Raw genomic sequence first — 56,355 nt, forward strand, 5'->3', positions numbered from 1 at the left:
GTCTCGGGCCCCGGCCGAAATCTCCCCGCAACGCCCATATTCACCCCCCGAGCCCCTAGATTCGACCCCTAGAACACCCATAATCGCACGTCAAACGGGTCTTTGAGTCACTCATATTTCAGGTTGACCAGTCGGTTGTCTGAGTAGTCACCCGACAGATGGATAACCCCCCGGCATCCTTCGGGTTTTGGGCCTAGGAACGCGCTGGCGACCAGTGTATGCACATCGTGTGTGCGTTTAACGCCATCCTTGTTCAGGTTGATCCGCATGTATCCACTTCGGGACGATTCCCTAGCCTTCATGATCTTATGGGGTTCTCGTTTGATGCTGCGTATGCATCCTTGGTCGCTTACCTCGTAGTGTCCAACGTATCCGGGGATCGGCATCCATCGTTGAGTCATTATTGTTTTCTCCGTTTGATAGCACAATAGAGCCCCCTAATGCTGGGACCTGTGCATTAGGGGGCTGAATGTGACGGTTTAGTTGTGCCTATTCGGCGGCTGGACGGTTGAGCGTTCTGTAGTCCTCTGGCTTGTCAAGCATGCGGATTTTTACCCCTGCCTCTGCAAGGGCTTTCCAGCTATTCTTTTCGTCGTATGCTGACCAAATCAATTCAGGTTCTACCGTGTCTGTGTCTGCGATCAGTGGCAGGCGTGAATCCCTTCCCACGATATGCCGTCCTGACAGGTAGAACAAGGACCGGATGACCGGCACGTAGCTGTCTAGCTCCGCTGCAAGGGTCTTGCCGTCCATCCATGCTTGTCGTTCCTTTTCGCTCAGCTTCACAATCGTCTCGGCAGACTCATCTGGGTCGATGATCTGAACGGCTTTCGTGAAACGTTGAGCGGCGTTGTCGAACTTTCTCTTGATCAGATTCCAGTTCTGCTGAGAGCTGTTCGTGCGGTAGTCGGCAATCAGTGCGTCAAGCGCCACCTTCAGAACGTCGTCGTTTCCGTGGGAGCTGTTTGAGTAGGCTTGGCTGAGTGCGATAAGTTCAGGAATGTTCGCATCAATTTCCGGGTTTACAACGGCGTTGATCAACTGTTGCCGGTATGGATTCGCGTCGTTGAGGCATTCCGATAGTCGCTGTTGAATGCTGTTGTATCGGTCGGTAACGGTGCATCCTGCCTGAACGATCGAACGAATTTCACCCGTCCAGTAATGGTATCGGTCGTGAATCATGCATGGCTCCTAATTGTTGATTCTTCTCTGTTGTGTGAGTGTCCGCTGTAGGCGGAGCGTGATCTACCTTCGGTTGAAGGCGTTTTCAGTTGCTTTGAGAAGTGCCTCCGAATCCGGATCGTGCTCCTGTTGGGGTGCATAATTCGGCGAGTGGTGGGGTTCTTCGAGGTCATAGTTGTTCAAATCTGCGATGATTTGAGCGGCTGTGAGTCGCCACCGTTCTTTGTCAGACATTTGGTTCGTTCCTTTCGGGTCTATTGGTTAGATTCCGGGGCCGTTGGCTAGATGTTCAAACGACCCGTTTAGGTCGTTGCTACCGGCTGGCCGAAATTCGAGGTCTGAACCAGCTTGCTGGTTTTGTGCCTTAAACCAGTCGAGGTTTTCGCGCCGCAATCTCTCGCCTGTGGTCTCTGCATCAGCGTTATACGCCCCGTATGGGGCTCTGGAGTGCATTCCATGGTCGGGGTTGTCGAACCTGGCCATCAGGGTGTCTCGTAGGTCATTCCGACCCGCGTATTCATCCCGTATGGCTTCCGCTAGCGCTTCACTGTCGGTGTCGAGTAGTTCGCTTGGGGGCGTATTCAGAGCCTGTTTCAAGGCTTCCACGTTGGCTTTTAGTGGGTCTGGTTCGCCGTTGAGGTCTGCTTTAAGGGCCTCGGTTAGGTCGTACCTGTAGAGATGTCGTCGGTTTGGGAACATGATTGCTGTCCTTATTTGCTGTTAGACCATTGGTGAATGTTGGCGTAAACATGGTCTGGTACGGGTTCGGGCATGTCAGCGTTTGGGTTTACGGTTCCGTATGCGCCGTGCCAACTGTTGCCGGCATGCTCTGTGATCACTTCACGTTCTTTGGCTTCGTATTGAGTTGCGAGGATAGCTAGCTGTTTAAGCTGCTGTATGTGGTCCATTTGGAGTTGCTTCCTGCTTGTAGTGAACGTTGTCATGGGCGTAAGTGCTCAACATGAGTTGGAATGCTGATGTCGTTGGTTTTTCCCAAGCGACTCGTTCAAGAAGGGTGATGCGGTCAGGTGGTATATTTGCGAGACAGCATCGTTCTCCGGCCAGAATCCGCAGCATTGGAAGCCCAGACACATCGACCTCTAGAACAACACCGGTTTTGCTTCTGCTTGTGGAATACAGTTTCGCCATGCGTGGGTCTACAGCGAGGTAGACGGCTACTGGATCGTTGGCGAGGGCTTTGGGGTTGCGGGGTTGGAGTCCGTCCCGCTGTATCGCATCTAGATGCTTTTCCGATGTGCCGTGGTACAGCGTTTCACCTGGTGCACCTATGTAGTTCGGTTTCCAAACTCTCATCGTGTGGTGTCTCTGTCTGCGTAGCCGCCGCGTTGTTCCTTGGCTGTTTTCAGTTCGGATAGCCGGTACTGGTAGATGCCGGACTTCTTGCGTTGACTGATTAGGCCGAGTCTGTACCATCGGCGGAGTGTTTCAGGGCTGCGTCCAATTACTGCGGCGGCTGAGTGCTCGTACACCCAGTTGTCTGGGCTCATGCTGGTACCTCCGTTCACGCTTTCATTGCCGCATATAAGGCATTCTCTGGGTTAAAAGGGAAGGGCCTCTAGCCCGGCGTACATACCGAACTAGAGGCCCTTGCCTATCACTTTGGCTTTGCTCTAGTGAGCGTCAGTGTGTGGGGGAGGAAACGCAATGGACTTATCTAGGCGACAAGGTTGTACCGACCCACACACCAATCACAAGTTTCACCTACAGGGTGGAACCATAGTTTTAACCCCTGTGCCGTGGCTCCAAATCGGCTTCACAGTTGAACCTAGATACCCCTCCACCATCAAACCTGGCCGAAGGTTTGCCGAACCAACTTACGTACAGACCTGCCAAACGGCTTACCACCTCGACGCAAATACACCACGCCATTTTCACGGTGTTTGAGTTCCTGACCTACCCGCATCACTCCACGTTTATCGACACGGGTAACCGACTTCACCACACCTGACGCACTGATCAGATAGTCAGGGAACCCCGGAATCGGTTTGAACGTCTCCATGTCGGACTGCGATACTTCTACCTCAGTTCCATCTACCCGATACAGGTTGGCATTCGCTAACGCTGCTGCTCTACCGCGTAGCTTCATCCGCTCAGATACACGCAACACGTCATAGATTGGATCGGTAGTAGCTTCTTCCCGCATCACTCGATACGTTCCACAAGGGCAGAAGGCGTGAGGACTTGTCTCCGACTCGAACACTGGTGTTGTGTATTCACCGCATCCACTGCATGGATAGTCGGGTGTTGTAGACATACTTAATACCGCCTGATTTCAATTCTGAGAGACTTTCAAAGCGAAATGGTGTATTGGCGAGGCTGCTAGAATCCAGCTAGCCAGGAGGGATACCATGACCAACAGTGACGACGACCTTCTAACCCAACTCGACGCCCTAATAGATTCCAAACTCGAAACACGGGACGAACTCGCAGACATTAAGACCGAGTTCCGTTCGATCACATCCGAGATTCAAGCCATAGGCAGCCAACTTGACGCCAACCACGAAGAAGTCATGCAAGCTATCGGAAATATTTCCGCCAGACTCGGCGATAGCCAGCAGGGATTAACTAGCCATCCTTGGGGAGTGGGTGACAGGTTCACCGAAATCAACAGCAAGTTGGATGCGATGACGGAGACAGTGAAAGTGATCCACAACCGACTACCCAAGTAGCAGCATCCAGCAAACGTTATCGGCTACGCCTCATGACGCGGAGGAAGGGAACCAGCACGTCAACACCCTCAACTGACCAGACGTGTTCGTGTACCGCTTCGTCAGCTCTTGAACCACCGGCTGACCGAAGAACGAGCGAGCATAACCGAGATGGGCTGAACCAACACCCTGCACCTCTGCCGTCAGAATGGATAGCGTTCCGTCTGGCTCAACATCTATCAGGGCGTCGATCGTGTCACCTTTGAAGGTGGTAATTGTGGTGACAGTCGTTTGTGGTTCGGAAGGCATTTGGGATATCTGTCCTTCGGAAAGATGACGCGGAAGGGGAACAGAAACGCCCGAAACGGGCTCTAGCTTGCTCTGTAAGCTTTCGAGAACTGTTCCCCTATTCGTCTCTATGGAATCTAATTCAGTCTGCGCTAACCCGCATATCCATGCCCCTCAGCTTCCTAGCCAGTTGCAGCAGCCTTCTTTCATCCTGGGATTCGTGTATCTTGCCGGACCCTCCAACGCTGTTCCATAGCTTCGGGAGATGCCTTCTTACTTCATCGGGTCCAAAGACTCTTGTAGCGTCGCTGATTATCTCACCTCTTAGGTCGTCCACCCTAGTCTCTTCTTCCGCGTCCGAGCCGTCAGGCGAGATTGAACTATTTGCAGGATCGGGCGTAGGCCGATCTAGAATAGTCTTATTATTTAGAATAGTCTTCTCATGGTCTTCTATGTTGGGCGTTATCCGCCCACCGATATGGGCGTTATCCGCCCACTGCTCACCTGCCCTATGGGCGTTATCCGCCCTACCGGCATTGATCGGTTCCGACAACTTCTCTCGATCTTCGGGGCTGAAACGGCAGTCTGCAACGTGGTAGACCGTGTTCACCCTCCCGCCGCGATGCCCGAACACTGGTTGCCGAACTAGATACCCACAGGCTTCCGCGTCATCAATTCCCCCAAGAATGGCGTTCTTGTGCATGCCCATATCCTTCTGCATCTGTGCCTTACTGGGGTGGTATCCATCCTTATGGGACAACAGGTAGAGGACAACGGCTTTACCTCTCGGGGAGAGATTCCCGCGAGCGAAACTGTTACCAGTCTTGCTGTAGTTCGATTCAGGCGCGTAATGGCGTTTGACTTCGATAAGCCGTTCTTTGCTCATTTTCCCATCACGTCCTGTGCAAGCTCGGTACGCATGTGATCAATATCCAGGATCGCGTTCTGAACCTTTTCCATGTCCGGCACTGCCCGCTGATGCATGACGTACGTTAGGAACGCAACTTCTAGCCGACGCACCCTGTCGTGTAGCTGCCAGACGTCCATCTGGTCTACTGGCGCTTGTGTCTGGTCCTGCGCATCAAACAATGACGGCTGCCCCTCGTCTGCCCGTTCCGTGTCGGCAGGCATAGACCACACATTCAACTTGCCGACTTTGCGTGTACGGAAACCGCCACTAGACCTAGCGACACTGATCGTTGCCGCCTTATAGCCAGCTTCCATAGCCAATTGCATTACCAGCTTGGCCGGTACTTCACCGTTAGCGTCCGCATGGTCGCGGATTGTTTGAGCTATGAACTCACGTGCTGTCATCACTTAGCATTCTCCTGTCGGGAGTCATTCGAATTGTGGATTTCGTAATCAATGGTTGCGCCGAGACGGTTAAGTGCGGCTCGAACGTCGGCAGTGGACATAGGTGTATCTCCAATCGAATAGCCCTGATAGCCCGAAAAAGGGGGATGGAATGGCCGTAGACGGCTCAGGGTGGGTTGGGGATAGGAGAGGGTAGGCGAGGAGCGGAACTAGAGGCTGGTCCGGTTACGGACGGTTGCAGGTCATCGAGCTAGCCGGTTTCACCTGGGAGGATGCCAGTGCCGGCCGAACGCTCAACGATGGTTGAGAGTCCGGTTATCGCCATCCATGAACGCTGCAAGAACGGTCGCCTTGATCCGATAGCCGTTCCCGGCCTTGAAGCCTCGTAGTCGTCCGTCCTTGATCATGTTGTCAACGGTCCGGGCTGTAACCCGCAGTCTGGCTGCCACTTCGGGAGCGGTGTACACGTGGTCGATAGCGACTGTTTCAGGCAGCGGCACGGGTAGTCGCCTCCTGGGTGGTGGATGTTTGCAGTAGCCGAGCGATTCGGTGTAGGGCTTCCTGGCTTGGTGTTGGTGCTGCTGCTACGACTTGTCGGCAGTGTTCGAGCACGTTAGGGGATAGTGGGGACATGGATAGCGATTCCTCGGTGTGGTGCTGCATCGGTATCGACCAACGGTGTTGTTGGTTCGATCCGGTTTCGCTGAATGCCTTCAGCTAATGCACTCCGGTTGTGCTATCTGATGTCGTCTGACGAAGACAGTAGCAGTACGTGGCCTACACTTTGTGACAACACGACAGGTAGCGTCGCTACCGCGACATACCACAACGATGCTAGAGCGTTCGGGCAGTTCGTTAAGCATGGTGGAGATTGGAAGTATGCGGCAAAGGTAGCTAGATGGGTTGAACCTAGGGCCGGTCAGGGTCGGGAACATCAGAAAGAACTTTCAGAAGTTACCAAGGTTAGCGCTGCACAGTTCGCCAAGACTGCTGGCGTATCACATCCGACCGTTGGTAAGTATCTTCGCGCTTGGGACTACTGCGCCGAACAATACGGTTACATCCAATCATCCAAATCTATTGCACCCGGCGAGGACAGGAAAAGGGCCGACGCCAAAAGCGTCAGCCCTCATCCTCTGATAACAAACCCTGTTACGTATACGTCCATCGGAACTCAATCAACTCAGGACGCAACGATGACACCCGACCAGAAAATGGCAGCAAAACCGGCTCCACAACAGCCTTAACCAACGACTTGCGCGCCCGCACAGTCAACCCCTCCCAATAGCCCCTAGCATCCGGTCCAGCCGCCTCGATAACGCCAACTGGCAACACACTGCCAGCAAGCCCCGATTCTAGATCCGAAATCCTATCCAAAAGCTTACGCTCCAATCGCCCAAACGCAGCCGCCGAAACATTCCCGGCCTCAAATTCTGATTCAAGCTCAACAAGCCTGCCGCGTACCGAATTGACCTCATCCACAATGCTGCTGATATCAGTTGAACCCTGGCGTCTGATGAACTCTCCAACGTTGAACCGTTCCAGCCACAGCAAAACTGTTTCCTTGACGATCGGGTCTACATAGTGAACAGCGCGCCACACACCCTTACATGAGTTCTCTTTACACGAGTAGTATTGGATGCCGCGATTTGTCTTGGATCGAACCTTACCGCCACAAACCCCGCAAACGGCAATCAAAGAACAGATGTTCTTAGGATCAGTGCCCCGGTGCTTCAACCGAACAGGGTTCGTTAACAAACCCACCAGCCTGTAGTGCTCTTCCTCGGTAATAATCGGTTCCCACGTGCCCCTACCGCTAATCTTACGGTAGTGAGTGCGGAAACCTGCGGTGGACGGATTCAGAAGTACACGCCGAATTATCGTATGGTCCCATTTACCTCCTGATGGTGCAGGGACACCACGAGCATTCAAATCCTTAGCGTAGGCAGACAGCGAACCGCCATTGAGCATCGTATCTGCCGCACCTCTGATCACTTCCGCCTGATCGGGAACAATTACCCAGTTCAGGAATACGCCAGCATCACCGTATGTGGCCTTATATCCATACGGTGGTTTACCGTGGGGCTTACCGGCAACGAGATTAGCGTTCATAGCACGTTGAACCCGTTCCTTTAGCTCGTCCGCGTATCGTTCAGCAGACAACACGTCGAGCCCCGTAATGAAACGGTCAGACGAATTACTCAGGTCATAGATGCGGCCCTTGTACGACCAGGACACACCGCGACTGGAGCAAAGCTCCCTCAACTCGTTGTAGGTGCCCAGTTCGCGTGTAACCCTGGAAGACTCCCATGTAACCAGCACATCACCCGGTTGGAGTTCCTGTTTTAGCGACTCGAAACCCGGCCTGTGCTTTCGGCCATTGGTGTGTCTGGATGCGCCAATGTCGTTGTCGGTGTAGATCCCCGCGATCAACCATCCTTGCCGCTCGCACTCTGCCGTGCATTCGGCTACCTGCTCGGCTACTGATCGTGCTTCGCCGGTAGAGTCCTGCGACACGCGCGCATAGATTCTGGCGCGTTTCCCCTGGTCAGACATGGTAACCACCTTAGCTGTACTTGCGGCGCTTGTGCTGCCACATCGCACATCCCACATGAAGCCGCATGCCCCGACGCTAGCGCACCCGCCCGACAGGACTTAATCGGTACATGTAGTATCCCCTTCATGCGGATGGGCGAGGGCGTCGAATGGGGCATCCACTGCTGCCTCACCATTGCGTGGCTCGAGGATCAGGGACCGATCCCCACCACCCGGCTCGCGCAATGGTTCGACCTGCCGCAGCAGTACCTGAAGAAGCGGCTCCAGGATCTGGTGCGCGCACAGATCCTGACATCGATCCCCGGCGCGCGCGGCGGTTTCGAACTCGCGCGCCGCCCCGAGCGGATCACCCTGATGGATGTGGTGAGCGCGATCGAAGGGCCGGACGAGGCCTTCCGGTGCACCGAGATCCGCCGCGACGGCGCGGGCAGCACGGCACCCGCGTCGCGTTTCGCTCGCCCCTGCGGCGTTGCCACCGCCATGCGCAGGGCCGAACTGGCCTGGCGGCGCGAACTCGCCGCGACGACCATCGCCGATCTGATGGCACAGACGCCCGCGAGCACCGCCGAATGGACCCGGCGCACTTATGCGCAGATGAACTAGCACGCAGCCGCCCAGGCGGCGGGTGCACACGTGAGGAGAATGGGGATGTCAGATATCCCGATAACGCACCGCGGAAGCACGGATGCTGTTCCCGGTAGCGCCCCGGGCAGACTCGGCTCGAACGGATCCGTCGCGAGTTGGCCGGGCGCGGGCCGGACCGGCGCGAGTGATGCCGGCGCGGGTGGGACCGGGGCGGGTGGTGCCGTCGCGAGCGGGACCGACGCGGGTGGCGCCGGCCCGCATGAGCTCGGCGACGAGCGCAGCATGAGCGGACGCGATACGAGCGAAACCGGCACGAGCGAACGCAGCTCGGGTGGGCTCGGGGCGGTGTGGATGCTCGGGCTCGGGACCTTCGCCGTCGGTACCGATGCGTTCGTGGTGGCCGGGTTTCTGCCGGATATGGCCGCATCCCTCGCGGTGTCCACGGCGACGGCGGGGCTGTCGATCACGGTGTTCGCGGTCGCGTACGCGCTGACCGCGCCGCTGCTGGCGACACTGACCGCGCGGATTCCGCGCAGGGCGCTACTGGTGGCGGCGCTGATCGTGCTCGCGGTGGCCAATCTCGGCTCGGCGATGGCGCCGGGGATCACGTTCCTGCTGGGCGCCCGGGTGCTCGCGGCGCTCGGGGCCGCGGTCTACACCCCGAATGCGGGCGCGGTGAGTGCGGCGCTGGTGTCGCCGCGACTGCGGGCGCGGGCACTGGCCATCGTCGTCGGTGGGTTGACGGTCGCCACCGCCCTCGGTGTGCCGCTGGGCAATGTGGCGGTGCAGTGGCTCGATTGGCGGGCCGCGCTGGGGATCGTCGCGGCGCTGTGTGCGCTGGTGGCGCTCTGTCTGTTGCGGCTGCTCCCACCGCTGCCGGGAAATCCGCGGGTTCCGGTGCGGGCGCGGCTGGCGGTACTGGCGAAACCGGCGGTCGCGGCGATCCTGCCATTGACGGTGATCGGAATGGCGGCCGGTTACGTGGCCTACGCGTACACCGTGCCCGCGCTGGCGAGCGTCGGTGTCTCGGGCCATGCGCTGATGCTGTTCCTGTACGGCGCAGGTGCGGTGGCGGGCAATCTGGCTTCGGGCTACGCGACCGATCGCTGGGGCGCGACTCGGGTGCTGGCGATCGGGTACACGAGCATGGCCCTCGCCCTGGCGGCGCTGATGGGGGTCGCGATGTCCGATCTGCGTGTGCCCGCACTGGTCGGACTGCTGGTGCTGGTGTGGGGCGCGGGCACCTGGTGTCAGACGCCCGCCCAGCAACATCGCCTGATCGACGCGGCTCCCGCGGAAGCGCCGCTGGTGGTGTCGCTGAACGCCTCGGCGATCTATACCGGGATCGGTCTCGGCACCGTGCTCGGCGGCGCGGCGGTGACGGCGCAACGCGGCCTCATCTTCGGTCTCGGCGCGTCGATTGCCGTGTCGGCGTTGATTTTTCTGCTGGTCAGCGGTGCTCCTCGGAATCGCCGGTAAGAGCCGGTACGTGGTGAACGTGGACCGTCACGCACCAACCGAAACATCAGCGGCGTAAGCCGTGTGAGCGGGCCACGACCTTCTCGATCACCGTCCCGGGAAGCAGCCTGCGCAACAGGAAGACCAGCGGCGCTCGGCTCCCGGTGGCGTACAACGGCTTCGGTGTGCCCGCTTCGATGGCGCGCAGGATCAGGGCCGCGACCTGTTCGGGTGGAATGCCGGCACGTTCGTTGCGGTCGAGCCGGTCGATCATGGTGTGGAAATCGGCCAGGTAGGGCGAATCCTCGCCGATGTATTTGGTGCGGCGCTCGCCGATGCCGGTGCTGATCGAGCCGGGCTCGACCGTGCTGATCCACACCCCGAACGGCGAGGTCTCCAACCGGGCCGCGTCGGCGAAACCCTTGAGCGCCGCCTTGGCCGCCACATACGAGGACCGGTAGGCCAGCGGGAAACTCGCCAGCATCGAGCCGACCATGATGATGCGCCCGTAACCGCGCGCCCGCATACCGGGCAACACCAGCTGCGCCAGCCGGACCTGACCGAAGACATTGACCTGGAAGACCCGCTCGATCGCGTCCAGGGGCAGCTCTTCGATCGGCCCGGATTGGCTCTCCCCCGCATTGTTCACCAGCACGTCGACGGGGCCGAGGCCGGCGCCGAACGCCTCGATCGACGCGGGATCGGTCAGGTCGAGCGCGCGGTACTCCACGCCCGCGATCCGATCATGTTCGGCGATCGTGTCGGGGTTGCGGCTGGTGCCGATCACCCGATAGCCGCGCTCGGCCAGCAGTCGCGCGGTCGCGCGCCCGATACCCGACGACGCGCCGGTCACCACCGCGGTTTTCGTCATGCTCGCCCCGATCCTCGACCGCCGGTGGCACCGGCGATCTCGCGCCTACGCATCGTTCGATACAGGAATGTATCGGATATGGCCGAGCCGCGAAAGCGCGGCCGTGATCGCCGCTCGACCGCGCCCCCGGTGCCGCGGTCCGCGCGCTCGGCACGGCTGGATCGGAGCCACGGCGCGCCATGGGGCGTAACCGTTCCGGCGCATACGGGTAGGCCGGCGGCTCGTACCGCGGAATCGGCGTGAGCCATGGACGTCGTTCTTCCATCCCCATCTCCCCCTGCTCTCGGATCGCACCGGCGACCGACTGCCCCATCATGACGGCAACGGCGCGCCTCGGTATCGGCTTCGGACAGTTCCGGATTCGCCCGCACCGTCATGACGGCGAGTTCGGTGCGGCCGGGCGTTTCCCGCGGTGGCACACATCGAATGCCTTCCCGCTCGGGCAAGGATCCGCAGGTAGTCGCGCGGAAACCGACTTGTCGGTGCGTGTTGCTAAGTTGTTCGGGCACATGACGGTCCACCGGTTGGGGGGAACAGCACAGCATGCTCGGGCACTCGCATGCCACCAGCGGGGCGCTGGCCTTCGCGGCCACGGCGACCATGGCGCCGGTCGCCGTCCTGGAATTGGTGCAGGGCCCGGTGCGGGTGAGCGCGATGGAGCTGGTGCTCGGCACCATCATCACCGCGGGCGCGGCGCTGCTGCCCGATATCGACCATCCGAAGGGCACCATCTCGCATTCGCTCGGTCCGGTGAGTCACCTGGTGTCCCAAGGGGTTTCCGCGGTGTCCGGCGGGCATCGGCATGGCACGCACAGTCTGCTGTTCGTGCTACTGGCGGGCTGGGCCACCTGGGCAGGGCAGCATGTGTGGGGCAAGTACTTCACCTTCGGGCTGATCTTCTTCATGCTGGCGCTCGGCGCGCGCGCCCTGCATCTGTGCCCGTCCGGTGATTCACTGAAGGCCTATGGCCCGTGCGTTCTCCTGGCCGGCGGCGGCACGCTGCTCATGGCGCGCTGGCTGCCCGACGTGCCGCCCTGGTTACCGTTCGCCATCGGGCTCGGTGTGCTGATCCACATCATCGGCGACTGCCTCACCGATAAGGGCTGTCCGCTGTTGTGGCCGGTGGGCACGCGCATCGGCATCCCGCTGATCTCGCGCACCGGCAACAAGATCGAGACCTGGCTACTGACGCCGGCGATGACGCTGGCCACCGTCGCCCTGCTCTACCTGCACACCGTGCCGTAACCGCGCGCGACGACTACTGTGCCCGCGATCGTGACGGCTTGTTCCGGTACATCGCGGTATCGGCCGCGTGCATGGTTTCGTCCACGGCCGCGGGCGGTTCCTCGAGGTACACGGTGCCGATGCTGGCGCCGATGGTGATGGGCCGGTGCCCGATCATCATCGGGCGCATCAGCGCGGCGAGCAGGTCCGTACGCAACGCGGTGAGCTGGTCTTCGCCGGTGCACTGTTCGACCATGACGATGAATTCGTCGCCGCCGATGCGCGCCGCGAGCCCACCGACCGCGGCCACCCCCTCCTGGAGACGTTCGCCGACCACGCGCAGCACCTTGTCGCCGATGGTGTGCCCCCACTCATCGTTGACTTCCTTGAACCCGTCCAGATCCAGATAGCAGACGCCGACGGGTGGGGTGGCGCAGGCGAGCCGGTCGAAGAACAGACCGCGATTGGGCAGTCCGGTGAGACCGTCGTGGTTGGCGTCGTACCAGAGCTGGTCGGCCAGCATTTTACGATCGGTGACGTCGACCGCGACGCCGATCAGGAACCGCACCCGGCCGGTATGGTCGCGCACCGCGGACATCGACAGATCGAGGCACGCGATGGTGCCATCGCTGCGCAGGTGATCGGTTTCCAGCCGGAACCGGTCGATGGTGCCCTCGAGCAGTTGTTTCATCTGGGCGTAGGCCTGCCCGATATTCGCCTCGCCCACCAGCTCGGCCACCGGACGCCCCGGCATGGATTCCGCCGACAGGCCGAGCATCTCGGCCAGTGCCGCGTTCACATCGAGGACTCGCCCGTTGACGTCGACGGTGCCGATGCCGACCGACGCACCGGCGAACACCGCGGCGAAGCGGGCCTCCGACAACTCGCGCCGGGATTCGGCCGTGCGCGCCGCCCCGAGCGCCGCGGCCAGCGTGGCTTCCTGCTCGGTCAGCGCCACCGAGCGCAAGGCGGCGGTGAATCCGGTGGCGAATTCGGCCGCGACCAGCACGGCACGTTCACGCACCGCTTCCGGAGCGCCATCGGCTCGGCCGACGTGCTCGGCCATCGCACCGAAGATCACCGGGATGGTTCGCCCCACCACCTGCGGGTCGCGATAGTTCGCGGCGACGAGGGCCGCTGCCGTCTCCCGCACCGCGTGCGGTTCGGTCTGCGCCCGCAGCGCCGCGACGAGTTGCCCGGCCAACTCGGCCAGCAGTTCCTCGATCCGGTCGCGGGTGAGCGCCGGCGCCACCGCACCGTCGAGCGCATCGGCCCACACCACCGCGAGCTCACCGGCACCCACGCTCACACCCCCTGCCACATCCCCTGCCGCCCTGGTTCAGGCCTTGCGCGCGAGCCCCGCCAAGCCGAGCGAGCGGCCGGGTGCTTCGTGCTGATCGCGCTCGGATTCGGGCCGCCAGGCAGGCAGCTCCACCACACCCGGCTCGACCAGGTCCCATCCTTCGAACATAGCCTCGATGGCGTCGCGGGAGCGGAAGTGGATGCCCACCCGGTTGTCGTTGGCGGCCGAGGCGCCGAGCTGGGCGGCGTCGTCGGGGCGCAGCGCCGAGGTCAGATGCGAGATCGCGACGTAGCTGCCGGCCGGTACGGCGGCGCGGAGTTCGGCGACCTTGCCCGCCGGGTCGTCGGCATCGGCGACCAGGTGCAACACCGCCACCAGCAGGACCGCGACCGGGCGGTCGACATCGATGAGCCCGGTGTCGTGGACCGCCGCCAGCAGATCGGCGGGCTTGCGCAGATCACCTTCGATGGCCGCCGCCTGCTCGGCATCGCCGAGGATGGCCCGGGAGTGGGCCACGGCGACCGGGTCGATATCGACGTAGAGCACTCGGCTGCTCGGGTCGAGCTCCGTGGCGATCTCGTGCACATTGCCGGCCGTCGGGATGCCGGAGCCGATATCGAGGAATTGCGTGACTCCGGCCTGCACCAGATAGCGCACGGCCCGGCGCAGGAAGGCCCGGTTGCTCAAGGCCAACCGTGGTAGGTCGGGCACCAGCTTGGTGCCCATCTCCGCCGCGCGCCGGTCGACCTCGAAGTTGTGCGAGCCGCCGAGTAGGGCGTCGTACATCCGTGCCGGGCTCGCCTGCTGCATATCCACGCCCTCGGGCGCCCACGCCGGCCTGTCCATCGATACCCCTCTGCCTCGACGATCGCGGCTCGCCCCGCGCCGAGCGCGGCACGACCTGTGTGCCCGTTCAACCCGAACGAACCAAGCGCATGATAGCCCGCCCCACCGACAACCCTCCGCGGACCGGGCCGCGACGCCGAGGTCGTTTCGGATTCAATCATTGTGCGCTGGTTGACTTTTCACGTCGACGCGCGTGTCGCGGCAGCGGTCAGCGCGCCGGAACGTCGACCGGAATCCGCACCGCCGAACGCGGCGTCGGCGCGAGCGTCTTGCCGAGGTCGGTGCGCATCGTGGTGGCGGAGTCGAGCAGATAGTTCTGCCGCACCTTCCACGGATGCCGATCGCCCTGGCGCGGGAACTCGCCGATGGAGCGCTGGATGTAGCCCGAGGCCAGATCCAGCAGCGGACGCTCGTCGAGCCGGCCATCCGGGCGCGGCACCACGGCCGCGTAACCATTGCGGTCCATGTGCTTGATGACCTTGCAGATCAGCCGCGAGGTCAGGTCGGCGCGCAGGGTCCAGGAGGCGTTGGTGTAGCCGATGCAGACGGCGAAATTCGGTACGCCGGTGAGCATCGCGCCCTGCCATACGAACTGCTGCGACAGTTGCACCCGGCGTCCGTCCACCACGGGTGTGATGCCGCCGAAGGCCAGCAGTTGCAGGCCGGTCGCGGTGATCACCACGTCCGCGGGCAGGACGCGCCCGGACGTCAGCCGGATCCCCTCCGGGACGAAGGTGTCGATCCGGTCGGTGACGACCTCGGCCTTACCCTTGCGGATGGCCTTGAAGAAATCGGCGTCCGGCGCCGCACACAGCCGCTGATCCCACGGGTCGTAGCTCGGCGTGAAGTGTTCGGCGACGGCCTGCTCGTCCTTCAGAATCCGGGCGGTCAGGCCGGTGAGCAGCTTGCGCGCGGCCTCCGGACGCCGACGGCAGTACTGATAGAAACCGACGTTGAACAGGATGTTCTTGGTCCGGATGAGCCGGTGCGCGAGATTCGGCGGCAGCGTGGCCCTGATCCGGTCGGCCACCTTGTCGCGGCCGGGCACCGGGCTGATCCAGGTGGGTGAGCGTTGCAGCATGGTGACCAGTTCGGCCTGCTCGGCCATCGACGGCACCAGCGTGACGGCGGTGGCGCCGCTGCCGATAACGACCACCCGCTTGCCCGTGTAATCCAGTTCCTCCGGCCAGAACTGCGGATGCACCACGGTGCCGGCGAAACTCTCGATGCCGGGGAATTCCGGCGCGTGGGGCTGGTCGTAGTCGTAGTAGCCGGCGCAGGCGTAGAGGAATTCGCAGGTCAGCTCGCGCTGTTCGACCGCGCCGTGCTCGTCGCGCTGTTCCAGGGTGAGGGTCCAGCGCGCGGTATCGCTGGACCATTCGGCGCCGACGACCTTGGTCCGGTAGCGGATATTGCGGTCGATGCCGTTCTCGGCGGCGGTCTCGGTGATGTAGCGCAGGATCGAGGGGCCGTCGGCGATGGACTTGGCATCGCGCCATGGCTTGAACGGATAGCCGAGCGTGAACATGTCCGAGTCGGAGCGGATACCCGGGTAACGGAACAGGTCCCAGGTGCCGCCCATGGCGTCGCGGGCCTCGAGCACGGCGTAGGACTTGCCGGGGCATTCTGTCTGCAACCGGTAGGCGGCGCCGATGCCGGACAGGCCGGCGCCGACGATCACCACATCCAGGTGTTCCGGAGCAACAACGGTCTCGGTCATGGACTCCAGTGTGCGGGGCTCGGGTCCGCTCCACTTGACTTCACGCGACAAGTATTTGATTCTGGGCGACATGTCGGTGATTCGTTCCGCCGGTCTGCGCGGCTTCCGGGCCACGGTCGCCGAGCTCGGCGGCGACGCCGAGGAGCTGGCCACCGCGTGCGGGCTGCCGGTCGCCGCCCTGGACACCGACGACCTACTGGTCTCCGATCAGGCGGTGGCGGCGGTGCTGGAACTGGCCGCGCACCGGCTGGACTGCCCCGACCTGGGCTTACGCATGTCGGCGCGCCAGGATCTGGCCATGCTCGGTCCGCTGGCGCTGGCCATCCGCAGTTCGCCCACCCTGGCCGACGTCCTCGAATGCGGTTCCCGGTACCTGTTCGTGCACGCGCGCTCGCTGAGCCTGTCGCTCGACCCCGACCCGTACGGCGAACGCGGCGTGATGGCGTTGCGCTATGGCGTGCGAGCCGCCACGGCGACACCGGTTCAGGGCACCGATCTCGGCCTCGCCTTCATGCACCGCACGATCCAGCGGTTGACCGGCGATCGCTACGGCCTGCGCTCGGTGGAATTGCCGTATCGGCCACCCGCACCGCTGTCGGTGTACGAGGCCTTCTTCGGCGCGCCGGTGCGGGCCGGGCGCCGCGATGCGCTGCTGCGCGTGCCGAGCAGCCTTGCCGCACGCCAGCTCAGCGGTGGTGACGAGAACCTGCACCGGCTGGCCATGGAGTTCCTGGCCCAGCAGAACGCCGCCACCGGCAGCTCGGTGGTGCCGACGGTGCGCGCCGCCGTCAAACAGCTGCTCGGCACCACACCACCGGAAATCGCCGTGGTGGCCGGGCTGCTGACGATGCATCCGCGCACTCTGCAACGCAGGCTCAGTGCCGAGGGCACCACCTTCGCCGCCGTGCTCGACGATGTGCGCCGCAGCGAAACCCGCCGCTACCTCACCACCACCGATATCTCCATGAGTCAGATCGCCTCCCTCGTCGGCCTCACCGAACAGGCCACGCTCACCCGCTGCTGCCGCCGCTGGTGGGGCAGCCCGCCGACGGCGATCCGCAACGATCCCGGCCTGGCCCGTGAACAGGGCGCCCCGGCACCGGCCGCCCGGGCATAGGCTGCGGCTATGGACCCATCGAGCGAGATCGACGGCGCGGCGCAGCACCGCGGTGAACCGCACACCGCGACCTTGGCGACGCGGTTGAACTGGTTGCGCGCCGGCGTGCTCGGCGCGAACGACGGCATCGTCTCGACGGCCGGGCTCGTGGTCGGTGTTGCCGCCGCGAACACCGCCACCAGCACCATTTTCACCGCTGGCATCGCCGGATTGAGTGCGGGAGCGATTTCGATGGCGGTCGGCGAGTACGTCTCGGTGAGCACCCAACGCGATTCCGAGAAGGCGCTACTGGCCAAGGAGCGCCGGGAGTTGCGTGAGGAACCGGAATCCGAGCTCGCCGAGTTGACCGCGATCTACCGGGCCAAGGGATTGTCACCGGAGACCGCCCGCCGAGTCGCCGAGGAACTCACCGCACACGATGCCTTCACCGCGCACGCCGAAGCCGAATTGGGTTTGAACCCCGAAGAACTCACCAACCCGTGGCATGCGGCGTTCTCCTCGGCCGTCGCCTTCACCGTCGGCGCGCTACTGCCACTGCTGGCAATACTGTTGCCGCCCACCCATCTTCGCATCCCGGTGACGTTCGCGGCGGTGCTCGTCGCGCTCGCCCTCACCGGGTCGATCAGCGCCCGGCTCGGTGGCAGCCATCGCGGCCGGGCGGTGCTGCGGGTGGTGCTCGGTGGGGCCTTGGCCATGGCGATCACCTACGGAGTCGGCCAGCTCGCGGACGTCTCCGGCATCTGAGGGGTCGATTTCGGCGCAGTGCCCGGGCATGCCGGGGCGGTTGGTGCTGTACTTGGCGGGTGAGTTCAGTGTTCGCCGTATTGCCCGCCGCCGGAACGGATTCGCCGGAACAGGCTTTCGGGCAGTACCGGGCGATCCTGGACCGGCCGGAATCCACCGCACCGTTGCCGGTGGTCGGCATCGTGGCCGCGCAGCTGCGGCGTCGGCCGGCGCCACTGACGATCTTGCAACCGCCCGACGGGCGTGGGCTGCTGCTGCGTGCCGGATCCGGCGATCTGCTCACCGATCTGTGCGCCGCGTTGCGCCTGACCGCCACCCGTGACCTGGCCGTCTTCGAGGTCGACGCCCGGCGCCTGCACCATCCGCGCGCGGCGGCGCGGGTGCCCGTCAAAGCCGGACCGCATGCGTTCCCGACCGTGACAGAACCGCTGGTGGACCTGCTGATCCCGGAGCGCCGCAGTCTGGACGATCCAGCGCTGACGCTGGCCCGCAACCACGATGTCCAGCTCCGTATCAGACAGTTGCCCGACGGCATCCTCGAACTGACCCACCGCACCGGCGGTCTGCACTTCCGCCTGCTCACCGACGACGCGCCGCTCGCGCGCAAGGTCACCTGGTCGTGGGCCCGCCGGGACGGCTGGTGGCAGGAAGCCATCTCCTGGCAGCCCTGCGAGCCATCGAACGACCAGATGCCCGTCACCGACGATGCCGCGGCCCTGCTGGCCGAGCTCGACGTGCTGCGCGCCGAGGTCGACGACCTGGAGGCACTCGATGCCGGCGCGGCCATGCATCAGTTGGATGAATTGACCCGGTCCGTCCTGGATATCGAGATCCCGACGTTCGACGACTGACGGTCGGATCGTCGACTCGATCGACGCCGCAGGTCTTGCCGGACCGCTATTCGGGTCTGGGCCGTTTGCCGTCGCCCGGCTCATTCCCGCACATGCCGGAAAGTCTCGCGAAAAGGTAGCGGTCAACACGTACGCTTGCTACTGTCTCAGACAATTCGCTTCGCCACCGTAGGAATGGCGGCGGGGCACGGGGGTCGAGGCGCTCTACCTAGCCAAAGGCGGCTGCATGATCAGTACCGGGGAACTTGCCGATCCGACGGACCGGGAACGAGTAATCAGGTTCGGGCTCGATTACTGGCGCGACCATCCGCAGCGTTCGGTGGAGACGGCCGGGCGACAGGTCACCATGACCGGCCGGGCCTTCGCCGAACTGTTCACTTCGCTTGCGCGACGGCGCTTTCCAGGGCGGGAATTCGTACAGCAGGCCGCCTTCATGGCCAACGTGTCGGCGGCGCCGACGCTGCTCATCGCGATTCCCATCGCGGTGGTGGTGTCGATTCAGGTCGGCTCGCTGGTCAGCCAGGTCGGCGCGACCACCTTCATCGGGGCGGTCAATGGTCTCGGCATCATTCGGCAGGGGGCGCCGCTGGTGGCGTCGCTGATGATCGCGGGTGCGGTCGGCTCGGCGATGTGCGCGGATCTGGGTTCACGCACCATTCGCGAGGAAATCGATGCGATGCGGGTGATGGGGGTCGACCCGGTTCGCCGGTTGGTGGCGCCGCGGCTGCTGGCGGCGGTGCTGATCAGCATGCTGCTGTGCGGGTTCGTCGTCTTCGTCGGCTTCGCCACCGGCTACGTGTTCAACGTCTACGTCCAGTCCGGGACGCCCGGTTCCTACGTCAGCACCTTCGCCTCGTTCGCGGTGGCCGCCGACCTCGTCGTCGCGATCGTGAAGGCGGCGATCTTCGGGGCGCTCACCGCCGTCATCGCCTGCGATACCGGGCTCAATGCCAAGGGCGGTCCGGCCGGGGTGGCGAACGCGGTCAACTCCGCGGTGGTCACCTCGGCGATCGTGCTGTTCGCCACCAATATCGTCATCACCCAGATCTACAACACGCTGTTCCCGGCGAAGGTGCTCTGAGATGAGCTCCTACACACCGCCGTTGCTGCGCCCCGCCCGCGCACTCGCCGTCGCGGTCGCCGGACCGGCACGGGCCAGTGTCCGGCTCGGGCATATCGGTCTGGTCCTGGTGCAGTCGATGGCCGCCATGCCGTTCGTGCTGCGCCACTACCGCAAGGAACTTCTGCGCCTGATCACCGATGTGACCTGGGGAAACGGATCGCTCGTCGTCGGCGGCGGCACGGCGGGCGTTGTGCTGATCCTGTGCGGCTTCGGCGGCATCACCGTCGGCATGGAATCGCACACCGCACTCGAGCTGCTCACCATGGCCCCGTTGACCGGCGCGGTCTCCGGGTTCGCCACCACACGGGAGCTGGCTCCGCTGCTGGCGACGTTGGCCTTCGCCGCGCAGGCCGGCTGCCGGTTCACCGCGCAGCTCGGCTCGATGCGGATCTCGGAGGAGGTCGACGCCCTGGAATCCATCGCGATCCGGCCGCTGCCGTATCTGATCAGCACCCGGATGCTGGCGGCGATGGTGGCGATCGTGCCGCTCTACAGCATCGGCTTGGCGATCGCCTACCTCACCACCGAACTGTCGATCCTGTTCCTCGGCGGCACCACCCTCGGCACCTTCGACCACTACTTCCATCAGTTCCTCAACCCGGTGGACATCGCGTACTCGGTGCTCAAGGTCGTGGTCTTCGTGCTGCTGGCGACGTTCATCCAGTGCTACTACGGGTTCGTCGCCTCGGGTGGACCAGAGGGCGTCGGCGTGGCGGCCGGTAAGGCGATCAAGGCCACCATCATCGTGGTCGTCTTCGCGAATCTTCTGCTCACACTGGCGATCTGGGGTATCGACCCGGGTCTGCGGATCTCCGGATAGGGGCAGGCGATGATCATCGATCCGAGTGGGCGCGGGCCGTCACACCGCACGTTGGGCCTGGCGGGTACGGCCATGCTGGCCGTCATCGCCGCGGTGGTCGCGCTGCTGGGCCTGCGCTATACCGGCGCGTTCGACGATCGGGTGGCCGTCGTCGCGATGCTGACCAGCAGCGGCGACGGGCTGCCCGAGCGCGCGGACGTGAAGTTTCGCGGGATGCTCGTCGGTTCGGTCGCGGGCGTCGACATCGTCGCGAAGGGTGAGCGGCAGCGGGTCGAGATCGATCTGTTGCCCGAGGCTGCCGGCGACATTCCCGGCACTGTCACCGCGCGGGTGGTGCCGGCCAATATCTTCGGCGTCACGGCCGTCGAACTCGTCGACAACGGGCCTGCCGCACGCGGGCTACGCGCGGGCATGACCATCGAACAGGACACCAGCCGGGCGACCACCGAACTACAGACCACCCTCACCACCCTGCGGACCGTGCTCGACCACATCCAGCCGGAGAAGCTCGGCCGGGTGCTCGGCACCCTGGCCGATGCCCTCGATCCCGCCGCCCGGGTGCCGGGCTCGACCATCGAACGCCTGGACACCTGGACCACGCAGGTCCGCGCGATCCCCGAAATCGGCGACCTGCTCGGCGATCTGGGCGCGGCGACAACAGCCATCAGCGCGTCGGCCCCCGAGCTGATCGACGTACTGGCCGCGTCGGTGACCTCGGCGCGCACCATCACCGAACGCCGCGCCGGCGTCCTCGCCCTGCTCACCGGTGCGAGCAGCACCATCGACGCCACCAACGCGCTGTTCGCCCGCAACCCGGACGCCGGAAAGGAATTGGTCGCCGGCCTCGACGAGACCTTCGGCGCCCTCGCCGCCGACCCCGACGCCCTCCCGGTGTCGGTCGCCAACCTCAACGCCGCGCTCGGCGAGCTCGCCACGGTATTCAACTGGGGTCCGAGCAAGCAGATGAGCTGGGCCGTCGACGTCACCTTCACACCGTTCCAGCAGTACACGGCGCAGGACTGTCCGCGATACGGGGATGTGGCAGGTCCGCGCTGCTCCGATGGTTCGGTGCCGAACACCGCACCGGCACAGCGGTTCCCACCGACACTGATCCCGCGTCATCTGGATTCGGCCGGGCCCGCACCGGTCGTTCCCGGAGCGTTCGGGCTGCCCGGTGCTCCGGGAGCCCCGGGGGCGCCCGGTACTTCCGGAGTGCCTGGGACGCCGCTGGCGCCGGGCCTGCCCGGATTCCCGCTCATCCCGGGTTTACCCCCGCTGCCCTTCCTCGTCCCCGGCGGACCGATTCCGCCGGCTCCCGCAACTTCGCCAGATTCTGCGCCTCCGGCACCCGCTGGGCCAGGAACACCGCGATCGGGACCTCCACCTAGTTCATCGCCCGACAGCTCCCCCGCCGCCCACCCGGATCGGACAGCCGTACCCGGATCTCGACGGGCCGGCGCCGGAGCCGCCGAAGCCGGGCAGTCGGCGTCCGCCAGGCCGCTCCGTGGGCGCGCCGCCGTCGCCGCCCTCGTCGGCGGTGAACCCAACGCCGCGCAGCTGCTGCTGCTCGGCCCGGTCCTCGCGGGCGGTTCGCTCACCGTCCGCGACACCACGGGCGTACAGGACGGGGGCCGTTGACGTGCACCGTATTTCCCCGCCGCACCACGGCGTCCCACGTTTCACCCCGCGATTCGGGCGCGCCCCGGCAGGCGCCGGATTCGCCTGCGAACCACCACCAACCGACCAGGGGGACCGACGATGAATTCCCGCAGCGCAATAGCCGGGCTCGCCATCTTCGTGGCGCTCGCTCTCGGCGCCACGTACACGATCTGGTCGACCCTGCAACGCTCGGTGCCGGGCGACACCACCGGCTACTCCGCCACATTCACCGATGTGCTCGGCCTGCGGGTCGGTGACGACGTGCGGATGGCCGGGGTGCGGGTGGGCCGCGTCGATGCGATCGAACTCGATCCGCAGCGTAAGGCCCGCGTGGAGTTCTCGGTGCAGTCGCGCCAGCAGCTCTACACCACCACCAAGGCCCTGATCAGGTATCAGAATCTGATCGGACAGCGCTATATCGCGCTGGCGCCGGGCGAGGGTGCGGGCCGGCGGCTGACGGCGGGCGCGTCGATTCCGTTGGAGCGCACCGAATCCTCCTTCGATGTCTCCACGCTGCTGGCCGGGTTCGAGCCGCTGTTCAGCATGTTGCAGCCGGATGAGGTGAATTCGCTGTCGGAGACGATGGTGCAGGCCTTACAGGGCGATGGGGTGTCACTATCGGCGCTGATCACCCGGGCGGCGAGCCTGGCGGGTACGTTCCGTGAGCGCGACGAGATTCTCGGCGCGGTGATCACCAACCTCAGCGGCGTCATCGCGGGGCTGGCGAACCGCAGCCAGGAATTGGAAACCCTCATCACCCAATCGCGTGCGCTGGTCACCGGCTTGTATGAGCAGGGCGAGACATTGAAGGGCGCGGTCACCCAGGTCGCGGATTCGACGGACACGCTCACCGAGCTGATCGGACAGGTGGCGCCGGGGATGGCGCAGGCGCAGCTGGATGCCACCGCCGGGGTGAATCTGCTGCTGTCCAATGGAGCCCGGCTCGACCGCGCGGCCGTCGAGCTGCCGGATGTGCTGGCCGGGCTGGCCCGGATCAGCGGCAACGGCACCTACATCAATTCCTATGTCTGCGGACTCGATGTGTCGCTCTGGGGCGTGCTGTTCCCACAGGGGCTGTTCTCGCAGGTCGGCGGGAACTCACATTCGGAGGTGTGCCGGTGATGCGGACGTTCCTCGCACGGTTCCGATTGATCAACCGCATTCTGGTGCGGTTCGGGCTGCCGACGATGCCCGAGATGTGGGCGGCCATCCCCAGCTATTCGCAGAATCGGCACTGGTGGCTGGGGCTGACGGCCGGTGCGGTGGTGCTGGCACTGCTGGCCGGATCCGGTCTGCTCACCCGGGCGGGAATCGGCCACCGGACGGTGCGGGCGGAGTTCGCGCAGGCCGCGGGTCTGCGTCCGGGTGACAGCGTGGACGTCGCCGGTATCGAGGTGGGGACGGTACGGGCGGCACAGCTGCGGCGGGACCGGATCGTGGTCGAGTTGTCCATCCGCGACGATCTCACCCTCGGCGCGGACGCCGGTGCGGCGATCGAGATGTCGACGATCCTCGGCAAAATGCACGTCGAGCTGAATCCCGGCACCGGCAGCGATCTGCCCGGCGAGCTCATCCCGCTCGAACGCACCACCGTTCCGTACAACCTGTCCAAGGTCATCGACGATCCGGTCTATCAGAACTCCTTCGAGCACATCGAGCGCCTCGACCCGGACAAGCTACGGGCCGCGCTCGAGGCGGTGCACCAGCAGATGGGTGATTCGCCCGAGCTGACCTCGCAGGCGCTCGACAGCGTCGGCGTGCTGGCCGGGGTCATCGGCGATCGCCGCGCCGAGGTGGACAGTCTGCTGAAGAACATGGATGCCGTCGCGCAGCTGGTGGCCGACAACCAGAACGGCGTGCTCATGCTGCTCACCCACGGGCAGGCCATCGGCGATGCGGTGGCCCGCAGACAGGATTTGATTCGAAACCTGCTCGACGATATCGGAGCGGTATCGAAGACATTGCAGACCATGGGTGTGCAGAACAACGGCCAGTTGGGTCCGCTCATCCAGAACCTGAACACCATGTCCGAGGGCTTGCAGAAGAACCGCGACAATCTCGACGCCCTCTATCAGGTGATGCCGGTGGCGTTGCGGCAGTTCAACAATGCCTTCGGCAACGGCCCCTACGGCGAGGTTTATCTGCCGTGGGTTTTCCCCGACAACTGGCTGTGCCTGGCGCACGCCGTGGAGGAGTGCCGATGATCGGCAACGTCGTTCGTTTCGCCGTGCTCGCCCTGGTCGCGGTGTTCGCGGCCGGCTGTTCGGCGCTACCGCACAGCCTGACCTCGCTGCCGGATCGCCTGCGCGGAAACCTGCTGCGGATCAGCGCGGATTTCGAGAACGTCGCCGGACTGTACGCCGGTAACGAGGTGTCGGTGCTCGGGCTGCCGATCGGCCGGGTGGACGCGATCGAGGCCAAGGGCGCGTTCGTGGAAGTGCGCATGACCATCGAGGATGTCGGGCTACCGGCCGACACCAAGGCGGCGCTCATCTCGCCGCAGCTGATCACCAATCGGCATATCGAACTCACCCCCGCCACCACCGAGGACGGCGCGATGCTGGCCGATGGTGCGCATATTCCCCTGGCCCGCACCAGGACTCCGGTCGAGCTCGACCGCATCCTGCGCACCTTCGAACAGCTCGGCGACGCGTTGAAGGGCAGTTCCACCGAGGGCCCGATGGCGAGCCGGGTGCTGTTCCCGATGCTGGACGGCAATGGCGACAAGATCCGCGAAACCCTGGACGCGCTGTCGTCGGCGTTCGAGGTGACGCTGGCCAATAAGGACCAGATCTCCAACACCATCGTGAAACTCAACGACATCACCCAGGTCGTCGCCGAGAACGATCGGACCGTCCGTGATTTCAGTGCACGGCTCACCGAACTGGTGACGTTGCTGAGCGATCAAGCGCCCGGCTTGCAGGCGGTGCTCACCCAGCTCAACGACTTCGTCGCCAACACCAGTGCCGTCGTCGCAGAGAATCGCGCACCGCTGACGGCGGCACTGAACCGGCTCACCACCATCACCGCGCAGATGCGCGCCCACGCCCGCGGGTTGACCGAGATCGTGGATGTGGGCCCGCTGTTCTTCCAGAACTTCGCGGCCGCGATGAGCCCGGAGCATCGGGCCCTGCGACTACATCTGCTCACCGATAAATCCCTGCTGGACAACGAGACCCTGGCGCTGTTCTGCGAGCGGGTGCAACTGCGGTCGGACGGGTGCCGCACGGGGCGGCTCGCGGACTTCGGACCCGACTTCGGATTGACCGCCGCCGTGCTGGGGCTGACGGCATGAACGGCCGGCTCGCCCATATGACCGGGGCCGCGCTCGCCGTGCTCGCCGTCGGCGGCTGCGCGGTCACCGTCGACAACCTGCCGCTGCCGCAACCAGGAGTGGACGGCCCGACCTACACCCTGCACGCGGTCTTCGACGACGCGCTCAACCTGCCCGAACGCGCACGGGTCAAGATCGGCGGCACCGACGTCGGCGTGGTCACCGAGATCGACACCATGGATTTCCGCGCCGAGGTGCGGCTATCGATCAGCAGCGATATCCAGCTACCCGAAGGCACCCGCGCCGAGCTGCGCCAGGCGACGCCGCTCGGCGATATCTTCATCGGCCTCACCCTGCCCGCGAAGCGCCCCGGCTCCCCGCTGCTCGCCGACGGCGACACCATCGACCGCGAGCACACCTCGGCCGGCGCATCGGTCGAGCAGCTGATGATGTCGATGTCGATGTTGCTCGACGGCGGCGCGCTCAATCAGGTCGCGCGGATCACCAGCGAGATGAACTCGATGATCGGTGGTCGCGGCCCGCAGCTTGCGCATCTGCTCACCGAGCTGACCGCGACGCTGGACGCGTTGAACCAACGCACCGGTCAGATCGATAGCGTGCTGCACGGCCTGACCGGGCTCACCACCGTGCTGAACGCCCGCAAGGCCGAATTAGGCTCTGCCGCCGAGCAGTTCCCGCCGCTGATCGGGGTGATCGCGGAGAACAACCAGGCCATCGTCGACCTCACCGCGAAGGTGTCGGTGACCACGGCCGCGCTCGGCGATTTCACCACGACCACCGGCGAACAGTTCCGAAGCTTGTTCGACAGCGTGCAGCGGCTGATGGGCGGGTTCACCCGGATGGGCGACAATCTGGCGGGCACCCTCGACGGCCTGCACACCCTGTATCCGTCGCTGCAAGCGACCGCCGAGGGCACCAGTCTCGCGGTGGGGGCGCGGATCTCGTATCTGAGTCTGGGTGCGCTGACCGATCCGAGCGGCAGCCGACTGCCCGACGGCAGCGATCCGGCCGCCTTCGTCGGCAGTCTCGCGCAGGTGCTGGCCCGGGTCCAGGAACGATTGCAGGGCGGGCACCGATGAAGCGGCACCTGATCTATCCGCTGCTGCGGCTGCTCGATGCCGGGCTGCGGCTGGCGGATCGCTGGCTCGATCGCGGGGCGAGTGTGCTCGTGCGGGTCGCGACCTGGCTCTCGGACCGGGTGACGGTGGTCGCCTCGATCGGCCTGATCGCGATGTTGCTGCTCGGTTCCGGCTATATCGCGGTCGACATCGTGCGGTTCAACCCGTTGCGGGAGACCTACCGGGTGACGGTGATGCTGCCGGTGTCCGGTGGGCTGCTGGCCGACAACGACGTCACCCTGCGCGGGGTCCGGGTGGGCCGGGTGCGGTCGGTTGAGTTGTCCGATTCCGGGGTCACGGCGATCGCGGAAATCGAGTCCGGTACGCGGATCTCACAGCACACCACCGCCGCAGTGCAGCGGCTGTCGGCGGCCGGTGAGCAGTATTTGGATCTGCGGCCGAGCACCGGCGACGGCCCCTATCTGGCCGACGGTTCGGTGATCGACGCGGGCCGGGTGTCCACGCCGGTGACGATCGAATCGTTCCTGTCCAACACCAGCGCGCTGATCTCCGGGTTGAATCCGCAGCGCCTCACCGTCATCGTGGACGAACTGGACAAGGCCCTGGCGGCCGGACCCGACCAGCTGCGCAGCGTCATCGCGGGTATCAGCCAGGCCATGGCCGGGCTCACCGGGATGCTGCCGCACACCACCCAGCTCATCCGGAACCTGAGCGTCATCGCCGAGACCACCTCACACGCCCAACCCGATCTCGGCACGCTGGTGCGCGGTTCCGGCGTCCTGTTCGATCAGATGACCGCCGCCGATCAGGAGGTGCGGCGCCTGCTCGACCTCGGCCCCGGCCAGCTGGCCACGCTCGGCGGCGTGATCGGCGAGACCACCGATCCGATCACCGATCTGGTGACCAACTTCGTCGCCATCACCCGTGCCGCCCGCCTGCGCACCCCGGCCATGCGAGCACTGTTCCCGGCGATCCGGCTCGGATCGGCCGCCATGGGAATCCCCGCCCACGACAATGCCTTCCACACTCTCACCGATATCTGGCCGCGCCCGACCTGCGAATACGACACCATCCCGGTCTCCCCCGCACAGGTCTCCGACGGCCGGGTCCGCCTGTACAACTACTGCGTCACCACCCGCCCGGAAATCCAGGTCCGCGGCTCCGCCAACGCGCCACGCCCGCAGGTGCCCGACAGCGGTGCCGGCCCGCCGCCCGGTGTCAGCGGCGACGAACTCTCGGTCCCGTTGCCCGCGAAGTGAACTGCCACGAACCACAGGAGTGTCCATGAGCACCACCGATCCCGACCCGAACCGCTCGAACAGCGATACGGCCGCGAAGCCGGCCGATCAGGCCGACGGGCACGCGGAAGCGCAGCCGGATGCGACCGCCGCCGACGCCGACGACGCACCGACGGCGGATGACACCGAAGCCGCCGCACCAACCCCGCGGCGGACGGGGGCTCGCGACAGGTTGCGCAGCAGTCGGATTGCCGTGGCCGCCGGTGTCGCCCTGGTGATCGGTGCGGTGGGCGCCGCCGGATACTTCGCCGTGCGTGCCGAGCAGGTGAGGTCCCGCGAGGACGCCAAGGAGGCCGCTCGGCTGGCGGCGTGCGAATACGCACCGGTGCTGGCCGACTACAACGCGCAGAACCTGGACACCTATTTCGCCGCCGTGCTCGACGGTGCGACCGGCGCGTGGAAGCAGGAATTCGACGCCACCAGCAAGGATCTGCGCGAGGTCTTGACGAAGGGCCAGGTGGTGTCGAGGCCGGGTGAGGTGCAGTGCGCCATCGAATCCGGCGATGAGCACACCGCCCGCGCGGTCGTCGTCATCGGGCAGTCGATCAGCAGCGTCGGCACTCAGGGACAACCGCGCGAAGGGCAGCTCGCGGTCACCTTGTCCATGCAGCATGTGGACGGATCGTGGCTGGTGAACGAGGTCAGCTCGCCGCTGCTGCCGCAGTGACCACCACCTATCGAGGGATACAGCCCATGAAACAACTCGTCATCATCGCCGCGGTGCTCGTCGCCGTCGGCGCGATCGCCGGGCTCATCGCCCTGATCGTCCTCCGTGCCAGAGCACGGAAACTGCTGTCCGCCGAGATCGAACCGGAATCGGAGACGCTGCTGCGCACCTTGCGATCGCGGCGACCCACCTTCGAGATGACCGTGGTCCGCCGGTTCGAGGCCCCGACGGAGCGGGTCTACGACGCCCTCGGCGAGGGTGCGTTCTCCTGGTTCCCGCTGATCGGCGGCGTCCGCTATCAGGGCCGTGAGCGCGGCGTCGGCGCCGTGCGAACCCTGGACGCACTGCTGTTCGCGGCGGCAGAACAGGTCGTCAGGGCCGAGCCGGGCCGCCGCCTGACAGTGGTCGGCGTCCGCACGTCGGTGCCGCTGGTGGTGCTCACCTACCAGCAGGACTTCCGCCTGGAACCCACCGCGGACGGTGGCACCGAGGTCTCCTGGACCGTCGGCGGCCGCCCGGCCATCTTCGCGTTCCTTCCGGCGAGCTGGGCCGCCCCGTTCGTCCGCCCGTTCGCCCGATTCGCTCTCGGTCGGCTCTCGACGCGGGTCTCGGAGCAGGCGGCATGACCGAAACCATCACCGAACCGGGACCCGACACCACCGACGCGCCCACGGACAGCCTGCTCACCAGCAGCTATCGAACATTGCGCACGGTGTGGAGGTGGTTGCGCCGCAAGGCTCTCGCGGTGCGCGCCGATCTGCTCGACCGCCTCCAGACCGCCTTCCTCGGCGCTGTCGCGCTCGGCGCCGCCGCCGTCGCGCTGGGGTGTGCGGGCTACCTGCTGCTCGCCGCCGGTGTCGAAGTGCTCGACCTGTGGGTGCCGCGCTGGGCTGCCCTCCTGATCGAGGGCTGCGCACTGCTGCTCGTCGCGGCAGCCGCGGCAGCCGTCGGCCTCTGGCTCCTGGCCCGCGCCCGCCGCCGGGGACCCGGCGCCCCCGGCGGTCGAGTTCAGCGCCGCTGAATCCCTCGGCCGCTCACCGACTCTCGCAGTCGACCCACTCCATGTACCCGCTCCCGTCGACCGGCCGCCCCCGCCAGCTGCCCGCGTAGGTCATGGCGCCGGCGTATCCGCGGCCGTGGCCGTAGCGCAGCGGGGCGTCGACCGTGACGGTCAGCGCGAAGACCTCGCGGTTGCTGTCGCGCACCGACCAGCGCAGTTCGCGCGGTACGCGCATGACGCGGCCGAGTTCGTCGACGGCGTTGCGGTCGGCAAGCACCTCCATGCGCACGTCGGTGAAGGCGCGGGCGTCGCCGTCCAGTGAACGCAGATGCGCCATCCGGCAGGCCGTGGCGCCCGCGGCGCGGACGTCGGTGAGCAGCAGTTGGGTGCGCCGGTCGAGGTTGATGATCTGGTAGGTGAAGAAGTCGACCGGCACTTTGAGCGCCTCGGGCACCGGACGCGCGGTCAAGGCCTGTGGCGAGAGGCAGCGGGCGTATTCGACGGTGCCGAGGGTGTCGAAATCGGTGCTGCCCTCGGCGTCGGTGAGGGTGCCGCGGCAGGTGGCCAGCAGGCTGAAGTGATCGTAGACGGGGGTGCGGATGAACCACGACACCTGCGGTGTCGCGGTGATCTCGGCGTCGACCCGGAAACCGGGATAGCGCCCGGTGAGGGTGAAATGCGGGTAGCTGCCGGTGATCTCGAGGTCCTCGCCCCAGCGCAGGACCGAACCGTCGGCCGCGAACTCGCATTCGGTGCGGGTGTCGTAGGCCCGGTAGTGACGCTGCGCGGCGTGCGCGGTCGAGGAGAACACGGTGCTGGTGTGCCTGGCGTCGGCGACGGCCAGATAGTCGTTGTCGAAGCAGACCGAGCCGGTGGCGCCGATGAGCGTCATCGTGTTCAGGTAACGGTGGCGCCCCGGCAGACGGGGCAGGAAGACCCCGTAGTGCGTCCACGCCCACAGCGACGAATCCTGGTGCGGCCGAAGCATCTCCGGCCGCCCGAACGGGCGACTGGATTCGATGACCCGTCTATCCACCCGTGGCGCCAGCCCGGCGAGCAACGCCTTCGCCGCGAGCCGCACCGGCAGGCTGCGCTGTCCGGGCCGGGACCGATCGGTGATACAGGTTGCCGACATACGAGAACGTCCTCTCGACCAGCGTGGACGTCCACCGCAGCAGTCGTCCGGTGCACGCGCCGTTGCGTGACCTCACGGTAATTTACCGATCGGTCAAACACAGGTCAAGGGGTCGCCTGCCGATCGTGCATGCCCGCCTCGGCGATCAGGTCGACGATGCGCAGGCAGCGCGCGGCCATCTCCGGCGCCGACTGCTCCGGATGCCGCAGCCACCACCGCACCACCGAGCCGACCATGCCCGTCCACACCTCGGTGAGCACGGCCAGATCGTCGGCGTCGATCGTCCGCGGCACCGCTTCGCCGACGACCGCGACGCCGCGCGAGGCCTGTTCGACCAGTCGCCGACGCACCCGCATCGCCTCTGCCAACGCGTCTCCGTCCTCGGGCAAACCGCGATCCCAGATGACGTGCCAGTCGTTGGGCCGCGGTTCCAGGGCGGCGAAGATGGCGGTGAGCACCAGCGCGGGCAGCCGCAGACCCGCTGCGCCGTCGGCCATCGCGCGCTCGATATGGGCGGTCAGGTTGTCGCCCGCGCGGCGTACGCAGGCCGCGTACAGCCCGTCCTTGGAGGAGAAGTACGCCAGCACCATCGGTTTGGAGACGCCGGACCGAGCTGCCACAGCCGCCAGCGAGGTACCCGCGTATCCGTGCCCGCCGAACTCCTCGGTCGCGGCGTCCAGGATCTGCCGTTCCCGCTCCGCCCGCGGGACACCCTTCGTACCTGCCGTGCCCATTCATCTATCAGACCACAGGCAGCCAAGGATGCCGCTCACATTACTTAACGCACGAACTATTAATGCACTAACATGGTGGGCATGAACGGACAGCCGACGGATCTCGAGCTCGACGATCCGCTGCGCCTGGACCGCCAGGTGTGCTTCGCGCTCGCGGTGGCCAACCGCGCGGTGCTCGCGGTCTACCGGCCGCTGCTGGAACCGATGGGCCTGACCCACCCGCAGTATCTGGTGATGCTGGCGCTGTGGGGTTCGGCGCCGATGTCGGTCAAGGAGATCGCCGAGGCCATCCAGCTCGACTCCCCCACTCTGTCGCCGCTGCTCAAGCGGTTGCACAGCGCCGGGCTGATCACGCGGGAACGCGATCCGCGCGACGAACGCAACCTGGTGATCGATCTGACCGAGCAGGGCCGCGCGCTCCGTCGGCAGGCCGAGGCCATCCCGCCGGCGGTGGTGCAGCGGCTCGGGGTCAGCCTGGCCGACCTGGAGGAATTGCACACCGTGCTGACCCGGGTGAACCAGGCCGCGCGCCGATGGGTGCTCGCCGAGCCCGAGGCGACCGAAGCGAACACCCACCACACGCGCACCGAAGGAGCCCGCTCATGACCCGCGAACGCCGCCGCCCGAACCCGATCCAATGGCTCGGCTACGCCTGCGGGCGCAAGCTGCCCGATTCCATGCGCGACTGGGTCCGCAACGATCTCACCGGCAAGTACGCCTTCCCCCGGCACGTGCTGCGCGGCCTGGTGCCGTTCGTCCCGCTGTTCGCGGTGTTCCTGTTCTTCCCCGGTGAGCTGTGGTTGCGCGGTTCGATGGTGCTGCTGGCGCTGCTGCTGGCGCTGTTCTACACGGTGGCGTTCATGCCGATGAACCGCGCGCACCGGCTGGCGAAACACGGCCTGCCCGCCGACCTGGAGAACCCCGAGCGCGCCGACCGCCGCGCACGCGAACGCGCCAGGTACGCCGCACAACATCCGCACTGAGCGCCACGTTTCGCGAACAGCGCCGCTGACACGCTCGACGAACTACTTGACGGTGACGCGGACCTTGACGGCGTCGTCGTCGGTGGACTCGAGCGCCTGCGCGATGAGCGCCGAGAGATCCAGGCGCGGGCCGGTGGCGGTGACGGCATCGGCCAGCGGTTGCAGCCCGGGCAGCAGCGAGGCCAGCTCCGGGCCCACCTGGTGCACCCATTCGGTGAGCCTTTGCAGGAACGGCACCAGGCCGTTGCCCTCGAGGTACATCTGCGGGGCATCGCCGGTCTGGATCAGCCTGCCCACCGATTCGACCAGTTCGTCGAGTCGCTGGGCGAACTGGGTGAAGGCCGGAGCGGCGGCCGCGGTGGCCGGACCGGCCCAGTCGATGTCCTGGGAGACGGCTTCGAAATCGTTGAGCAGCTGCGCGATCTGCGGTTCCCTGGAGACGATGGTCGAGGCCAGCAGGTCGGCGGCGCGGGTGAGTTCGGGCATCACCGCGTCGGTGCCGTGCAGCGCCACGCTCATGGTTTCGGCCAGTGAACCGACCACCTCGGGGTCGAGCTGGTTCATCGTGTCGGTGACCATCCTGGCCGCCTCGGGAATCGACAGCGGGGTGCGCACGTCCTGCGACTGCAACCGCTGCCCGTCCTCGAGGTACGGTCCCGCACCGGTTTTCGGCCGGAACTGCACATACGGCTCACCGAGCGCGGACAGATGCTCGATGGTGACGACGCTGTCGGTGGGCACCTTGTGCTCGCTGTCGACGCGCAGCCCCACCTCCACACCGGCGGCGGTGCGGTCCACCGAGGTCACCCGGCCGACCTCGATACCGGTCAGCAGAATCGGCGAACCGACGCCGAGCCCACCGGAATTCTTCAGCACCATCGACGCCTCGGTGTAGTCGGCGAACGGATCGACCTGCACCACACCGAAGGTCAGGTAGCTCGCGCCGAGCACAGTGATGGCGGCGATACCGCCGAGGGAAGCCAGCGGGCCGATCTTCATCGGATGGCTCCGATCATGCGCAGGGTCTCGATGATGCGGTCGATCTGGTCGTCGGCGGAGATCGGGGCGCCGCCCGCCGGCGTCACCTGGACGTCGGCGATGTTCACCTTGGCGCCCCGCTCGACGAACGGAATGATCTTGTCCCGCAACAATGCGGTGAGCAGCGCCAGATTCGATGGCGAGGCGGTGTTCAGCGGTGCGCCGGTGATCAGCGGTGCGAAGGCCAGCGCGGCCGCGTCACCGGCCTGCACCAGCGGCGTCAGCCAGGTCATCGACGCACCGACGGGCGCGAGTGCGCCGAAGATATCGGTGACACCGCCGATGGAGTCGGTGGCGTCGGTCATCTGCCGCACCGATTCCGGCCGCAGGATGTTGTCGAGTTCGGGCTGGATCTGGTGCAACACACTGGAATTGGTTTCCAGGCCGTAGAGCAGCCGGTCCACCTGATCGAGGTTGGCCGCCAGATCGACGACGTCACCCGCGATCACCTGCGTGATGCGCTGGGTTTCCCTCGGATCCTGCGGCAGCACCGAGTTGAACCGGTTGATGATGTCCTGCAACTGACCGACCGCACCGCCCTGCACGAACACCGCCATGGCGGCCATCGTGTCCTCGAGCTGCACCGGCGGTTTGGTCTGCTCGAGGGTAATGGTGCCGCCGGGCGCCAGCAGCGAGTCGAACCCGTCGGGCGGGGTGGTCAGTGCGATGTGGATATCGCCGAGCACGGTGTTCTGCCGCAGTTCGGCGATGGTGGTGGCGGGCAGGCGCACGTCATCGGAGACGTCGATGTCGACCACCACGTAGCCGCCGCGCCCCTCGGGAGCCTCGTCCGCCGGCACCACCCGCACCGAATCCACGGTCCCGACCTGGGCGCCGTTGGCGATGACCTTGGCGCGCGCGGGCAGATTGAGCACATTCGCGAACTCGATGCTGACCTGGTAGGTCGAGCCGGACACCGAGGTACCTGGCACCGGCACCTGGGCCGGATCGAACGCACAGCCACCGGCGAACAGCGCTGCGGACAACGCGACGGCGATCGCGGCCGAACGCATCCGCTTACCGAGCAGCGCGGTCATCGCGCACCTGCCAATCCCAGCACCAGCTGAACGAGTTGGACGTCGACCATGCCGTTGCCCGCGCCCGCGCAACGGCCGGGCGCGACCGCGTTGATCGCGGCGCAGACCTGCTCGGCGTCGCGCTGGGCGATGGCCACCTTCGGCGGTGCGTAGACCAGGCCGGGTGCGCCCGTCGCCGGATCGGTCACCGAACGGAAGGCCGAGCTCAGCGCCGGCGCCATGAGGACGATGTCGCGCAGCGATCCGACGTTGGCGCGCAACATCTTCACCAGCGGGACCAGCCCGTCCAGGGTGCCCATGAGCGGGTCGGCCAGGATGGTGGTCAGGTCGTTGAGCATGGGCAGCACCTCGCGCAGCCCATCGAACAGGGCCGCACCGGGCACCAGCAGATCGTTGCTGGCCTGGTTGAGCACCGGCGCCAGCCGGGTGAGCATGGTCTTCAGGTCACCCCAGTGTGTGCTGACCTTCTGCGACACCGAGGAGAACGCGTCGAAGATGCCCGCGAGGTGGCCGATATCGGCATCCGGGGATTTCAGCGTCGAACCCAGCTTCATGACCAGGTTGTTGATCTGCGCGCCGGTACCAGCGGTGGCCGAATCCAAGGCGCGCAGACCGCCGGCCAGCGCATCCGGCTGGGTCTGCGGGGTACCGCCGATCTCCTCGGACAAGGCCGCGAGCGCGGTGATGGTTTCGGTGAGGCTCTTGGGCGTCAGCGTTTTGGTGATGCACTGCCCGGCATCCCACTCGTCGGCGGTCTTGCCGCTGGCCAGCACCGCGAGTTCGCGGTCGGCGACCACGCTGTCGGACAGGGTGGTCGCGGAGGCGTCGGCGTAGACCGGGTGCTCGGCGTCGACCTCGAAATCGACACGCACGGCGGCGCCTTCGGGCCGGATGCCGGTCACGGTGCCCACGTCGATGCCACGCATCGAGACCTTGTTGCCCGCGTACAGGCCGACGCTGTCGGGCATGATCGCGCAGTAGGACCGGGTTTCCTTGATCGGATCGAACGCGACGACATAGCCGACCACGGCGAGCAACGCGATGACCAGCGCGCCCGCGATCGACATGAACGCCTGTGAGCCGAGAATCCGCTTCACCATCAGCACACCTTCCCCGGCACCGGAACACAGATCGGCCCGAGCGCCGCACCCGGATCCAGCCCCGGTGGCGCGGTGACGGTTTCCCCCGAGCGGTCGATCGTCACCGGACCGTCCGGGATCACCAACCCACCCAGCCGGTCGCCGAGCCCCTGCACGGCGGTGATGAGCGGTTCGAGCTGGGTGCCGAACTCCTGCAGCCGCGGCAGCGCGTCCGCCAGTTGCTGCGCCTTCGGTTTCAGCGTGTCGTCCCAGGCCGGTGCCAGCGTCGCCAGCCGCTGCACCACCGAGGACAACAGCCCGACCGCCGCTTTCAGCTCGGCGCGCTTGTCCAGCAGCACGGTCTCCATCAGGTTGACGTTGTCCATCAGCCGGCCGAGATCGGTTTTCGCGCCGTCGTACATGGTGACGTACTCGTCGGCCACCGCGATCGCGTTGGACACCTGGGTGCGCTGACGTTCGATGGCGTCCAGGTACTGGCCGAGGGTGTCGAGCGTGGTGCGCAGCGTGTCGGGGGCGCCGTCGATCGAGGTCTGGATGGAGGCCAGGTTGCGGCGCAGGGTGTCGCCGTCGGTGGCCTGCAGGGGCGCGGTGGCGTCCTGGAAGGTTTCGATCAGGCTGTAGGGCAGGCGAACCCGCTCGGCCGGAATCGGCGTGTCCCCCAACGGCTGATCACCGGCCGGGAACAGCGCGACGTAGTGGCCGCCGACGATGGTGAGCATGCGGATGTCGAGCGAGCTCTGATCGCCGACGAACACGTCGGAATCGACAGTGAACCGCATGATCACCCGATCCGGTTTCAGCTCGAGCGATTCCACCGTGCCCACCGAGATGCCGGCCAGCCGCACATCATCGCCCGCCTTCACCGACTGCGCTTCGCTGAGTTCGGCGGTATAGGTGGTCTTGCCGAACGGCACCACGTACACCACGCCCGCGGCGACGGCGGCGATCACCAGCGCGACGGCGCCGATGATGCCCAGCCGCAGCTCCTTACGCAGCCGGGTGGGCTCGTCCATGATCGGGGTGTCGCCGTTGACCATGCGGCGGATCCGGTCGAGGCCGGGCAGTTTCACGCGTTGCATATCGCGACCTTCTGTCCGCCGATGAGCACCTGCACCGGCTCGGGCAGTTCGGCTTGTCCTTTACTGCACTCGGGCTTCCAGCCCGCGACCGTGCGCGGCAGGGCGTTGTCCACCGCGGCGAGCAGACCGGGCAGCCTGCCGAACACCTCGACCGCTTCCTGCGGGTCCGGGAACAGCCCGCGGATCATCGCGTCCACATCGGTGCTGCCGTCGGTGGCCAGGCCGAGCGCGTCCAGCAGCCGGTCGATGGGGCCGAGCACCGAGGGCGCGGTCATGGCGAATTCGGCCAGGCCGCCGACATTGGTGCGCAGCGCCTCGAAGATGTCGGACAGCCGTGCCAGCAGCGGCACCAGATGATGCACTCGCCCGCCGACCCGGTCGGCCAGATCGGACATGTTGCCGACCAGGGTGGCGATCACTTCCTGCCGGTTGCCGACATGCTCGCTGAGCTTGCCGATGGCGTCCAGCGCCGGACCCAGCCCCGCGCCGTCACCCTCGATCACCGCGAGCATGCTCTCGGTGAACTGGTTGATCGCCTCCGGAGACATGGTGGCCAGCACCGGCTTCAAACCGTTGAACAGGCTGGTCACATCGAACGACGGCAGCGTCATATCGGTGCCGATGCGGGCGCCGTCGGGCAGCCGGGCACCGGGGTTCGGCTGCTGCTGCAGATCGATATAGCGCTGACCGGTGAGGTTCTGGTACCGGATGGCCAGGACGCTGTTGTCGTAGATCGGGGTCGAGGTCTCGACCGTCAGCCGCACCTCGGCCTGATAGCCGTCGAGCTCGATGCCCTCGACCTTGCCGACCTGCACGCCGTACATGCGCACGTCGTCGCCGACCTTGAGGCCGTTGGCATCGGTGAACAGCGCGCTGTGCGCCTCGGTGTCACCGTCGACCGGCCGCTTGATCGCGGTGATCACCACCAGCAGGATCACCACCATGGCCGCGGCGAACACCGCCAGCCGCCAGGCCGCACCACGCACCGTCATCGGGCGCCTCCCTTCACCGGCAGCCCGAGCAGCGGCACCGCGATACCCGGCACGCCACGCAGTTCCAGTTCGAGATCGAGGACGGGACCGTCCGGGGTGTCCTTCATGGCGGCGCCGAGCCGGGTCAGCAGGGCACGCAGATCGGCCGCCGACTGCTGCGGGGTCGACACCGTGCGTGCCAGCACCGTGAGCATCGGCGCGAGCATGTCGGTGTAGCCGGAGAGCTGGCCGGCTTCGGTGAGGGTGGTGGCAAGCGCGGGCAGGATCTGCCCGGTCAGTGCGGCCACGCCCGCGTCGATACGCTCGCGATCGGTGTTGAGCACATCGATCTCGACGAACTGATCGATCACCTCGATGGTGGCGCCGGCGAACTTGCCGCCGCCGTCGAAGGCGCCGCCGAGCCGGCCGACCAGGTCCGAGGACGGCATGGACTGGTTGTCGGCGACGGTGCGCGCGGCCGCGATCAGGGCCTGCGCGAGCGGCGTGAACGCCTCCACGTCGGCGGCGGCCTGCGCGATGACGGTCGCCATCTGCGGGGTGAACACCGTCGCGCCCACCTGCGACATACCGCGCAGCAAGCTGCCCATGGTGGCGTCGTAGACGTCGGCCGCGCGGTCACCGGTCAGGTCGATCACCATGTCCGCGCGCAGCGGGGAACCGCCGGAGCCGGGCAGCAGTTCGAGTTCGCTCACGCCGAACAGATTCGACGGCGCGTAATCGACCTTCAGGCTGTCGTCCAGCCCGGACAGCCGGGACTCGTCGAGATCGAGGGTGATGCGCTGGGTGCCGCGCGCCTCGGGGGCGATCTCGGCGACCTCGCCGACCAGCACCCCGTCCACGCGCACCGGGGTGCCCGCGATGATGCCGTCACCGATCTGCTCGGTCTGCAGGGCGATGCGCAGCCCGTCCTCGGAGCGCAGCGTGCGATAGCAGACGGTGGCGAGCAGCACCGCGACGACCACGCCGACGATGGCCGCCCCCACGGTCATCGCGCGCGTCCGATCCGCTGCCACTCCTGGCATTCCGTATTTCGGCATCTGTCCCTATCCCGTGAAACTGATCGGCGCGTTGAAGCCCCACAGGGCGATGGACAGCAGCATGTCGATCGCGATGATCGCCACGAAGCTGGCGCGCACCGCGCGACCGGAGGCGATGCCGACGCCTTCCGGGCCGCCGGTGGCGAAGAACCCGTAGTAGGAGTGCACCAGGATCACCACCGTGCCGAAGATCGCGACCTTGATCACCGCGGCGATCACGTCGAACCCGGACACGAACTGGAAGAAGTAGTGGTCGTAGACGCCCGCGGACTGGCTGTGCACCAGCGTCAGCAGGCCGCGGCAGGCCAGGTAGCTCAGGATCAGCGCGATCAGGAAGGTCGGCACGATCGCGATGGCGCCCGCGATGACGCGGGTGGTGACCACGAACGGCACCGACCGCAGGCCCAGCGCCTCGATGGCGTCGATCTCCTCCGAGATGCGCATGGATCCGATCTCGGCGGTCATCCGGCACCCGGCTTGGGCGGCGAACCCGATGGCCGCCGCGATGGGCGCCAGTTCACGGGTGGAGGCGAAGGCCGACACGATGCCGGTGACCGGCCCCATGCCGAGCATGTCCAGGATCGCGAACGATTCCACGCCCACCGAGGCGCCCATCACCAGGCCGAGCACGATCATCATCGGCACCGTGCCGCCGCCGACGATGACCGAGCCGCGGCCCCAGGTCATATCGGTGATCGCGCGCATCGTCTCCTGGCGGTAGCGACGCAACGTCAACGGCACCGATGACAGCACCTGCCAGACGAATACCGCGACGAAACCCAGCGATTCGACACCGCGCAGCACCCGGCTGCCGCGACGGAAGTAACGCGCGGCCCAGCCGAGCCCCTTCGGGACATAGGACGAGGTCGACATCAGACCAGCCTCGTCGGCATGAACATGGCGCTGATCTGCGACATCGCCAGGTTCACGATCACGATCGACACCACCGACAGCACCACGGCGGCATTCACCGCGTCGGCCACACCGCGCGGGCCGCCCTTGGCTTCCAGCCCGCGCTGGCAGGCGATGACGACCACGAGGAAGCCGAAGATCAACGCCTTCAACAAGGAGACCCACACGTCGGCGACGGTGGTGAACGAGCCGAACGTCGCCCAGTACGAACCGGGCGTGACGCCTTGGCCGCCGACGGCGACCAGGTATCCGGCGAGCACGCCGACGAAGATGATCAGCACGTTCAGCAGCGGCGCGACGATCAGCATCGCGACCATGCGCGGAATGACCAGCCGGTGAATCGGGCTGATGCCCATGGTGTTGAGCGCGTCGATCTCTTCCCGGATGGTGCGCGCGCCCAGATCGGCCGCGATCGCCGCGGCACCCGCACCACCGAGCAGGAACCCGGTCGCCATCGGGGCGCCCTGTTTGATCACACCGAGCCCGCCGGTGGCGCCGAGCAAGGTGTCCGCGCCGAGGGTGTGGATCAGGTTGCCGACCTGTACCGACACGATCACACCGAACGGGATCGCCATCAGGATCGCCGGGATCGCGGTGACGGTGATCAACCGCCACGCCTGCACCAGCGTTTCCTGCCACTGGAACTTGCCACGCGCGATATCACCGACCGCGCCCGTCACCGACTCCTGCGCCATCCCGACCGCGCGACCGAAGGTCCGCAGCGACGACACCACCGTGCCGGAGAAATTCTTGCGCACGATCGCGACGGCGGAATCGCTCGGCGGCTTCCGGGTATCCAGCGTCATCGGCGAAGTCCTCGCGCCGCGCTCGCGATGCTCGAGCACCCGCGCGGGCGGCGGCGTGTTTCGGGGTTCATGGCGCACTCTCTGCTTTCGGCGTCGATGCCAACCCTCAGGAAGCTAATCGTTACGAGAGGTGACATACAAATTGACAGGTGCGTGACCCTGAACACAAAGAAACCGAATATGACATCACGCGAGAGGCTCGGTGTTATAGGTCACCATCGGGTGTGGACCGGTCGGCTCGACATGCACCCACGCGCATCGAGCACCCGACGCTCGCAGACTGTTTGCGCACGTCAGGACGATGTGCCCGCACGGTTGGACCGCATCGTCGGCTCCCACAACAAGCACGCCTGACCGATTACCGCGAGTCTCCCCGCGCACCGACCGAGATCGCCGGTGCGGTGACATCGGTGGGGCATGTGCCGGTCATCGACGACGTTGCCGCGAACCCGGCAAACGGCCCGCGAACCACTGATTCGTGGGCCATCTCAGGGTTGTTCAGACCCGAGAACGACGAGGAGCCGCCGGCCGCCACGATCCGCTCGCCGGCGCGATGCTCGCGCCCGTCGCCCCGGACCGTGGCGGGTCCGGAGGAGCGCCCGGCCGGGGTCTAACGGCCGGCGTCGGCGGCGCGCTCACCGGTGGACGATGGGCCGGCCGAATCCGCTGACGCTCCGGCGGGTTCGGCGGCCGCGGGTTTGTCCACGGAAACCGCACGCGCCGTCGCGGGCTCGGCGGCCACGGACGACGCGGCGGCTGCACGCCCGGCGGCGTCCCATTTCTCCCGCAGGGCGGACACTTTCGCCATCAGGCTGCCCGGTTCGATACCGCGTCCCACCATCCACTGGGTCACCGCCGCCAAGGCGGAGACCACCGCGACGGCGGCGGCGGCCACGGCAGAGGGGGTGAACCGGGACGTCGCGACGTACTGTCCCTGACTCGCGCCCGGCAGGATGAACTTGCCGTTTCCCTTGACCCAGCTCAGGAACTGGCCGACCTGACCGCCGAGGTCGTATTTGCGCGCGGTGAGAGCCTTGAGTTCGGCGCCCTTGCTGTCGAGGTACAGCATGGTGAACAGCACCAGCACCGCGACGCCCACCGACGACAGGGCCACCAGCCGGGCGAAATACTCCGAGCGCATCCGGAAATAGAGCACGACCAGACAGATCGTCAGCACGATCACGGCTGCCGTCGCGAACGCCCACAGTCCGCTGATCTGCGGGGTTTTCGGCGCCGACTTCGACCACACCGTCAGATATTTGGTGGACACATCGATGCGCCCGAAGGCCGTGGACTCCACCGAACCATTGGCGCCCGTCGCCACCAGCCACGGTCGCGTCATCAGCACGAGCGTGATGAACGCCCCCACTGCGGCCACCAGATAACCCCAATGCCCGCGCAACGGAGTGCTCGCGCCGCGCACCGCCGCTGCCCTGGCCCGGACCGCGTCGGCCCGCCGCCTGCGCGATTCGCCGGCGCCTTCCGTCGCGGCGCCCCCGGCGACGGCCGCGCCACCACTGCCCGCTACGCCTTCCGCCGAATGCACCGCCACCGACTCAGCGCGTGTGTGCTCGGGTTCATCCCCTTGGCCCGCATCAGCTGATCTGGCGGCCGCGCCCTCACCGGCACCCGCTCCGGCATACTTCGGCGCGCCGGCCGCACCCGAGCGCGCCGCGCCCGATTCGACCGCTCCCCCGCCGACGAACTCACCCGAGACCGCGACACCACCGGCGGAACCCGCTCCGAAGAGTCCACCGGATTCCGGTGTGCTCTGCTGATCGGAGCTGTGTCTGCTCGCGGATTCTCCGGTGTCTCGGGCAGCCTTGGCCTGCCAGGGGTTTGGGCCCGCCATTACCGCAGTTTATGGTGCCTGCACTGGTGGGAATACTGGTTGACCGGGTCGAATGGGCGCATCGCGGACGGGTGCGGCGGTGCGTCCAGCGGGGTCGCGGCAACGAAGATCACGCGATCAATCGACCGGCGGGGTGGACATAGGCGACAATTTGGCGCGTGCGGACCCAGTTCACCAATGAGCTCGTCGCGTTGACCGATGAGTTGACGCAGATGTGCCGGCTCACCCAAGACGCCGCCGAGCGCGTCACCGATGCGCTCGTCGAGGCCGATCTCACGGCGGCCTACGAGGTTTTCGCGCTCGACGAGCGCCTACAGGCCATGTACGCGGCCTGCGAGGAGCGCACGGTGGTGCTGCTGGCGCTACAGGCGCCGGTCGCCCGCGATCTACGGCATGTGGTGACCGCCATCCAGATCGCCGGTGAGCTGTCCCGGATCGGCTGGCTCACCAGCCGAGTGGCCGATCAGGTCTACAAGAGCAGCCCCGATCCGGTGGCGCCGGAGCCGATCGTGGCCTTGCTCGCCGAGATGGGCAGGCGCGCGGCCCGCGCGACCGCGCACGCGCTGCGCTCGGTCGCCGCGGGTCAGCAGCCGCCCGAAGAGGCTCCCGATCCGCCTGCCGAGACCATGGAAGAGCTCAACCACCGACTCCACGCGGCACTCAGCGCCCCCGCCTGGACCGGAAGCACCGATACCGCAATCGAACTGGCCCTGCTCGGCCACCATTTGGAGCGCTGCGTCGACCACACCGCCCGCATCGAACGGCTGATCCGCTTCCTGGACACCGGCATCCCGCCCACCGCACAGCCCATCGAGGAAGAAAGGGACTGAACGTCGGCGGCCCGAAGCTGGTTACCCGCACACACCGCCGAACGCCCTATCGAGCGGCCGACCCTGCCCTGCGGGCGATCGCGTAGAGGTCGCGCGCAGGCCCTGTCGGTCGCGTCCCCGCAGGCCAGACCGCCCGCAGCACTCGGTCGAGGTCGAGCCCGGTCACCGTCGGCGCGACCAGCGTGCCCGCCGCGACTTCGGCAGCCACCGCGAGTGAGCTGAGCACGGCCGGGCCGACGCCCGCGGCGACGGCCGTCTTGATCGCCGTGGTCGAGGACAGTTCCAGCGCCACAGCGGGCCGCACCCCTGGACGGGTGCGAGCCAGCGCGTGCTCGAACCAGTTCCGCGTCCCGGATCCGGTTTCGCGTTGCAGCAAGGGTGTTTCGGTCAGCTCGTCGACGCTCACCGAACCCCTGCGTGCCCAGCGATGCCCCGGCGCCACCACCACGACCAGGCGGTCCTTACCCACCACCCGGCTCTCCAGCCCAGCGAAACTCTGCCTGCTCTCGATGAATCCGATGGCTGCGCGCCCGTCGAGCACCGCCTGCGCGACTTCCACCGAGTTGCCGGATTCCAACGCGATGGTCAGATCGGCGGCCGCGGCCCGCAGGGCGGTGAGCCAGCCGGGGAACAGGTATTCCGCGACGGTCTGGCTGGCGGCGACGCGCAGGCGGGAATCGCGTTCGGAGCGCAGCGTGTCGATCCCGGCCTCCAGCTGTCCGGCGGCGTCGATGACGGCGCGGGCCCATTCCACGATGAGCGCGCCGGCGCGAGTGGGTCGCGAGCCGAGCGTGGTGCGTTCCAGCACCGGCACGCCGACCAGTTTCTCCAGGGTGCGGATCCGCGAGGACGCCGAGGGCTGGCTGATGCCGTGTGCCTGCGCGGCGCGCCCGAGGCTGCCGAGCTCGACCACCGAAAGCAGCAGGTCGAGCGCGGCGAGATCGGGCACCCGCGGCGACAAAGGCATAGAACCATTCTATGTACCCATAGACCGATGACGCCTACCAGCCACGCGGCAGGCCCGCGAGCCTGGATCCATGACCCTCACCGCGACCCACCGGCCCGTCACCGTCACCCGCCGCACCGTGTCCGCGCGCACCGGCGCGCTGGCGCAGGTCGGGCTGAACTGGTTCGCGATCGTCATGGGCACCGGCATCCTCGCCAACGCCGCCGCCACCCTGCCGCTGCAGCTGCCCGGGCAGCGCGCCGCCGCGACCGGCGTCTGGGTGCTGGCCACGCTGCTGCTCGCCGCACTCGGCCTTGTCTGGGCGGTGCGGATGATCCGCCATCGCGGTCACGTGCGAGCCGAACGCGATCATCCGGTGCTCGCCCACTTCTCCGGCGCGCCGCCGATGGCCCTGCTGACGGTCGGCGCCGGCGCGATGCTGCTCGGCAAGGACGTCATCGGCGAATCGGCGGCGGTAGCCATGGATTGGGTGCTGTGGCCGCTGGGCACCGCGCTCGGCCTGGCCACCGCCGTCGCCGTGCCCTATCGGATGATCACCCGCACCCCGGCCGGTGCACCCGATGCGGCGTTCGGCGGCTGGCTCATGCCCGTGGTGCCGCCGATGGTGTCCGCAGCCACCGGCGTCCTGCTACTGCCGCACACTCCGCCCGGCCAGGCCAGGGTGACGTTGCTGGCCTGCTGCGGCGCGATGTTCGGACTGAGCCTGATCGCCGCACTGATCACCACCACCATGATCTGGTCGAAGCTGATGCATTTCGGCGCGCCCGCGGCCGCGCTGGTGCCGACGCTGTGGATCGTGCTCGGCCCGCTCGGCCAATCGGTGACCGCCGCCGGCGCGATGGCCGATGCCGCCCCGGCCGTCGCCGCGCCCGCGCAGGCCGCCGGTGTGGCCTTGGCCGCCACCGTGTTCGGGATCGCCACCTGGGGTTTCGCCATGCTGTGGTTGACGTTGGCGCTCGCGGTCACCGTGCGCACCTTCCGGGCGGGCGGGCTCGGCTTCTCGCTCACCTGGTGGGGTTTCACCTTCCCGCTCGGCACCTGCGTCACCGGGAGCACCGCGTTGTTCGCGCACACCGGCGCCGAACTGTTCGCCGTCGCGGCGGTCGCGTTGTACGCATTGCTTGCCGTCGCCTGGTGCACGGTCGCATCGCGCACCGCGCTCGGCGTGCGCGACGGTTCGCTGCTGCGTCCGGCCGCTCCGGCCCCGGTGTGATCGTGCCCACCGAAACCCGCAGCTCACCGCATACCTGACCGATGCGTGAGCCATGAACCCCCAGCCTGTTCGGCATTTCCGTACTCCAACCGTAGATCTGACCGTCATGACCAGGACAAAACTCCCAATCCTGGGAAGTGGGTAGGGTGTTTGCAGAGAAGAAATCAGACATCTACTATCCAAATACGTAGATGAAGCTTGGTCTGGGTAGCTCCCGGACCGCGAGCGTCACGACGAGTTCGCGCTCGTGCGACACGACACCCCGGGACTACCCCCTCATCAGCCTCGAGGTGTCGTGGCCGCGGCCCGGTCTGGACAACCGGCCGCCCTCAGTCGCGCGGGCGGTGATCGAATTCGCCCGTGGCACGCCATCCCCGGCCCGGCGCCGGCACGCCGGTCCGGGGATGGTCCACGCGGCCGTGTCATCGGCCTGTGCGTAATCTCATAGCCGTCAGTGCCTTCGAGTGCAGCTGGCACCGGGTAGCTTGACGCCCGGTAATTTTCGGGCGCAGGACAAGGAAGTCAGTTGAGTTTCACCGCACTCCAGATCGGTTCCTTCGTCCACGGTGAGGTCGCCCGGTGAACCATCTGCTCGCACGCACCTCCGGCCGCACCCGCACGATCATCGCGGCCGCCGTCTGCCTCATCGCACTCGCCATCGTCGGCTACGGCTATGTCGACGACCTGTTCGCCAAGCGTGGCGCGGGTTCCGCCGGCGCGGCAACGACCACCGGGCGCGACGTCAGCGAGCTGCTCGGCCGCCTGGCCGTCTCGGCCGAGGGCTCGATGAGCGGCTACAGCCGGGAGAAGTTCCCGCACTGGGACACCAACAAGCCCGAACACGGCTTCGGTCCCGAATTCGCCCAGTACGCCAAATGCACCACCCGCGAAGTGATGATGCTGCGCGACGCCACCGGCAAGGTCACCCTCGACGCGAAGACCTGCGAACTGACCATCGGCACCGACGGCGGCTGGCGCGACCAGTACGGCTTCACCGACCGTAAGACCGGGCAGCTGAAGCCCTACAAGTGGATGACCGATCCGGCCTCCGTCGACGCCGAGCACATCGTCCCGCTCGCCGAGGCATGGCGTTCAGGTGCGGACAAACTCGATGAAAACACCCGCCGCCGCATCGCCAACGACGCGGGCAACCTCATCGCCTCCGACCCGTCGGCCAACCGGTCCAAGGGTGACCAGGATGCCGCGCACTACCTCCCACCGGGCAATTTCCGGTGTGGCTATATCGATCACTACGTCAAGATCAAGGTAAAGTACGGCCTCACCGTCGACCCCGACGAGCAGAAGGCCCTCCGTACCGCCGTCGATGATTGCGTCAAGCGAGGAGAATTCCGATAAGCGACATCATCGAGCTCACCGCCGCGGCTGCCGTCATGACCGAAGAGGAAGGCACGGTATCCGGCGCCCTCGATGTCACCGTCGACGAATCCGGCAAGGGCTTGGTGCGCTACCGCGACACCGAAACCTGGTACACCATCGGCAACCTCGACGCCGAACCCCCACGGACCTGGACCTCCGTCACCGAACTGGTCGCAGCGATCGAAGCGGGCATCGGTGAGCGTGACGCTGCGGGTAACACCATTCCCTTCGAGGCATAGGCGGGTTCGCGCCGGGTGGACCGGATCCCGCCGGCCCACCCCTGCGGGTCCGCGATCAGCGAGCCGACACCGGCACCGCACCCAGTTCCGCACCGACCGGGGCGTCCCAATCGATCACGTACCGCTGCTCGGCACCCATCGTCTTCTGCTGACCCTTCATCATTTTCATCATCACCGGCATCACCGCCCGCATGATCCGGCCCGCGATCGGGCCCGGCGTCTTGGATCGGTTGATCTTGGCCGCGCGGGCCGCGATCCCCTCCACCCGCGGACGGCGCAACGCCTCATACGCGGCGAAAGCCTCCTCGGGGCCGGCCAGATCGCGCAGGCAACGCGCCAATTGGACGGCACTCTCCACCGCCAGCGACGCGCCCTGCCCCGAACTGTTGGACGGCGCGTGCACCGAATCGCCGACCAGCACCATCCGCCCGCGATACCAGTGCGGTACCGGCGGCATGATGTGCAGCGCGCCCGTGATCTGCAACTGGTCGGCCGTAGTGGCACGCGCCAACTGGCCGCCGGGGGTGTCCTCGGCATAGGTCTCGCGCAGGACCTTCAGCCAATGCTCGGCCGGTATCGCGCGGGCATCGGTGAGCGACAGGTACTGCTTGTGCGGCAGGTTGGCGCCCCACGCGATCGTGCCCGCACCCTCCGGCCAGTACAGGTAGTACGCGCGTTTGCCGAACGCGAAGACCATGGTCTCGGGCGGGGTATCGATCTCGCATTCGGTCAGCGCGCCGAATCCGAGCATGCCGGTGTATTCCGGGCCGGGCGCGTCCGGATCGATCAATCCGCGCACGGTGGAGCGGATTCCGTCGGTGCCGATGAGAACGTCGGCGGTCGCGGTACTGCCGTCGGTGAACTTGGCGGTGATGCCGTCGGCATGCTCGTCGACGGCGGTCAGCCGCTTGTCGTATTCGATCGGCACACCCGCCGCGATCGCGTGATCGTGCAGCACGCGATGCAATTCGCCGCGGTCGACGACCTGCATCGGCTCCACATCGGGCAGCGTCGGCACCTCGATGCGCTTGCCGCCGACGGACAGGTTCATCTTCGGGATCGGCACCGCGATCGCCCGGACGCGATCACCTGCGCCGATCACATCCAGGGCGGCAAGGCCATTGGGTGCGAGCGCGAGCCCGCTGCCGATGGTGATCGACGGCCCGGAATAGGCCTCGTAGACGCGGGCCTCGATTCCCGCCTTGCGCAGCGCGGTGGCGGCGACCGGGCCTGCGATGCCGCCGCCGATGACCAGCGCGGAACGAACTGTGGACATGAATAACTCCTGGTGGGGTCGTGTGTGTACGGCGAACCGCACCGCGAATCACCCACCCGGTTATCCTGTGGTTGCCAAACTCTGGCCGGGTGTGCGAATGCGGGCACGGTCCGAGACGGTTCCCCGAGTTCGGCGGCGGTGTTGCCGCACCTCCGCCGGACTCGGTCTCGGTGTTTGCTACGGGTGTGGCTTCCCCCCTTCCATGAGGTCGCCGGCCTCGGCCAGATCCATGCCTTCGCTGTGCCAGGTGCGCCAGCCTTCCAGCCCGGGGAACTTCCCGGACACCAGCTCGTCGCGGAATGCGGCGGTCCACGCGCGTTCGGCTTCGAGCATGGCCAGCCCGTATTCGGTCTCGACCATGAACAATCGCGGCAGGGAGCCCGCGGCCGCGTCGAATTCCGCACGCACGGTGGTGATCTGTTCGTCCAGGGCGTCGACCCGGCGTCCGAGCAGGTCGATCACCTCGTCCGGCGGCAGTGCCGCGAGAATCGACAGTCCGGCCACGTATTGCCGCTGTTCGGGCTGTGGTTCGGCGATGAGCTCCCTGGTCCAGTCGATCAGTTCGGCGCGGCCGGCGTCGGTGATCCGGTAGATCACGCGCTCGGGCCGCGCACCTTCCCGTTCACTGCCGACGACCTCGAGGAATCCGGCCTTCGCCATGTTCTGCACGACGGTGTACAGCGATCCCCATTTGATGTCCATATCGCGGTCTTTGCCGCGATCGCGCAGCGTGGACGCGATCTCGTAGCGGTGCATGGGCCGTTCGATGATCACCGAGAGCACCGCCAACGCCAGCAGATTGCCGACCTTGCGTTTGGTCGCCATGCACACCTCCTTACTCGTCTACGAATATACGTGCGCGAGTATTAGCGCCGCAAGAGGTGTGTCCGCTTTTCGGGGCTGGAGACGGAGGAGGATCCGAGCCTCGACCCATCCGGGGTGCCCCGTCGCGGTGGCGGTCAGCGTGCGGGGACGAGTTCGTGCACGTCCTGGTCGAGCAGTTTGATGGCAATGCTCTCCAGTGCCTGGTCGAGCAGCATCCGATCGGTGGGATCGGTGCGGTCCCAGTCGTCGAGCCGCACATCCAGCCAGCGCCGCCAGGCCGCCCTGATCCGGTCGACCTGCGCCTGCCCGGCCGGGGTGAGGGTGAGCAGTGGGCCGTCCAGGGCGAGGTATCCGGCGGCGCGCACTTCGCCGAAGACGGGAGCGATCACCTCGTCGGGCAGCCGGTGCACGCGCGCGATCGCGTCGAGGGTAGCCTCCCCGCGAATCCGGTTGTGCAGATATACCTGTCCGAGCGCCCAGGCCTGACCTCGGGTGAGGTCGGTGCCGGCGTCGGCGAGAACCACCGGGCCGATCGGGCCTTCGGCGCGCGCGGATCGCAGGGTGGTGGCGATCGCGCGTTCCAGCAGCACCACCCGATCGGCCGAGTCCGGCACCGAGAAACCCTCACCCACGTCGCGCGCATCCGCGCGGGCACTGTCACGCAAGGGCACTTCCCTCAGGAACCAGGCGACCACGAAACCGGCCAGCGCGACCGGAACCACCCAGAGGAACACATGGTCGATCGCCGCGGCGTAGGCATCGATGATCGGATCGGCCTGCTCCGGCGGCAGCGCCCGCAGCGCCTCCGGATTCGCCGCCACTTCGGGCGGAACCACCCGGACCTCGGTCAGCGCGCCGGCGAGTTCGGGATCGAGCTTGTTGGTGTAGAGGGTGCCGAAGACGGCGGTGCCGAACGCGCTGCCGAGTGTCCGGAAGAAGGTGACGCCCGAGGTGGCGGTGCCCAATTGTGCGTACGGGACGGTGTTCTGCACGACGATCGTCAGCACCTGCATGGCCAGGCCGATGCCGAGACCGAGGATCAGCATGTACAGCGATTCCAGCCAGACGCTGGTGTCGCGGCCCATCGTCGACATCAGCAACAGCCCGACCGCCATCACGCCGGTGCCCGCGATGGGGAACCAGCGGTAGCGTCCGGTCTTGCCGACCACCTGGCCGGACAGGATCGAGGTGACGAACAGGCCGAACACCAGCGGCAGGGTGCGCACCCCCGAGGCGGTGGCCGAGACACCGTCGACGTATTGCAGGTAGGCGGGCAGATACGTCATCGAGCCGAGCATCGCGAACCCGACGATGAAGCTCAGGATCGAGCACACCGTGTACACCTGACTGCGGAACAGCCCCATCGGCAGCATCGGTTCCCGCGCGCGCAACTCCACCCAGACGAACGCCGACAACAGCACGACCGCCGCCACGAACAGCCCGATGATCTGCACCGAACCCCACGCGTATTCGGTTCCGCCCCATTCCAGGCCGAGGATCAGGCTCGACACACCGAGCGCCACCAGGCCGATGCCCGCGTAGTCGATGATCGGCTTGGCCATCGCTTTGACATGCGGGATGGTGCGCGCGGCCAACGCGATCATCAGGATCGCCAACGGGACATTGACGTAGAAGCACCAGCGCCAGCTCGCATGGTCGGTGAACAGCCCGCCCAGCGTGGGCCCGATGACGGTGGTGACGCCGAAGACCGCCCCGAGCGCGCCCTGATACTTGCCGCGTTCGCGCAGCGGAATGATGTCGGCGATCAACGCCATGGAGGTGACCATCAGCCCGCCCGCGCCGACCCCCTGGATCGCACGCGCGACGATCAACAGCAGCATCCCGTTGGCCAGGCCCGCGACCATCGAACCGACGATGAAGATCAGCGCACTGAGCTGGAAGATCAGTTTGCGCCCGAACAGATCACCGAGCTTGCCCGCCAGCACCGTCGCCACCGCCTCGGCCAGCAGGTACGAGGTGACCACCCACGCCATATGCCCGGCCCCACCCAGATCGGCCACGATCGTCGGCAGCGCGGTGGACACGATCGTCTGATCCAGCGCGGCCATCAGCATCCCCAGCACGATGGTCCCGAACACCACATTGGTCTTCGCCCGGCTCATCGGCTCAGGTGCCCGTTCAGCGACTGCCACCGCATCGCTCATCGGCCCAGTATGGGCCGCGTCCCCATCCCCAGGAAGGCAGCGACACGGCAGCGAATCCCGAGGTGAAGTCGGCCGGCCGGGCGTCGGCAGCGCGGGCGATCGGCTACGCCGGCGATGTCGCCGATCAGCGCACCGCGTAGGTCCCCAGGGATGGTTCGAGTGCGTCGAAGGCCGTCGCGATGTAACCGGTGAGCGCGGCGGCGATCTCGTCGTTGGATCGGCCGGCGAGGGTGCGGCGCATGGTTTCGTCGAACAGCACTCGGTGCACGCCGCCGAGTTGGGCGGCGGCGACGCGCGGGGTGATGTCGTCGGGGGCGGCGCCGGTTTCCTCGGCGAGGATGCGGGCCAGGGCGGCTTCGCGGTCGTCGTGGAACTCGCGTAACCGGGCGACCAGGGCCGGGCTTGCGGTGATCATCGCGGCGAATGCGGGGCCGGAGAAGCCGACGACCGGGTCCTGGTCGGCGGCAGCGGTGAGGTAGGCGCGGCGCAATGCCGCCAGCGCGGATTCGCCCGGTTCGCGCTCACGGACGGTACGGGCGAGCTGATCGACGAACACCTCGCCCAAATCCAGCGCGAGATCTTCCTTGCGGGGGAAGTAGTTGGTCACCGTCATCTTGGCGACCTGCGCGGCCGCGGCGACGTCGGCGATCGTCACCTTGTCGAACCCGCGCTCGAGGAACAGCATGGTGGCCTGGTGGGAGATGTTTTCCCTGGTCTGCAGCTTTTTCCTGGCGCGAAGGCCCTGCGTTTCGGCGGTCTCGGTGGTCATGCGGACCAGACTACCTGAACTCGTCATAAATTTATGCTTGACATATTTTTAGGTCCACTCTAAGTTTGTCTTCGCGTTGCCACGGCGGCGCGAAACAGTCGAAGGAGAACGCGCATGACTCACGGCCCCGACAGCACCACCTGCCCCGCCAGCACCCACCGAAACGGAGCAGTCACCTTGGCCGAGAAGTCCACCCCGCAGTCCGCGTTCGATGCCGCGATCGAGCAGATGCTCAGCGCGGGCACCCAGCCACCGGCCCCCGCGGCCGCCCCGCGCGCCCGGCGCACCGAAGCCGGTTTCCCGGTCGCCGGGCGGCGCCGGAAGGCTCGCGACGAGCGCAGCCTCGCCCGCAGCCAGCAGTTCCGGTCCGCGCCACACCGGCCGCTGCGCATTCCGGGGCGCTGAAATCGGCGGCGCCTGTGTACCTCCGCAGCGGAGGTGTCATCCAAGCCTGCGCGCGCACGCCGAGTCTTCGCGGCGGGCCAGCGGTGCCGACGATGCCCCGCCCACTGCGAATTCCGGCGCTGACACCGGGGGCGCCTGCATCCCATCACGCGATGCAGGCGCCATCCCTAGCTGCCGTCCGCACGCCGAATCGTCGCGGCCGGGCAACCAGCGGGGCCACCGACGGCCCACCCGCTGCACTGCGCCGGTAGCCCCACCGAAATCCCGGATGAGATGCGATTCACCGAACAGCGCCGCAGGAGATTCCGCGCAACGCCGCCTCGTCGCTGACCGCAGGCCACCACCGCGGATTCGCCCCGCACTCCCCGACTTCCGAGAGGAATCCTTTGACCACCCGATGCCTCCCCTCCCGCCGTACCGCCTCGCCCACCCTCGGCTCCGTCAGCGATGACCCGATCCGCGATTACCTGCGCGCCATCGGCCGCACACCACTGCTGAGCGCGGCGGAGGAAGTCGCGCTGGCCGAGCGAATCGAGGCCGGTGTCCGCGCCCAACAGCGGCTCGACCGATCCGGCGAGCTCCCGCCCGCCGAGCTGCGGGCCCTGCGCCGCACGGTCGCCGACGGAGCGCGCGCGAAGGAACACATGATCCAGGCGAACCTGCGCCTGGTCGTCTCCATCGCCAAGCGCTACCCGACCAACACCGGCATGTCGCTACTGGATCTGGTGCAGGAGGGCACCTTCGGCCTGATCCGGGCGATCGAGAAGTTCGATCACCGGCGCGGATTGAAGCTGTCCACCTACGCCACCTGGTGGATCCGCCAGGCCGTCGGCCGCGCGCTGGCCGATCAGGGCCGCACCATCCGCGTCCCGGTGCACGTGGTGGACGTGCTCAATCGGGTGATCCGCACCCAGCGCACCCTGTCCCAGCGGCTCGGCCGCGACGCCACCGCCGCCGAGATCGCCGCCGACCTGGCGATGACGGAAACCCAGGTGACGCAACTGCTTCAGCTGGCGCGTGACCCGATCTCGCTGCACACGCCGATCGGCGAAGACGCCACCGAATACGGCAGTCTGATCCCCGACACGGCCCCCGGCCCCGACGAACTCGCCACCGCCGCCACCATCGGCACCCAACTGCGCGCCATGCTCGCCGCCCTGTCCGACCGCGAGGCCGAAGTACTCACCCTCCGTTACGGCCTCGATCACGACGCACCCCGCTCACTCGCTGAAATCGGTGCCGCGCTCGGTGTTTCGCGTGAACGCGTGCGCCAGATCGAAGCCAAGGGCTTGACGAAGCTACGCACACCGGGCCGGGCGAAGGTGCTGGCGGGGATGCTGGGATAGCGCTCCATCGCACTTCTCATTCGCACCGCCCGGGGGCCGCTCCGGCTTCCAGGGGGCACGAGGCGATTGCTGCCAGTAATCTGGCGTCGGAGGGAGGGCACCATGTTCATCGATTTCGTTCCCGACAGGGATGTGTACCCATTCGAATCCAGGTGGTTCGACTCATCCGCCGGACGGGTGCACTACATCGACGAGGGGGCAGGGCCGACGATCCTGTTCTGTCACGGCGCACCGGCGTGGAGTTTCCTCTACCGGCACATCGTGCAGGCCCTGCGCGACCGGTATCGGTGTATCGCCCTTGATTACCTGGGCTTCGGATTGTCCGAGCGCCCCGAGGGTTTCGGCTACACCATCGCCGAGCACACCGCCGTTCTCGGCGAGTTGATCGATGATCTGCGGCTCGACGATCTCGTTGTGATGGGGCAGGACTGGGGCGGGCCGATCGGGCTCGGCGCGGTCACCACCCGCGCGGATCGCGTGCGCGGGATCGTGCTGGGCAATACGGCGCTCTGGCCCATCGACGCACCGGCCAATCGGGCGTTCAGCACGATCATGAGCAGCCGCCCGATGCGCAAGCGAATCCTCGAACGGAATTTCCTGATCGAACGGGTTCTGCTCGGCGAACTGGGACGCACACTCAGCGCCACCGAGGCCGGCCACTACCGCCTGGTGCAACCCACCGCTCGCGCCAGGCAGGCCCTCGCCGAGACGCCGAGGGAGATCCGCCGGGCCCGCCCGCTGCTGGCCGAACTCGAACGCGACGTGCCCGCCACGCTGGGCGATAAGCCGGCCCTGCTGGTGTGGGGAATGAAGGATATGGTGTTCCGCCCGAAGGCGTGCATCCCGCGGATGCGGGCCATGTTCACCGACCTCGAGGTCGTCGAGCTGCCGAACGCACGGCATTTCATTCAGGAACACGAACCGGACGCGATCGCCACGGCTATCGCCGAGCGGTTTCCGTAATCACGGGCGCTGGCGAGAACCCTCGGCCACCGTTGCGACCGAAGCGGTGCCCGCCGGCCCGGCTACCTCAGCGACGCTGGTGCAGAGCCTGCGCGGCCGCTCGGGCAACGGTTTCCGCGACGAGCGCGAGCGCGGGCACGTCGAGCTTCCACTGCTGCCAGTACAGCGGCACATCCACCCACTTGCGGCGGCCGAGCGCGACCAGCGCACCCGATCGCAGCAGCGGCACGGCTTGCTGTTCGGGGACCAGGCCCCAGCCGAGGCCCGCGACGATGGCTTCGCAGAAGCCCTGCGAGGTGGGTATGTAGTGGCGCAGGTCGCCGGCCGCTGCCTGACCGGCGGTGATGGTGCGGACATAGCGGTCCTGCAGTTCGTCGCGCCGGTCGTAGACGATGACGGGCGCCTCGGGCAGGCGACGCCGCAGCGTTCCCGAACCGAAATGCCGGGCGACGAATTCCGGGTTCGCGACCGGCAGATACCTGGCCAGGCCGAGCAGCCGCGAGGTACAGCCGGTCACCGGCTCGGCCGACGATGTCACCGCCGCCATCACCTGCCCCTCACGCAGCAGGGTCGCGGAATGCGATTCGTCCTCGCGGTGCAGCTCGAAGCAGATCGGCGGGTCCTGTGGGACGCGGGTCAGGGCGGGCAGGAACCAGGTGGCCAGTGAGTCACCGTTCACCGCGATGGACAGTCGCGCCGGATCGGATTCGTCACCGATGCCCAGCTCGCGCTGCGTGTCTCGTTGCAGTGCGGCGATCTGGCGCGCGAATTTGACGATCACCTGCCCGGATTCGGTCGGTTGCGCGGGCTTGGTGCGGGTGAGCAGCACCCGGCCGGTGCGTTGTTCGAGCGCCTTGATGCGCTGACTCACCGCCGACGGCGTGACGTGGAGTGCGGCCGCGGCGGCGTCGAAGGTGCCCTCGTCGACCACCGCCAGCAGCGTGCGCACCTGATCGAACGGCAACTCTGTCATCACAGCAGCTAATGATAGTTAAGAAACTTTAGCTGTACTGATTCCGTGGATCTCCCTAGCGTCGGGTGACGTGAACAGCGGAATCTTCCCGGCGGCGCTCGCCGGATTCGGTGCGGGGTTGTCTCTGATCGTGGCCATCGGCGCGCAGAACGCCTTCGTCCTGCGCCAGGGTGCGCGCGGGCACGCAGTGCCGGTTGTCGTGGCGATCGCCGCGATCTCCGATGCGCTGCTCATCGCCCTCGGTGTGGCCGGGTTCGGCTCGGTGATCACCGCCTGGCCCGCCGCGCTGACCATCGCCGGCCTGGCGGGCGGAGCCTTCCTGATCTGCTACGGCGCCATGGCCGCCCGCCGCGCGCTGCGGCCGCCCGCCGGCCAGGCCCTGACCAGCGCGTCCGGCGCCGCGGGCACCCTACGCAACGTGGTGCTCACCTGCCTTGCCATGACCTGGCTCAACCCGCACGCCTACATCGACACCGTGCTGCTGCTCGGCACCGTCGCCACCCAACGCGGTTCGCTGCGCTGGATTTTCGGCCTCGGCGCCATGCTCGCCAGCTTCACCTGGTTTATCACCCTCGGCTACGGCGCCCGCCTCCTCGCCCCCATCCTGTCCCGCACCAAGCCCGCGCAACCGAC

The 56,355-nt window shown here is 66.6% G+C and carries 56 protein-coding genes; 28 read left to right on the forward strand and 28 right to left on the reverse strand.

Features of this window, described 5'->3' with window-relative positions; translation table 11 throughout:
* Positions 1-107: 107 nt before the first annotated feature.
* The 3 genes from GV790_RS31915 to GV790_RS22750 all read right to left on the reverse strand — a co-directional run bounded on the left by GV790_RS31915 (position 108) and on the right by GV790_RS22750 (position 3,346).
* Positions 108-401, reverse strand: coding sequence for an NUMOD4 domain-containing protein (locus tag GV790_RS31915; protein WP_163815850.1), 294 nt, complete (start codon positions 399-401; stop codon positions 108-110).
* Positions 402-489: 88 nt separating this feature from the next.
* The gene (locus GV790_RS22745; protein WP_163815852.1) at positions 490-1,182 is read right to left on the reverse strand and encodes a hypothetical protein; all 693 of its coding nucleotides are present in this window, start codon (positions 1,180-1,182) and stop codon (positions 490-492) included.
* A gap of 1,804 nt (positions 1,183-2,986) precedes the next feature.
* Positions 2,987-3,346, reverse strand: coding sequence for an NUMOD4 domain-containing protein (locus GV790_RS22750; protein WP_163815854.1), 360 nt, complete (start codon positions 3,344-3,346; stop codon positions 2,987-2,989).
* 205 nt (positions 3,347-3,551) lie between these two features.
* On the opposite strand from GV790_RS22750, the gene GV790_RS22755 reads away from it, so the two are divergent.
* Positions 3,552-3,872 (forward strand): hypothetical protein, encoded by a 321-nt coding sequence (locus tag GV790_RS22755; protein ID WP_163815856.1) that lies wholly within the window; start codon positions 3,552-3,554, stop codon positions 3,870-3,872.
* A gap of 409 nt (positions 3,873-4,281) precedes the next feature.
* Here the strand turns inward: GV790_RS22755 and GV790_RS22760 are convergent, their stop codons facing one another.
* The 4 genes from GV790_RS22760 to GV790_RS22775 all read right to left on the reverse strand — a co-directional run bounded on the left by GV790_RS22760 (position 4,282) and on the right by GV790_RS22775 (position 8,009).
* Entirely contained in the window at positions 4,282-5,025 is a 744-nt protein-coding gene (locus GV790_RS22760) for a helix-turn-helix domain-containing protein (RefSeq protein ID WP_163815858.1), read from the reverse strand.
* A complete protein-coding gene (locus tag GV790_RS22765; RefSeq protein ID WP_163815860.1) occupies positions 5,022-5,453 on the reverse strand; it encodes a hypothetical protein in 432 nt (143 codons plus the stop codon). The genes GV790_RS22760 and GV790_RS22765 overlap by 4 nt, the downstream gene beginning before the upstream one ends.
* A 293-nt stretch (positions 5,454-5,746) precedes the next feature.
* Entirely contained in the window at positions 5,747-5,953 is a 207-nt protein-coding gene (locus tag GV790_RS22770) for a helix-turn-helix domain-containing protein (protein ID WP_163815862.1), read from the reverse strand.
* 652 nt (positions 5,954-6,605) lie between these two features.
* A complete protein-coding gene (locus tag GV790_RS22775) occupies positions 6,606-8,009 on the reverse strand; it encodes a recombinase family protein (protein ID WP_163815864.1) in 1,404 nt (467 codons plus the stop codon).
* A 126-nt stretch (positions 8,010-8,135) separates the two neighbouring features.
* Between GV790_RS22775 and GV790_RS22780 the strand changes: the two genes are divergently transcribed.
* Positions 8,136-8,612 carry an RrF2 family transcriptional regulator gene (locus GV790_RS22780; RefSeq protein WP_163815866.1) on the forward strand — a complete coding sequence of 159 codons (477 nt, stop codon included), beginning with the start codon at positions 8,136-8,138 and terminating at the stop codon, positions 8,610-8,612.
* 264 nt (positions 8,613-8,876) lie between these two features.
* On the forward strand, positions 8,877-10,073 hold the full coding sequence (locus tag GV790_RS22785) for an MFS transporter (protein WP_256673472.1): 1,197 nt from the start codon (positions 8,877-8,879) through the stop codon (positions 10,071-10,073).
* 46 nt (positions 10,074-10,119) lie between these two features.
* On the opposite strand, the gene GV790_RS22790 is transcribed toward GV790_RS22785, so the two are convergent.
* Positions 10,120-10,923 (reverse strand): SDR family oxidoreductase, encoded by an 804-nt coding sequence (locus GV790_RS22790; protein WP_163815868.1) that lies wholly within the window; start codon positions 10,921-10,923, stop codon positions 10,120-10,122.
* A 543-nt stretch (positions 10,924-11,466) separates the two neighbouring features.
* On the opposite strand from GV790_RS22790, the gene GV790_RS22795 reads away from it, so the two are divergent.
* On the forward strand, positions 11,467-12,168 hold the full coding sequence (locus GV790_RS22795; protein WP_163815870.1) for a metal-dependent hydrolase: 702 nt from the start codon (positions 11,467-11,469) through the stop codon (positions 12,166-12,168).
* Between the two features lie 13 nt (positions 12,169-12,181).
* On the opposite strand, the gene GV790_RS22800 is transcribed toward GV790_RS22795, so the two are convergent.
* The 3 genes from GV790_RS22800 to GV790_RS22810 form a co-directional block, all read right to left on the reverse strand.
* The gene (locus GV790_RS22800) at positions 12,182-13,456 is read right to left on the reverse strand and encodes a sensor domain-containing diguanylate cyclase (protein ID WP_280211933.1); all 1,275 of its coding nucleotides are present in this window, start codon (positions 13,454-13,456) and stop codon (positions 12,182-12,184) included.
* 30 nt (positions 13,457-13,486) lie between these two features.
* Positions 13,487-14,296 (reverse strand): SAM-dependent methyltransferase, encoded by an 810-nt coding sequence (locus GV790_RS22805; RefSeq protein ID WP_163815874.1) that lies wholly within the window; start codon positions 14,294-14,296, stop codon positions 13,487-13,489.
* A gap of 208 nt (positions 14,297-14,504) precedes the next feature.
* Complete coding sequence (locus GV790_RS22810) at positions 14,505-16,016, reverse strand: flavin-containing monooxygenase (protein ID WP_163815876.1); 1,512 nt, start codon at positions 16,014-16,016, stop codon at positions 14,505-14,507.
* Between the two features lie 70 nt (positions 16,017-16,086).
* On the opposite strand from GV790_RS22810, the gene GV790_RS22815 reads away from it, so the two are divergent.
* The 14 genes from GV790_RS22815 to GV790_RS22880 all read left to right on the forward strand — a co-directional run bounded on the left by GV790_RS22815 (position 16,087) and on the right by GV790_RS22880 (position 29,690).
* Entirely contained in the window at positions 16,087-17,133 is a 1,047-nt protein-coding gene (locus GV790_RS22815; protein WP_163815878.1) for an AraC family transcriptional regulator, read from the forward strand.
* Positions 17,134-17,142: 9 nt separating this feature from the next.
* The gene (locus tag GV790_RS22820) at positions 17,143-17,877 is read left to right on the forward strand and encodes a VIT1/CCC1 transporter family protein (protein WP_163815881.1); all 735 of its coding nucleotides are present in this window, start codon (positions 17,143-17,145) and stop codon (positions 17,875-17,877) included.
* Positions 17,878-17,936: 59 nt separating this feature from the next.
* Positions 17,937-18,728 (forward strand): hypothetical protein, encoded by a 792-nt coding sequence (locus GV790_RS22825; protein WP_163815883.1) that lies wholly within the window; start codon positions 17,937-17,939, stop codon positions 18,726-18,728.
* Between the two features lie 226 nt (positions 18,729-18,954).
* The gene (locus GV790_RS22830) at positions 18,955-19,809 is read left to right on the forward strand and encodes an MlaE family ABC transporter permease (protein WP_163815885.1); all 855 of its coding nucleotides are present in this window, start codon (positions 18,955-18,957) and stop codon (positions 19,807-19,809) included.
* Between the two features lies 1 nt (position 19,810).
* Entirely contained in the window at positions 19,811-20,671 is an 861-nt protein-coding gene (locus tag GV790_RS22835; protein ID WP_163815887.1) for an ABC transporter permease, read from the forward strand.
* Between the two features lie 9 nt (positions 20,672-20,680).
* On the forward strand, positions 20,681-22,309 hold the full coding sequence (locus GV790_RS22840) for an MlaD family protein (protein WP_163815889.1): 1,629 nt from the start codon (positions 20,681-20,683) through the stop codon (positions 22,307-22,309).
* Between the two features lie 120 nt (positions 22,310-22,429).
* Positions 22,430-23,452: an MCE family protein gene (locus tag GV790_RS22845; protein WP_163815892.1), complete on the forward strand. Its 1,023-nt coding sequence runs from the start codon at positions 22,430-22,432 to the stop codon at positions 23,450-23,452.
* Positions 23,452-24,534, forward strand: a complete 1,083-nt coding sequence (locus tag GV790_RS22850; RefSeq protein ID WP_163815894.1) for an MCE family protein — start codon at positions 23,452-23,454, stop codon at positions 24,532-24,534. Before GV790_RS22845 ends, GV790_RS22850 begins: the two co-directional genes overlap by 1 nt.
* Positions 24,531-25,625 carry an MCE family protein gene (locus GV790_RS22855; RefSeq protein WP_163815896.1) on the forward strand — a complete coding sequence of 365 codons (1,095 nt, stop codon included), beginning with the start codon at positions 24,531-24,533 and terminating at the stop codon, positions 25,623-25,625. The genes GV790_RS22850 and GV790_RS22855 overlap by 4 nt, the downstream gene beginning before the upstream one ends.
* A complete protein-coding gene (locus tag GV790_RS22860; RefSeq protein ID WP_163815899.1) occupies positions 25,622-26,704 on the forward strand; it encodes an MCE family protein in 1,083 nt (360 codons plus the stop codon). The genes GV790_RS22855 and GV790_RS22860 overlap by 4 nt, the downstream gene beginning before the upstream one ends.
* The gene (locus GV790_RS22865) at positions 26,701-27,963 is read left to right on the forward strand and encodes an MlaD family protein (protein ID WP_163815900.1); all 1,263 of its coding nucleotides are present in this window, start codon (positions 26,701-26,703) and stop codon (positions 27,961-27,963) included. Before GV790_RS22860 ends, GV790_RS22865 begins: the two co-directional genes overlap by 4 nt.
* 25 nt (positions 27,964-27,988) lie before the next feature.
* Positions 27,989-28,669 carry a hypothetical protein gene (locus GV790_RS22870; RefSeq protein WP_163815902.1) on the forward strand — a complete coding sequence of 227 codons (681 nt, stop codon included), beginning with the start codon at positions 27,989-27,991 and terminating at the stop codon, positions 28,667-28,669.
* Positions 28,670-28,695: 26 nt separating this feature from the next.
* A complete protein-coding gene (locus GV790_RS22875; protein ID WP_163815905.1) occupies positions 28,696-29,295 on the forward strand; it encodes an SRPBCC family protein in 600 nt (199 codons plus the stop codon).
* Complete coding sequence (locus tag GV790_RS22880) at positions 29,292-29,690, forward strand: phage holin family protein (RefSeq protein ID WP_163815906.1); 399 nt, start codon at positions 29,292-29,294, stop codon at positions 29,688-29,690. The genes GV790_RS22875 and GV790_RS22880 overlap by 4 nt, the downstream gene beginning before the upstream one ends.
* Positions 29,691-29,703: 13 nt before the next feature.
* On the opposite strand, the gene GV790_RS22885 is transcribed toward GV790_RS22880, so the two are convergent.
* Entirely contained in the window at positions 29,704-30,804 is a 1,101-nt protein-coding gene (locus tag GV790_RS22885) for a DUF6670 family protein (protein ID WP_163815908.1), read from the reverse strand.
* 104 nt (positions 30,805-30,908) lie between these two features.
* Complete coding sequence (locus GV790_RS22890) at positions 30,909-31,538, reverse strand: TetR/AcrR family transcriptional regulator (protein ID WP_163815910.1); 630 nt, start codon at positions 31,536-31,538, stop codon at positions 30,909-30,911.
* A gap of 72 nt (positions 31,539-31,610) precedes the next feature.
* Between GV790_RS22890 and GV790_RS22895 the strand changes: the two genes are divergently transcribed.
* Both GV790_RS22895 and GV790_RS22900 read left to right on the forward strand, forming a co-directional pair.
* Positions 31,611-32,144, forward strand: a complete 534-nt coding sequence (locus GV790_RS22895) for a MarR family winged helix-turn-helix transcriptional regulator (protein WP_175585979.1) — start codon at positions 31,611-31,613, stop codon at positions 32,142-32,144.
* Entirely contained in the window at positions 32,141-32,521 is a 381-nt protein-coding gene (locus tag GV790_RS22900) for a DUF5313 family protein (protein ID WP_163815914.1), read from the forward strand. The genes GV790_RS22895 and GV790_RS22900 overlap by 4 nt, the downstream gene beginning before the upstream one ends.
* A gap of 42 nt (positions 32,522-32,563) precedes the next feature.
* Here the strand turns inward: GV790_RS22900 and GV790_RS22905 are convergent, their stop codons facing one another.
* The 9 genes from GV790_RS22905 to GV790_RS31680 all read right to left on the reverse strand — a co-directional run bounded on the left by GV790_RS22905 (position 32,564) and on the right by GV790_RS31680 (position 42,374).
* Positions 32,564-33,520 (reverse strand): MlaD family protein, encoded by a 957-nt coding sequence (locus GV790_RS22905; RefSeq protein WP_163815916.1) that lies wholly within the window; start codon positions 33,518-33,520, stop codon positions 32,564-32,566.
* Positions 33,517-34,596: an MlaD family protein gene (locus tag GV790_RS22910; RefSeq protein WP_163815917.1), complete on the reverse strand. Its 1,080-nt coding sequence runs from the start codon at positions 34,594-34,596 to the stop codon at positions 33,517-33,519. Before GV790_RS22910 ends, GV790_RS22905 begins: the two co-directional genes overlap by 4 nt.
* Entirely contained in the window at positions 34,593-35,696 is a 1,104-nt protein-coding gene (locus GV790_RS22915) for an MlaD family protein (protein WP_163815919.1), read from the reverse strand. The genes GV790_RS22910 and GV790_RS22915 overlap by 4 nt, the downstream gene beginning before the upstream one ends.
* Positions 35,696-36,775, reverse strand: a complete 1,080-nt coding sequence (locus tag GV790_RS22920; protein WP_256673473.1) for an MlaD family protein — start codon at positions 36,773-36,775, stop codon at positions 35,696-35,698. The genes GV790_RS22915 and GV790_RS22920 overlap by 1 nt, the downstream gene beginning before the upstream one ends.
* The gene (locus GV790_RS22925; RefSeq protein ID WP_163815921.1) at positions 36,763-37,767 is read right to left on the reverse strand and encodes an MlaD family protein; all 1,005 of its coding nucleotides are present in this window, start codon (positions 37,765-37,767) and stop codon (positions 36,763-36,765) included. The genes GV790_RS22920 and GV790_RS22925 overlap by 13 nt, the downstream gene beginning before the upstream one ends.
* Positions 37,764-38,756, reverse strand: a complete 993-nt coding sequence (locus GV790_RS22930) for an MlaD family protein (protein ID WP_163815923.1) — start codon at positions 38,754-38,756, stop codon at positions 37,764-37,766. The genes GV790_RS22925 and GV790_RS22930 overlap by 4 nt, the downstream gene beginning before the upstream one ends.
* A gap of 54 nt (positions 38,757-38,810) precedes the next feature.
* The gene (locus GV790_RS22935) at positions 38,811-39,677 is read right to left on the reverse strand and encodes an MlaE family ABC transporter permease (RefSeq protein ID WP_163815925.1); all 867 of its coding nucleotides are present in this window, start codon (positions 39,675-39,677) and stop codon (positions 38,811-38,813) included.
* Positions 39,677-40,522, reverse strand: coding sequence for an MlaE family ABC transporter permease (locus GV790_RS22940; protein WP_163815927.1), 846 nt, complete (start codon positions 40,520-40,522; stop codon positions 39,677-39,679). Before GV790_RS22940 ends, GV790_RS22935 begins: the two co-directional genes overlap by 1 nt.
* Before the next feature lie 610 nt (positions 40,523-41,132).
* The gene (locus GV790_RS31680) at positions 41,133-42,374 is read right to left on the reverse strand and encodes a hypothetical protein (RefSeq protein WP_163815929.1); all 1,242 of its coding nucleotides are present in this window, start codon (positions 42,372-42,374) and stop codon (positions 41,133-41,135) included.
* Between the two features lie 158 nt (positions 42,375-42,532).
* Here GV790_RS31680 and GV790_RS22950 point away from each other — a divergent pair, with 158 nt between their 5' ends.
* Positions 42,533-43,204, forward strand: coding sequence for a phosphate signaling complex PhoU family protein (locus GV790_RS22950; protein WP_163815931.1), 672 nt, complete (start codon positions 42,533-42,535; stop codon positions 43,202-43,204).
* A 46-nt stretch (positions 43,205-43,250) separates the two neighbouring features.
* On the opposite strand, the gene GV790_RS22955 is transcribed toward GV790_RS22950, so the two are convergent.
* Positions 43,251-44,171, reverse strand: a complete 921-nt coding sequence (locus tag GV790_RS22955) for a LysR family transcriptional regulator (RefSeq protein ID WP_163815933.1) — start codon at positions 44,169-44,171, stop codon at positions 43,251-43,253.
* Between the two features lie 70 nt (positions 44,172-44,241).
* Between GV790_RS22955 and GV790_RS22960 the strand changes: the two genes are divergently transcribed.
* From GV790_RS22960 to GV790_RS22970, 3 genes are all read left to right on the forward strand, one after another.
* Positions 44,242-45,384 (forward strand): TDT family transporter, encoded by a 1,143-nt coding sequence (locus tag GV790_RS22960; RefSeq protein WP_163815935.1) that lies wholly within the window; start codon positions 44,242-44,244, stop codon positions 45,382-45,384.
* A 579-nt stretch (positions 45,385-45,963) separates the two neighbouring features.
* Positions 45,964-46,740 (forward strand): HNH endonuclease family protein, encoded by a 777-nt coding sequence (locus GV790_RS22965; RefSeq protein ID WP_163815937.1) that lies wholly within the window; start codon positions 45,964-45,966, stop codon positions 46,738-46,740.
* A 35-nt stretch (positions 46,741-46,775) separates the two neighbouring features.
* The gene (locus GV790_RS22970) at positions 46,776-47,000 is read left to right on the forward strand and encodes a hypothetical protein (RefSeq protein WP_163815940.1); all 225 of its coding nucleotides are present in this window, start codon (positions 46,776-46,778) and stop codon (positions 46,998-47,000) included.
* A 55-nt stretch (positions 47,001-47,055) separates the two neighbouring features.
* Here the strand turns inward: GV790_RS22970 and GV790_RS22975 are convergent, their stop codons facing one another.
* The 4 genes from GV790_RS22975 to GV790_RS22990 form a co-directional block, all read right to left on the reverse strand.
* Positions 47,056-48,276, reverse strand: coding sequence for an FAD-dependent monooxygenase (locus tag GV790_RS22975; RefSeq protein WP_163815942.1), 1,221 nt, complete (start codon positions 48,274-48,276; stop codon positions 47,056-47,058).
* Between the two features lie 177 nt (positions 48,277-48,453).
* Entirely contained in the window at positions 48,454-49,101 is a 648-nt protein-coding gene (locus GV790_RS22980; RefSeq protein ID WP_163815944.1) for a PadR family transcriptional regulator, read from the reverse strand.
* A 134-nt stretch (positions 49,102-49,235) separates the two neighbouring features.
* Positions 49,236-51,266 carry an MDR family MFS transporter gene (locus GV790_RS22985; protein ID WP_256673475.1) on the reverse strand — a complete coding sequence of 677 codons (2,031 nt, stop codon included), beginning with the start codon at positions 51,264-51,266 and terminating at the stop codon, positions 49,236-49,238.
* A gap of 124 nt (positions 51,267-51,390) precedes the next feature.
* Positions 51,391-52,035, reverse strand: a complete 645-nt coding sequence (locus tag GV790_RS22990) for a TetR family transcriptional regulator (RefSeq protein WP_163815946.1) — start codon at positions 52,033-52,035, stop codon at positions 51,391-51,393.
* Between the two features lie 114 nt (positions 52,036-52,149).
* On the opposite strand from GV790_RS22990, the gene GV790_RS22995 reads away from it, so the two are divergent.
* The 3 genes from GV790_RS22995 to GV790_RS23005 all read left to right on the forward strand — a co-directional run bounded on the left by GV790_RS22995 (position 52,150) and on the right by GV790_RS23005 (position 54,749).
* Positions 52,150-52,440, forward strand: a complete 291-nt coding sequence (locus tag GV790_RS22995) for a hypothetical protein (protein ID WP_163815948.1) — start codon at positions 52,150-52,152, stop codon at positions 52,438-52,440.
* A 386-nt stretch (positions 52,441-52,826) separates the two neighbouring features.
* Positions 52,827-53,786, forward strand: a complete 960-nt coding sequence (locus GV790_RS23000) for a sigma-70 family RNA polymerase sigma factor (RefSeq protein ID WP_163815950.1) — start codon at positions 52,827-52,829, stop codon at positions 53,784-53,786.
* A gap of 102 nt (positions 53,787-53,888) precedes the next feature.
* Positions 53,889-54,749: a haloalkane dehalogenase gene (locus GV790_RS23005; protein WP_163815952.1), complete on the forward strand. Its 861-nt coding sequence runs from the start codon at positions 53,889-53,891 to the stop codon at positions 54,747-54,749.
* 67 nt (positions 54,750-54,816) lie between these two features.
* Here the strand turns inward: GV790_RS23005 and GV790_RS23010 are convergent, their stop codons facing one another.
* A complete protein-coding gene (locus GV790_RS23010) occupies positions 54,817-55,722 on the reverse strand; it encodes a LysR family transcriptional regulator ArgP (protein WP_163815963.1) in 906 nt (301 codons plus the stop codon).
* Between the two features lie 70 nt (positions 55,723-55,792).
* On the opposite strand from GV790_RS23010, the gene GV790_RS23015 reads away from it, so the two are divergent.
* Positions 55,793-56,355 (forward strand): LysE/ArgO family amino acid transporter (locus GV790_RS23015; protein WP_163815954.1); only part of this gene is annotated, 563 nt, incomplete at its 3' end.

This window comes from Nocardia cyriacigeorgica, assembly GCF_010858045.1.
GTDB classification, from domain to species: domain Bacteria; phylum Actinomycetota; class Actinomycetes; order Mycobacteriales; family Mycobacteriaceae; genus Nocardia; species Nocardia cyriacigeorgica_E.

What these genes read in the sequence shown, in the direction of transcription:
- GV790_RS31915 (WP_163815850.1), bottom strand. Translation starts at nt 401, where the DNA reads ATGACTCAACGATGGATGCCGATCCCCGGATACGTTGGACACTACGAG.
- GV790_RS22985 (WP_256673475.1), bottom strand. Translation starts at nt 51,266, where the DNA reads ATGAGCGATGCGGTGGCAGTCGCTGAACGGGCACCTGAGCCGATGAGC.
- GV790_RS22995 (WP_163815948.1), top strand. Translation starts at nt 52,150, where the DNA reads ATGACTCACGGCCCCGACAGCACCACCTGCCCCGCCAGCACCCACCGA.
- GV790_RS22855 (WP_163815896.1), top strand. Translation starts at nt 24,531, where the DNA reads ATGATCGGCAACGTCGTTCGTTTCGCCGTGCTCGCCCTGGTCGCGGTG.
- GV790_RS22790 (WP_163815868.1), bottom strand. Translation starts at nt 10,923, where the DNA reads ATGACGAAAACCGCGGTGGTGACCGGCGCGTCGTCGGGTATCGGGCGC.
- GV790_RS22960 (WP_163815935.1), top strand. Translation starts at nt 44,242, where the DNA reads ATGACCCTCACCGCGACCCACCGGCCCGTCACCGTCACCCGCCGCACC.
- GV790_RS23005 (WP_163815952.1), top strand. Translation starts at nt 53,889, where the DNA reads ATGTTCATCGATTTCGTTCCCGACAGGGATGTGTACCCATTCGAATCC.
- GV790_RS22845 (WP_163815892.1), top strand. Translation starts at nt 22,430, where the DNA reads ATGAATTCCCGCAGCGCAATAGCCGGGCTCGCCATCTTCGTGGCGCTC.
- GV790_RS22830 (WP_163815885.1), top strand. Translation starts at nt 18,955, where the DNA reads ATGATCAGTACCGGGGAACTTGCCGATCCGACGGACCGGGAACGAGTA.
- GV790_RS22850 (WP_163815894.1), top strand. Translation starts at nt 23,452, where the DNA reads ATGCGGACGTTCCTCGCACGGTTCCGATTGATCAACCGCATTCTGGTG.
- GV790_RS22885 (WP_163815908.1), bottom strand. Translation starts at nt 30,804, where the DNA reads ATGTCGGCAACCTGTATCACCGATCGGTCCCGGCCCGGACAGCGCAGC.
- GV790_RS22860 (WP_163815899.1), top strand. Translation starts at nt 25,622, where the DNA reads ATGAACGGCCGGCTCGCCCATATGACCGGGGCCGCGCTCGCCGTGCTC.
- GV790_RS22775 (WP_163815864.1), bottom strand. Translation starts at nt 8,009, where the DNA reads ATGTCTGACCAGGGGAAACGCGCCAGAATCTATGCGCGCGTGTCGCAG.
- GV790_RS22900 (WP_163815914.1), top strand. Translation starts at nt 32,141, where the DNA reads ATGACCCGCGAACGCCGCCGCCCGAACCCGATCCAATGGCTCGGCTAC.
- GV790_RS22835 (WP_163815887.1), top strand. Translation starts at nt 19,811, where the DNA reads ATGAGCTCCTACACACCGCCGTTGCTGCGCCCCGCCCGCGCACTCGCC.
- GV790_RS22940 (WP_163815927.1), bottom strand. Translation starts at nt 40,522, where the DNA reads ATGACGCTGGATACCCGGAAGCCGCCGAGCGATTCCGCCGTCGCGATC.
- GV790_RS22895 (WP_175585979.1), top strand. Translation starts at nt 31,611, where the DNA reads ATGGTGGGCATGAACGGACAGCCGACGGATCTCGAGCTCGACGATCCG.
- GV790_RS22840 (WP_163815889.1), top strand. Translation starts at nt 20,681, where the DNA reads ATGATCATCGATCCGAGTGGGCGCGGGCCGTCACACCGCACGTTGGGC.
- GV790_RS22780 (WP_163815866.1), top strand. Translation starts at nt 8,136, where the DNA reads ATGCGGATGGGCGAGGGCGTCGAATGGGGCATCCACTGCTGCCTCACC.
- GV790_RS31680 (WP_163815929.1), bottom strand. Translation starts at nt 42,374, where the DNA reads ATGGCGGGCCCAAACCCCTGGCAGGCCAAGGCTGCCCGAGACACCGGA.
- GV790_RS22745 (WP_163815852.1), bottom strand. Translation starts at nt 1,182, where the DNA reads ATGATTCACGACCGATACCATTACTGGACGGGTGAAATTCGTTCGATC.
- GV790_RS22935 (WP_163815925.1), bottom strand. Translation starts at nt 39,677, where the DNA reads ATGTCGACCTCGTCCTATGTCCCGAAGGGGCTCGGCTGGGCCGCGCGT.
- GV790_RS22755 (WP_163815856.1), top strand. Translation starts at nt 3,552, where the DNA reads ATGACCAACAGTGACGACGACCTTCTAACCCAACTCGACGCCCTAATA.
- GV790_RS22870 (WP_163815902.1), top strand. Translation starts at nt 27,989, where the DNA reads ATGAGCACCACCGATCCCGACCCGAACCGCTCGAACAGCGATACGGCC.
- GV790_RS22890 (WP_163815910.1), bottom strand. Translation starts at nt 31,538, where the DNA reads ATGGGCACGGCAGGTACGAAGGGTGTCCCGCGGGCGGAGCGGGAACGG.
- GV790_RS22975 (WP_163815942.1), bottom strand. Translation starts at nt 48,276, where the DNA reads ATGTCCACAGTTCGTTCCGCGCTGGTCATCGGCGGCGGCATCGCAGGC.
- GV790_RS22980 (WP_163815944.1), bottom strand. Translation starts at nt 49,101, where the DNA reads ATGGCGACCAAACGCAAGGTCGGCAATCTGCTGGCGTTGGCGGTGCTC.
- GV790_RS22810 (WP_163815876.1), bottom strand. Translation starts at nt 16,016, where the DNA reads ATGACCGAGACCGTTGTTGCTCCGGAACACCTGGATGTGGTGATCGTC.
- GV790_RS22805 (WP_163815874.1), bottom strand. Translation starts at nt 14,296, where the DNA reads ATGGACAGGCCGGCGTGGGCGCCCGAGGGCGTGGATATGCAGCAGGCG.
- GV790_RS22920 (WP_256673473.1), bottom strand. Translation starts at nt 36,775, where the DNA reads ATGCAACGCGTGAAACTGCCCGGCCTCGACCGGATCCGCCGCATGGTC.
- GV790_RS22875 (WP_163815905.1), top strand. Translation starts at nt 28,696, where the DNA reads ATGAAACAACTCGTCATCATCGCCGCGGTGCTCGTCGCCGTCGGCGCG.
- GV790_RS23010 (WP_163815963.1), bottom strand. Translation starts at nt 55,722, where the DNA reads ATGACAGAGTTGCCGTTCGATCAGGTGCGCACGCTGCTGGCGGTGGTC.
- GV790_RS22785 (WP_256673472.1), top strand. Translation starts at nt 8,877, where the DNA reads ATGAGCGGACGCGATACGAGCGAAACCGGCACGAGCGAACGCAGCTCG.
- GV790_RS22765 (WP_163815860.1), bottom strand. Translation starts at nt 5,453, where the DNA reads ATGACAGCACGTGAGTTCATAGCTCAAACAATCCGCGACCATGCGGAC.
- GV790_RS22880 (WP_163815906.1), top strand. Translation starts at nt 29,292, where the DNA reads ATGACCGAAACCATCACCGAACCGGGACCCGACACCACCGACGCGCCC.
- GV790_RS22970 (WP_163815940.1), top strand. Translation starts at nt 46,776, where the DNA reads ATGACCGAAGAGGAAGGCACGGTATCCGGCGCCCTCGATGTCACCGTC.
- GV790_RS22955 (WP_163815933.1), bottom strand. Translation starts at nt 44,171, where the DNA reads ATGCCTTTGTCGCCGCGGGTGCCCGATCTCGCCGCGCTCGACCTGCTG.
- GV790_RS22905 (WP_163815916.1), bottom strand. Translation starts at nt 33,520, where the DNA reads ATGAAGATCGGCCCGCTGGCTTCCCTCGGCGGTATCGCCGCCATCACT.
- GV790_RS22865 (WP_163815900.1), top strand. Translation starts at nt 26,701, where the DNA reads ATGAAGCGGCACCTGATCTATCCGCTGCTGCGGCTGCTCGATGCCGGG.
- GV790_RS22795 (WP_163815870.1), top strand. Translation starts at nt 11,467, where the DNA reads ATGCTCGGGCACTCGCATGCCACCAGCGGGGCGCTGGCCTTCGCGGCC.
- GV790_RS22990 (WP_163815946.1), bottom strand. Translation starts at nt 52,035, where the DNA reads ATGACCACCGAGACCGCCGAAACGCAGGGCCTTCGCGCCAGGAAAAAG.
- GV790_RS22930 (WP_163815923.1), bottom strand. Translation starts at nt 38,756, where the DNA reads ATGACCGTGGGGGCGGCCATCGTCGGCGTGGTCGTCGCGGTGCTGCTC.
- GV790_RS22750 (WP_163815854.1), bottom strand. Translation starts at nt 3,346, where the DNA reads ATGCGGGAAGAAGCTACTACCGATCCAATCTATGACGTGTTGCGTGTA.
- GV790_RS22915 (WP_163815919.1), bottom strand. Translation starts at nt 35,696, where the DNA reads ATGGTGAAGCGGATTCTCGGCTCACAGGCGTTCATGTCGATCGCGGGC.
- GV790_RS22815 (WP_163815878.1), top strand. Translation starts at nt 16,087, where the DNA reads ATGTCGGTGATTCGTTCCGCCGGTCTGCGCGGCTTCCGGGCCACGGTC.
- GV790_RS22910 (WP_163815917.1), bottom strand. Translation starts at nt 34,596, where the DNA reads ATGACCGCGCTGCTCGGTAAGCGGATGCGTTCGGCCGCGATCGCCGTC.
- GV790_RS22760 (WP_163815858.1), bottom strand. Translation starts at nt 5,025, where the DNA reads ATGAGCAAAGAACGGCTTATCGAAGTCAAACGCCATTACGCGCCTGAA.
- GV790_RS22925 (WP_163815921.1), bottom strand. Translation starts at nt 37,767, where the DNA reads ATGACGGTGCGTGGTGCGGCCTGGCGGCTGGCGGTGTTCGCCGCGGCC.
- GV790_RS22820 (WP_163815881.1), top strand. Translation starts at nt 17,143, where the DNA reads ATGGACCCATCGAGCGAGATCGACGGCGCGGCGCAGCACCGCGGTGAA.